Below are 54,309 nucleotides of genomic sequence, written 5' to 3'. Positions count from 1 at the left end.
CCAAGGCCGACGTGAAAACCTGGGGTGACCTGGGCGTGACCGGCGACCTGGCCAACAAGCCAGTGCAGCTGTTCGGCCGTAACTCGGTGTCCGGCACCTACGGCTACTTCAAGGAAGAAGCCCTGTGCAAAGGCGACTTCAAGCCTAACGTCAACGAACAACCTGGCTCGGCTTCGGTCGTGCAGTCGATCAGCAGCTCGCTGAACGGCATCGGTTACTCGGGCATCGGCTACAAGACCGCCAGCGTCAAGACTGTAGCCCTGGCCAAGAAAGAAGGCGGTGCCTTCGTTGAAGACAACGAAGCCAACGCCCTGAACGGCACCTACCCGCTGTCGCGCTTCCTCTACGTCTATGTCAACAAGGCGCCGAACAAGCCTCTGGCCCCGCTGGAAGCCGAGTTCGTCAAGCTGGTGCTGTCGCAAGCCGGCCAGCAAGTGGTGGTGAAGGATGGTTACATCCCGCTGCCAGCCAAAGTGGTTGATAAAGCCCTGGCTGACCTGGGCCTGAATCACAACGGCAACGTTGCGAAGAAGTAACTGAAGGACCGGCGGGGGCGGGTTTTGTCCCGGTCTCGCCACTCATTGCGAGTCCGCTGCCAGGGGTATCTGCGCGGCGGGCTTTTTTGCGTCACTGCATTGTCATGTTTTTGTCATACGGGACCGCTAGGGTGTGCGCATGAATGATCTGGCCAACTCCACCATGACCCAAAATTCTCCCCCCGTGCGGATTGACTTCAATACGCCCGAACTGCAACGCAAGCGGCGCATGCGTGCGCTCAAGGATCGCCTGACCCGCTGGTATGTACTGGTGGGCGGGCTTGCCGTGCTGGCAGCCATTACCCTGATCTTCTTCTACCTGGCCTATGTGGTCGTACCGCTGTTCCAGGGCGCTACCCTGACCAGCAAGAAGGCTCTGGAGCCTACCTGGCTGCAGCAGGACGCCGGCAAGCCGCTGATGATCGCCCTGGAAGAGCAGAACCTGGTCGGCATGCGGGTTTCCGACAAGGGCCAGGCGCTGTTCTTCGACACCAAGAGCGGTGCTGAGCTCAAGCGCGTCGAACTGCCGGTGCCGGCTGGCACCCAGGTGACCTCGATCGGTGCCGATCAGCCGGGTAACCCGCTGGTGGTGCTGGGCCTGTCCAATGGCCAGGCGCTGGTGTTCAGCCACAGCTACAAGATCACCTACCCGGACAACAAGAAAACCATCACTCCGGCCATCGACTACCCCTATGGCCAGGAGCCCTTCGCCCTGGATGACCAGGGCCGGGCGCTGGAGCATGTCAGCCTCAACGTCAATGGCGAGACCCTGGTGGTGGCCGGTTCCACCGGTGCGCACCTGCAGGTGGTGTCGCTGAGCCGCGAAGAGAACATGATGACCGGCGAAGTCACCAGCGAGCAGAGCCGTATCGAGCTGCCGCAGATGACCGAAGCGGTCAAAGCCATTTTCATCGACCCGCGCCAGCAGTGGTTGTATGTGATCAACGGTCGTGCCCAGGCTGACGTTTTCAGCCTGCGCGACAAGAGCCTCAACGGCCGCTACAAGCTGCTTGACGACGGCAATGCCGAAGTCACCGCCAGCACTCAGCTGGTGGGTGGTATCTCGCTGATCATCGGTGACTCCAAGGGCGGCCTGGCCCAGTGGTTCATGGCTCGCGACCCGGATGGCGAGCAGCGCTTCAAGCGCATTCGCGAGTTTCAGATGGGCAAGGCGCCGGTGGTGCAGATCGATGCCGAAGAGCGCCGCAAGGGCTTCGTTGCCCTCGACGCTGACGGCAAGCTCGGCGTGTTCCACAGCACCGCGCACCGTACCCTGCTGGTCGAGCCGGCCGCTGAAGGCGCGGGCATTCTGGCGCTGTCGCCACGGGCCAACCGCATCATCATCGAAGAAGGCGGCAAGCTGCTGCCGCTGACCCTGAAGAACCCGCACCCGGAAGTGTCCTGGAGCGCTCTGTGGAGCAAGGTCTGGTACGAGAACTACGACGAGCCCAAGTATGTCTGGCAGTCGACCGCCTCGAACACCGACTTCGAACCCAAGCTGAGCCTGTCGCCGCTGACCTTCGGTACCTTGAAGGCCGCGTTCTACGCGATGATCCTCGCTGCGCCGCTGGCCATTGCCGCCGCCATCTACACCGCCTACTTCATGGCCCCGGGCATGCGCCGCAAGGTCAAGCCGGTGATCGAACTGATGGAGGCGATGCCGACGGTGATTCTCGGCTTCTTCGCCGGCCTGTTCCTGGCGCCGTTCCTTGAAGGCCACCTGCCGGGTGTGTTCAGCCTGTTCCTGTTGATGCCGCTGGGCATCCTGGTCGCCGGCTTCGCCTGGAGCCGCCTGCCCGAGTCGCTGCGCCTGCGGGTTCCGGATGGCTGGGAAGCGGCGATCCTGATCCCGGTGATCCTCTTCACCGGCTGGTTCGCCCTGTACATGAGCCCGTTCATCGAGACCTGGTTCTTCGACGGCGACATGCGCCTGTGGATTACCAACGACCTGGGTATCACCTACGACCAGCGCAACGCCCTGGTGGTCGGTATCGCCATGGGTTTTGCGGTGATCCCGAACATCTACTCGATCGCCGAAGACGCCGTGTTCAGCGTGCCGCGCAGCCTGACCCTGGGTTCGCTGGCACTCGGTGCCACGCCATGGCAGACCCTGACCCGCGTGGTCATCCTGACCGCAAGCCCGGGGATCTTCTCGGCGCTGATGATCGGCATGGGCCGCGCGGTGGGTGAAACCATGATCGTGCTGATGGCCACCGGCAACACCCCGGTCATGGAAATGAACCTGTTCGAAGGTATGCGCACCCTGGCGGCCAACGTTGCGGTGGAGATGCCCGAGTCGGAAGTCGGTGGCAGTCACTACCGCGTGCTGTTCCTCGCCGCGCTGGTGCTGCTGATGTTCACCTTCGTGATGAACACCTTGGCCGAGCTGATTCGCCAGCGTCTGCGCAAGAAATACTCGTCGCTTTGATAGAAAGGTAGCGATCCGTGAAAAAGGATTCCCTCAAAAGCTGGTTCAAGAGCGGCGCCCCCGGCGTCTGGATGAGCGGTGGCGCGGTCGCCATCGCGGTGATCATGACCATCGGTCTGCTCGCCGTGATCGCCGTGCGCGGCCTGGGCCATTTCTGGCCGGCCGACCTGCTGCAAGCCAGCTACAACGTGCCTGGCCAGGCCAACCACATCGTCGTTGGCGAAGTGGTGCAGAAGGAAGAGGTACCCCGTGCCCGTTTGAAAGGTGCCGGCCTGCCGGTGCCTGATGAAGGCCCGGAGTTCATGACCCGCGAGCTGATCAAGGTCGGTAACCGCGACCTCAACGGTAGCGACTTCACCTGGGTGGTCGGCGAATGGCTGACCGACCAGCACAAGCCGGTCGACCTGATCGCCCTGGAGCGCCGCGAGTGGGGCAACTTCTATGGCTACCTGGTCAGCGTCAAGGAAAACGGCAAGGTCGTCGCCGAAGGCCAGGCGGCCTGGAGCGAGCTGCAAGATCGCCTCAAGCGTGCCGACAAGCTGGCCGGCGAGCTGCAGAAGCTCGAGAAGAAGGACATCGGTGCGATCAACTACGGTCTTGAGCGTCTGCGCCTGCAGACCCGCAAGCTGGAGCTGGACGGCAAGCTGGACGCCGCTGCCCAGGCCGATATCGAAGCCGAGCGCGCCGAGCTGAACAACCGCTACAAGGCCATCGAAGAGCGTCTGGGCGGCCTGCACCAGGACTTCGGCCGCGACAGCCTGGTGGCCAAGGACGGTAATGGTCGTGAGGTTGAAATCAACCTGAGCAAGGTGGTGCATGCCTACCAGCCGAACGGCATGGGTATCTTCACCAAGCTGGGCGTGTATTTTGCCAAGGTCTGGGAATTCCTCAGCGACGACCCGCGTGAAGCCAACACCGAAGGCGGGATCTTCCCGGCGATCTTCGGTACCGTGATGATGACCCTGATCATGGCCGTGATCGTCACCCCGTTCGGCGTGCTGGCGGCGGTGTACCTGCGTGAATATGCGCGTCAGGGCCCGGTGACCCGCCTGATCCGTATTGCGGTGAATAACCTCGCCGGTGTTCCGGCGATCGTCTACGGCGTGTTCGGCCTGGGCTTCTTCGTCTATGTGCTGGGTGGCTCGCTCGACCGGCTGTTCTTCCCCGAAGCGCTGCCGGCGCCGACCCTGGGTACGCCGGGGCTGCTCTGGGCTTCGCTGACCCTGGCGCTGTTGGCGGTGCCGGTGGTGATCGTGGCCACTGAAGAAGGTCTGGCGCGGATTCCGCGTACGGTCCGTGAAGGCTCGCTGGCGCTCGGTGCCACCAAGGCCGAGACCCTGTGGAAGATTGTCCTGCCCATGGCCAGCCCGGCGATGATGACCGGCATGATCCTCGCCGTGGCCCGCGCCGCCGGTGAAGTGGCGCCGCTGATGCTGGTAGGTGTGGTGAAGCTGGCGCCGTCGCTGCCGGTGGACGGCAATTACCCGTACCTGCACCTGGACCAGAAGATCATGCACCTGGGCTTCCACATCTATGACGTCGGCTTCCAGAGCCCGAACGTCGAGGCCGCGCGGCCGCTGGTGTACGCCACGGCATTGCTGCTGGTGCTGGTAATCGCCACCCTGAACCTCTCGGCGGTATGGATTCGTAACCACCTGCGCGAGAAGTACAAGGCGCTGGACAGTTGACTGAAAGCTATTAGCCATAAGCGGCAAGCTACACGCCGCTTTTGCTCAAACTTGCAGCTTGCAGCTAGAAGCATGCAGCTACAAACGGAGTGAAATCATGCAACATGAAACCCATTCTCACGGTATCGACATGTCGGCCCTGGGTCGCGACAAACAGAGCCTGCGCCTGGCTGAAGAAACCGTAGCCATCGAAGTGCCGGGCCTGAGCCTGTACTACGGCGACAAGCAAGCGCTGTTCGATGTCAGCATGAACATCCCCAAGCAGCGTGTGACCGCTTTCATCGGCCCGTCCGGCTGCGGTAAATCGACCTTGCTGCGCACCTTCAACCGCATGAACGACCTGGTTGACGGCTGCCGCGTGGACGGCGCGATCAACCTTTACGGCAACAACATCTACCGCAAGGGCGAAGACGTCGCCGAACTGCGCCGCCGGGTTGGCATGGTGTTCCAGAAGCCCAATCCGTTCCCCAAGACCATTTACGAGAACGTGGTCTACGGCCTGCGTATCCAGGGCATCAACAAGAAGCGCGTGCTCGACGAAGCCGTGGAGTGGGCGCTCAAGGGTGCGGCGCTGTGGGAGGAGGTCAAGGACCGCCTGCACGAGTCGGCGCTGGGCCTGTCCGGTGGTCAGCAGCAGCGCCTGGTGATTGCCCGTACCATTGCCGTGGAGCCGGAAGTACTGCTGCTTGATGAGCCGTGCTCGGCACTCGACCCGATCTCTACGCTGAAGGTCGAAGAGCTGATCTACGAGCTCAAGTCCAAGTACACCATCGTCATCGTTACCCATAACATGCAGCAGGCGGCGCGGGTCTCCGACTACACCGCATTCATGTACATGGGCAAGCTGGTGGAGTTCGGTGATACCGACACGCTGTTCACCAACCCGGCGAAGAAGCAGACCGAAGACTACATCACCGGCCGGTATGGCTAGCGGCAGTTGCAAGCTTCAAGCCGCAAGCTGCAAGAAAGTGGCGAGCGTGAAGCCCGGGAACGACACGAACAAACTTGAAGCTTGAAGCTTGCTACTTGAAGCTTTTTCGCGGAGCGAAAGCATGATCGATAAAGACAGCCTTACCCACCATATCTCCCAGCAGTTCAACGCCGAACTCGAAGAGGTTCGCAGCCACCTCCTGGCGATGGGCGGCCTGGTCGAGAAGCAGGTCAACGATGCGGTTACCGCGCTGATCGAGGCCGACTCGGGCCTGGCCCAGCAGGTGCGCGAAGTCGACGAGCAGATCAACCAGATGGAGCGCAACATCGACGAAGAGTGCGTGCGCATTCTGGCCCGACGTCAGCCGGCGGCGTCTGACCTGCGCCTGATCATCAGCATTTCCAAGTCGGTAATTGACCTGGAGCGCATCGGCGACGAGTCGACCAAGATTGCCCGTCGCGCCATCCAGCTGTGCGAAGAAGGCGAATCGCCTCGCGGTTACGTTGAAGTGCGTCACATCGGCGACCAGGTGCGCAACATGGTCCGTGATGCCCTGGATGCCTTTGCCCGTTTCGACGCCGACCTGGCGCTGTCGGTGGCCCAGTACGACAAGACCATCGACCGCGAGTACAAGACCGCGCTGCGCGAGCTGGTCACCTACATGATGGAAGATCCACGCTCGATCTCGCGCGTTCTCAGCGTGATCTGGGCGCTGCGTTCGCTGGAGCGTATCGGCGACCACGCGCGCAACATCTCCGAGCTGGTGATCTACCTGGTGCGCGGTACCGACGTCCGTCACCTGGGCCTCAAGCGTATGCAGGAAGAGGTTCAGCGCAGCGGCGAAAAGGCTAATGTTCCGGGCAAATCTGACGATAACTAAGACTGCCCGAGAATGAACGCCCGGCCTTGGCCGGGCGTTTTCGTTTGCGGGTGAGGCAGCCGCGAACGAAACAACGAGTCCCGGCGTGACCCAATGTTTGGCAAATGGCCATCAGTCAGCGTTATGCTAGTCGGGATTCAATAGGAGTGGCGATGAGTAAAGTCAGTGTGTTGGTTGTGGATGATGCGCCGTTCATTCGCGACCTGGTCAAGAAGTGCCTGCGTAACTACTTCCCCGGTATCGTCATCGAAGATGCGGTCAACGGCCGCAAGGCCCAGACCTTGCTGAGCCGTGAGGCTTTCGACCTGGTCCTGTGCGACTGGGAAATGCCGGAAATGTCCGGCCTTGAGCTGCTGACCTGGTGCCGTCAGCAAGAGTCGATGAAGACCCTGCCGTTCATCATGGTGACCAGCCGTGGCGACAAGGAGAACGTGGTCCAGGCGATTCAGGCCGGGGTCTCGGATTTCGTCGGCAAGCCGTTCACCAACGAGCAACTGCTGACCAAGGTGAAAAAAGCCCTGACCAAGGTCGGCAAGCTCGATACCTTGCTGGCCAGTGCGCCGACCCGCGCGACGTCGGCGTTTGCCAACGACTCGCTGAGCGCCCTGACTGGCGGCCGTGCCGAAACGGTCAAGCCGACAGCCCCGGTGGCCCCGGTAGCCGCGGCCAAACCCCTGGTGAGCGCTCCCAAGCCTGCAGCTGCGGCGCCGGCAGGGCGTGGCCAGGGCCAACTGCGCCTGCCAAGCGGCGTGCAGCCGTGTGTGATCAAGGCCTTGAGCCTCAAGGAAGCGCTGCTGGTGGTGCGTCGTGGCGAAACCCTGCCACAGGTTCTGGAAGGCGCGGTACTCGACCTGGAGCAGGGCGAGAACGCCGAGATCGCCCGCCTCAACGGCTACCTGCATGCGGTTGCCGCGCTGGAGCCGAAACCCGACAGCGACTGGTTGCAACTGACCTTCAAGTTTGTTGACCAGGATGCGCAGAAGCTCGACTACCTGTCGCGCCTGATCGCCCGCGGTTCGGCGCAGAAGCACTTCGTGCCAGGGGCCTGAAGGCCCTGTGGGAGCGGGCCTTGCCCGCGATCGAGCGCGCAGCGGTCGCAATCCAGACAACACCTGATGTATTGACTGGGCTGGCCTCTTCGCGGGGCAAGCCGGCTCCTACAGGAGCCGGCCTTGCCGGCGATCAATGCACCGTTCGTCTCCTGGTACACCCCTGAAACACTCTCGCCATACCCCCGCCAAAATCCGCTGCTAGGCTTCGACAGACCACTCACTGTCAAAAAGCCACTACTCATGCCTGCACGCACGCTGCTGTTCTGCGCCTTGCTCATGGCCTGCGGCCCTGTGCTGGCCATGACCCTTTACAAAAGTACCGACGCCTACGGCGTGGTGTCCTATTCCTATCGACCGATTCCCGGCGGCCGGGCGTTTGTCTTTGGCGACAGGATGGTTGAGCAACTGGAAACCCAGGTGCAGTTGCAGGCCAACCGCTTTGCCGCAGGCGTGCGCTTCAGTGCGCGTAACGACACCTACGCGCCGGTCGAGGTAGAGCTGCGCCTGGAGCGCCTGGGCAATGTCCAGGGTGGGGCGTCGCGTTTGGTGCGGCGAGTGGTGCCGGCGCGCAGCACGGTGGCACTGACGCTGCTCAGTGCCCGCCAGCCCGGCAAGCCGGTGAGCTACAAGAGCAAGTTCGATTTTGCCCTGGGCAACCCGGGCCAGCGTCAACAGGCGTTCCGTTACCCATTGCCCTGGCGCGGCGGGCCCTTTCGCTTGACCCAGGGGCCCAATGGCCGCTACAGCCACTTCGGGCCCAAGGGCCGTTATGCCATGGACATCGCCATGCCTGAAGGCACGCCGATCATCGCCGCACGGGCAGGGGTGGTGATCAAGACCGAAAACAGCCAGAGCGGCCGTGGCAGTCATCCGTCAGGCAACTTTGTGCGCATCCTTCACGAAGACGGCACCATGGGCGTGTACCTGCACCTGATGCGCGGCTCAGTGGTGGTCAGGGAAGGGCAGCGGGTGGTGTACGGCACGCCGCTGGCAAAATCCGGCAATACCGGCAACAGCAGCGGCCCGCACTTGCACTTTGTGGTGCAGCGCAACGTCGGGCTGGCGCTGGAGTCGATACCCTACCAGTTCAACCAGCCCGTCGGCGGGCTGCCGAACTTTACCGCCGGCAACCCCTGAGGCGGCTCAATCGAGCTTGAGCACCTTGGCCAGGACGATCTTCGGCCCCTTCATCTTTTTGATGATGATGCGCAGGCCTTCGACTTCCAGTAGCTCTTCCTCTTCCGGAACCCGCTTGAGGGTCTCATAGACCAGGCCGGCGAGGGTTTCGGCCTCGATGTGGTCCAGATCCACGCCAAGCAGGCGCTCGACCTTGAACAGCGGGGTGTCGCCGCGTACCAGCAGCTTGCCCGGCTGGTAGGCGAGGATGCCGCGCTCGGCCTTACGGTGTTCATCCTGGATGTCGCCAACCAGCACTTCCAGCACGTCCTCCATGGTCAGGTAGCCGATGACCTTGCCGTCGGCTTCCTCAACCAGCGCGAAGTGCGCGCCGCCCTTGCGGAACTGCTCGAGCAGGTGCGCCAGCGGCATGTGCCGCGACACGCGCTCCAGCGGCCGGGTCAGCTCGGCCAGGTTGAAAGACTCAGGGATATGGTCGAGATCGGCCAGCTCCAGCAGCAGGTCCTTGATGTGCAGCAGGCCGATGAATTCGCCGCGCTCGGCATCGAGTACCGGGTAGCGACTGAACTTGTGCCGACGGAACATCGCGAGGATTTCCTTGAGCGGCGCGTTGGCATCGAGGCAGACCATGTCTTCGCGCGAGTTAGCCCAGTCGACCACTTCCAGCTCGCCCATTTCCACCGCCGAGGCCAGTACCCGCATGCCTTGGTCGCTAGGGTCCTGGCCACGGCTGGAGTGCAGGATCAGCTTGAGTTCTTCACGGCTGTAGTGGTGTTCGTGGTGCGGCCCGGGCTCGCCTTGGCCGGCAATACGCAAGATGGCGTTGGCGCTGGCGTTGAGCAGGTAGATGGCCGGGTACATCAGCCAGTAGAACAGGTACAGCGGCACCGCCGTCCACAGCGACAGCAGCTCGGGCTTGCGGATCGCCCAGGACTTGGGCGCCAGCTCACCGACAACGATGTGCAGGTAGGAGATGACGAAGAAGGCGCTGAAGAACGAGATGCCCTTGATGACTTCCGGCGATTCAACGCCGACGGCGGCCAGCAGGGGTTCGAGCAGGTGCGCGAAGGCCGGCTCACCGACCCAGCCCAGGCCCAGCGAGGCCAGGGTGATACCCAGTTGGCAAGCGGACAGGTAGGCGTCCAGCTGGCTGTGTACGGTGCGCAGGATCTGCCCGCGCCAGCCATGCTGCTCGGCAATCGACTCGACCCGGGTCGAGCGCAATTTGACCATGGCGAACTCGGCGGCAACGAAGAAGCCGTTGAGCAGAACCAGCAGCAGAGCAAAAAGAATCATGCCGAAATCGGCGAAAAGTGCAGCGAGGTTGAAACCAGGGGAAGGGTCCATGATGGAGTTTTACGGGGTCCGTCTTTTAAGAAAGGGAGTACAGCAATGCCAGCATGAGCTGGCGCGAGTCAGCCAATGTAGCGGCTGACTGCGCAAATTTAAAGGGCGGCGGCTCAGGATGCCTGGCGCGAGGCTATCTGCACCGGGGCGAAATGGCAGGTAAAGGTGCTGCCATGGCCTGGCACGCTGCTGATTTCCAGGCGCGCGCGATGGCGCAGCAGCACGTGCTTGACGATCGCCAGGCCCAGGCCGGTGCCACCGGTATTGGAGGCACGGCTGGAGTCGACGCGGTAGAAGCGCTCGGTCAGGCGTGGCAGATGCTTGGGGTCGATGCCGATGCCCGAGTCCTGCACGCTCAGGTGTGCGCCTTGCTCGTCGGCCCACCAGCGGATGCGGATCTGGCCTTCGTCCTGGGTGTATTTGACTGCATTGAACACCAGGTTGGAGAAGGCGCTGCGCAGCTCCGCCTCGCTACCCTTGAGGCGAATGCCCGGCTGCGCCTCCAGGCTGATGCGCTGGTTACGCTGCCCGGACAATGCCTGGGCGTCGCCCTTGATCGATTGCAGCAGGGTCTCGACCGCTACTGGCTGGTTGTCCGAGGGGTAGTCGGTGGCTTCCAGCTTGGCCAGCAACAGCAGGTCGTTGAGCAGCGTTTGCATGCGCCCGCCTTGCTGCTGCATCTGCTGCAGGGCACGAACCCAGCGCGGGTTCACCTCTTCGACGTTATCGAGCAGGGTTTCCAGGTAGCCGGCGATCACCGTCAGCGGCGTGCGCAGTTCGTGGGAGACGTTGGCGACGAAATCCTTGCGCATCTGCTCCAGCTGATGGATGCGGGTGACATCGCGTACCAGCATCAGGTGCTCGTTGTTGCCGTAACGGGTGATGTGCAGTTGCACGCGCATGCGGTCGTTGATCGGCGAGGGGATCTCCAGCGGTTCGAGGTAGTTCTCCTGCTCGAAGTACTCCTTGAAGCGTGGATGACGTACCAGGTTGGTTACTGGCTGGCCGCTGTCCTGCGGGGTCTTGAGGCCGAGCAGGGTTTCCGCGGCGCGGTTCCACCACTCCAGGTTGCCATCGCTGTCGAGCATGATCACCGCATCCTTGAGGGCGGCGGTGGACTCCTGCACCCGGTCGATCACCGCCTGCAGACGCCCGCGCACGCGCTGGTCGCGGCGTTGCAGATGGTAGATGCTGTCGAACACCTCGCCCCACAGGCCATAGCCATCGGGCGGTGCTTCATCGGGTTTGTGCAGGCGCAGCCATTCGTGCAGGCGCAGCAGTTGCTTGAGGGTCCAGCCCAGGTAGATCGCCAGGCCCAGGGCCAGGCTCCAGCCATAGTAGCCGCTGATCAGGCCGGCCAGCAGGCAGACGGTGATCAGCAACAGCATGTGGCGAATCAGGGTGCCATGCCAGTTCTGGTTCAATTGGGATCCTTAGCGGATCAGCTGCACGTTGCAAGCTACAAGCTGCAAGGTTGAAGCGGATCTGCGTGTGCTTTTGCTCTTTCTTGCAGCTTGGGGCTTACAGCTTGCAGCTTTCTCAACTTTTAGTTGAGAACCGGTAACCGGTGCCGCGGACGGTTTGTACCAGATTTTCGTAGGCATCGCCCAACGCCTTGCGCAGGCGGCGGATATGCACGTCGACGGTGCGTTCCTCGACATAGACGTTGCCGCCCCAGACCTGGTCGAGCAGCTGGCCACGGGTGTAGGCGCGCTCCTGGTGGGTCATGAAGAATTGCAGCAGGCGGTATTCGGTCGGGCCCATTTCGGCCGGCTTGCCGTCGATGGTCACCCGGTGGCTGATTGGATCGAGCAGCAGGCCGCCAACTTCGATCGGCGCTTCGCCATCGCTCGGGCCGGCGCGGCGCAGCACGGCCTTGAGCCGGGCCACCAGCTCGCGCGGCGAGAAAGGCTTGGTGATGTAGTCGTCGGCGCCGACTTCCAGGCCCTGGATCTTGTTGTCTTCCTCACCCTTGGCGGTGAGCATGATGATCGGGATGTCGCCGGTCAGCTCGTCGCGCTTGAGGCGGCGGGCCAGTTCGATACCGGAGGTGCCCGGGAGCATCCAGTCGAGCAGGATCAGGTCCGGCTTGCGGTCGACGATGATGGCGTGGGCCTGCTGGGAGTTTTCGGCTTCCAGGCAGTCATAGCCGGCCATTTCCAATGCAACGGCGATCATCTCGCGAATTGGCGCTTCGTCGTCAACGATCAGAATGTTTCTGCCAACCATGCTTAAACCTCTTCCATTAAAGGTGTCTTGGCCCGCATTAGATAACGGAATTATTGCAGTCGTGTGACAGCTCGTGGGGCATTGCAGCAACATTCTGTTACTGGGCTAGGCTTAAATTCCCTCTCCCGAGAATTACGGTGAATCCAATGACACGACATACGCTGAACTGGATGGGTCTATTCGCTGCAGTAGCCCTGGCGCTGCCGGGAGTGGCCTCGGCTCATCATGCCATGGAGAAGGACGGCATGTGGGTCGACCATAACAGTATGACCTTGTACACCTTTGACAAGGACGCTGGCGGCAAATCCATGTGTAACGGTGATTGTGCCAAGAACTGGCCGCCGTTGATGGTCAAGGATGGCGAGAAGGCCGAAGGCAAGTGGACACAGATCAAGCGCGATGACGGCAGCATGCAGTGGGCCTATGATGGCAAGCCGCTGTACACCTTCGTCAAGGACCAGAAGGCGGGGGACACTGTGGGCGACGGTATGAAGGACGTCTGGCACGTTGCCAAACCGTAATGGCTTTTTCGCGGGGCAAGCCCGCTCCTACAGGTGCAGGAGCGGGCATGCCCCGCGATGAATCAGAAGCTGTAATCCAGCACGATGCCGACAAACACCAGCAACCCGGCCCAGTGGTTGTGCAAGAAGGCCTTGAAGCACGATTCGCGGTCCAGCTTGCGCGTCGACCAGAACTCCCAGGCAAAGCACAGCAAGGCTGCCACCAGTCCCAGGTGGAACCAGCCGCCCAGCTCGAAGCGGTTGCCGGCCAGTAACAGGCAGCCCAGGGACAATACCTGCAAGGTGAGGATGATCACCCGATCGGCTTCACCGAACAGGATGGCGGTGGATTTGACCCCGATTTTCAGGTCGTCATCGCGGTCGACCATGGCGTAGTACGTGTCGTAGCCCACGGTCCACAGCAGGTTGGCGATGTACAGCAGCCAGGCGATGGCCGGCAGCTCGCCGGTGGCGGCGGTGAAGGCCATGGGGATGCCCCAGGAGTAGGCCGCCCCCAGCACCACCTGCGGGTAGTAGGTGTAGCGCTTCATGAACGGGTAACAGGCCGCCAGCGCCACAGCGCCGAACGACAGCCACACCGTGGTGGCATTGGTGCACAGCACCAGCAAGAAACTCACCCCGACCAATACCGCAAACAGGGTCAGCGCCTCGCGGGCGTTGATCCGTCCGGCGGCCAGCGGGCGGTCGGCAGTGCGTTTGACGTGGCCATCGACCTTGCGGTCGGCGAAATCGTTGATGGCGCAGCCGGCAGCGCGCATCAGCACCACGCCGAGGGTGAATATCAGCACGTTGGCCAGGGTCGGCGCGCCCTTGGCGGCAATCCAGACGGCCGAAAGGGTCGGCCACAGCAGCAGGTAGATGCCAATCGGACGGTCCATCCGGCTCAGCTGGATGAAGTCCCAGGCCCGGGGGTGCAGGCGATTGAACGACTTGAGCAACTGCAGGTACATCAGCGGGTCTCCGATGGGGTGTCGGCGGCAATCCACAGTGTAGGCAAGAACACCTCGGCCACCAGCACGCTCAAGGCGTCGCGATCAAAGCGCGAACGGCGCCCCCACAAGCCTGCATGGCACTGCTCCAGCGGCAGCCAGGCCTGCGGATAGTGGCAGACCTCGATGGGCCGGCGGACAAAGCCCTGTTCGCAGAACAGCAGTTCGCCCAATGAGCGGCTGCCCAGCGCTTCCATGTCCAGGCCGCCACTTTCCAGCGAGCTGCGCGCGGCCACGCTGCGGGCAAACACCCAGGGCTGGCCATGGCCGCGCAAGTACACTTCGCGCACCCAGCCTTCGCTGCCCAACGGCAGGTCAAGGGCCTGGCATTCGTCTTCGCGCAGGCGTTGCCAGCCCTCGCAAAGGGGTGTCACGCAAAAGTGATCGGCGGATAATTGAATCAGGCGGCGGGTCAGGGAGCCCTGGTCGTACAACCAGTCGCGAGTCGTGGGCGATGTGCTGTCTGCCAGGTCAGGGTGCTGCAGCCAGAGTGCAGCGGGCGCTTGCAATGTTTCGTACGGCACGGCGGTATCGAATAACAGGCCAGAGAGACGCCGAGCTTAGCATGATTGCCCGATCCGGCTTGCATGCTGGCACCTGGCTCCAGTACAAAGCCCTTTCTTTGATGGCCGCCACTGTAATCTTCACGAGAGCGGCCACTCCAATGCCTGAGTCTTTCGAGGAAGTGCGTTATGAAAAAGTGGCAATGTATTGTCTGTGGCCTGGTCTACAACGAAGCTGACGGTTGGCCGGACGACGGCATCGCTCCAGGCACCAGGTGGGAAGACGTACCCGAAGACTGGCTATGCCCGGACTGCGGTGTCGGGAAGATGGATTTCGAGATGATCGAAATCAACTGATCACATTTCAATCAGATTTCAAGGAAGGCAGCGCATGACGGCTCCAGTGGTGATTGTCGGTACAGGTCTGGCGGGTTACAACCTGGCTCGCGAGTTTCGCAAGCTCGACGGCGATACGCCGTTGTTGCTGATTACCGCCGACGACGGCCGCTCCTACTCCAAGCCGATGCTTTCCACCGGTTTCGCCAAGAACAAGGACGCCGACGGCCTTAGCATGGCCGCACCCGGCGCCATGGCCGAGCAGCTCAAGGCCGAGGTGCGCACCCACACCCGCATCAGCGGCATCGACCCGGGCCACAAACGCCTGTGGATCGGTGAAGAGCAGGTTCACTACCGCGACCTGATCCTGGCCTGGGGCGCCGAAACCGTGCGGGTGCCGGTCGAAGGCGATGCGGGCGAGCTGATCTTCCCGATCAACGACCTCGAAGACTACGCCCGTTTCCGTGCCGCCGCCGCTGGCAAGCAACGGGTGCTTATCCTCGGCGCCGGCCTGATCGGCTGTGAGTTCGCCAACGACATGAGCCTGGGTGGCTATCAGGTCGAGCTGGTGGCGCCGTGCGAGCAGGTCATGCCGACCTTGCTGCACCCGATGGCGGCAGCCGCGGTTCAGGCCGGCCTTCAAGAGCTGGGCGTGCGCTTCCACCTGGGCCCGGTACTGACCCGCCTGCAGCGGCTGGAGCAGGGCCTAGAAGCGCACTTGTCCGACGGCAGCGTGATTGCTTGCGACCTGGTGGTTTCGGCTGTTGGCCTGCGCCCACGCATCGACCTGGCCTCGGCTGCGGGGTTGCAGGTCAATCGCGGCGTAGTGGTTGATCGCCAGCTGCGTACCTCCCACGCCAACATCTTCGCCCTCGGTGATTGCGCCGAAGTCGATGGCCTCAATCTGCTGTATGTGATGCCGTTGATGAGTTGCGCCCGGGCGCTGGCGCAAACCCTGGCCGGCAACCCGACAGCGGTCGCCTACGGGCCGATGCCGGTTACGGTTAAAACCCCGGCCTGCCCGCTGGTGGTGTCGCCTGTGCCCCATGGCCGTGAGGGCCAGTGGAGCGTTGAAGGCCAGGGCGCCGACCTCAAGGTGCTCTGCCATGACGCAGACGGCCAACTGCTGGGCTATGCCCTGACCGGCACCGCCGTCATGGACAAGCTGGCTCTAAATCGGCAACTTCCGGCGCTGATGGCGTAAATAACCGGCGTTCTGTCGGATTTCCCCTGCCTTTGCCCCAACAATGGCCGCCCAGAGACTGGCGCGGCCCCTGAGGGCATGCCATTCTCACTCCGTCTGCCGCAGTTTAGAGCCTGCGGTGCCTTGGGCGCTGTTCTTCAAGAGCAGCACGGCATAACAACAAAAAAACCGTCAAAGAGGCTTCACTATGCGTAAACCAGAACTCGCCGCCGCCATTGCGGAAAAGGCTGATCTCACCAAAGAGCAAGCCAACCGCGTGCTCAACGCCGTGCTCGAAGAAATCACCGGCGCCCTGCACCGCAAGGACAGCGTGACCCTGGTCGGCTTCGGTACCTTCCTGCAGCGCCACCGCGGTGCCCGCACGGGCAAAAACCCGCAAACCGGCGAGCCGGTCAAGATCAAGGCCAGCAACACCGTTGCTTTCAAACCAGGCAAATCCCTGAAGGACAGCGTCAATCCGTGATGCCTCGCACAGATCGATTGCAGTGAAAAACGGGCACCGCACAAGGTGCCCGTTTTTTATTGCCGCCGCCCTGGCATCTGGCTAGCATACGCGGCCGCCGTCGCAAGGACGGGGAAGTGTCCAGGGAGGGCCGTGATGAAGACCGAAGGATTCGCACTAACCGCTAGCGCAGGGCAACGCCATGTATGACGGCTTGACCTTGCCCAACTACCTGGCGGGCGTTGCCGACAGCGACCTGTTCGGCAGCCTGGCCTTTGTCTGCCTGATATTGATACTCACCAGCCTGCACCGACGCTGGCGTGACCAGCTCTGGCATCGCCTGCTGACGTTCATTTGCCTGACCACCGTGGTGGTCATGGAACTGGTGGGTTCCTACTATGCGAACCTGCCGCCGGCATGAGCAAAGGCAAAGGGTTGGCCCTGGCGTTGCTGGTACTCCTGCTGCTGCCAGGCGTGACCACGCCGTTGTATTCGAACGCGCTGCTGCTGTGGATGGAGCCTGACAACTTCATCCCCGCCGAATCCTCAATGCTGACCTTCGAGCCCTACCAGATTTCCCAGGGCTCCTCGTCCTACTGGCTGTACGGCCAGGACAAGCACAACTACTACCACTTCACCTACGAAGCCGCGCACCCCTATCGCTATATCCCCCGCGACAACAACTGCCCGGGCTTCGACAGGAACGATGTGCGCAGCTGGTGCCAGGCTTTGCAAGGAAACTCCCGATGATCAAACGCTGGCTGATCGCCCTGGCCGTGCATGCGCTGGCTTGCTTCCTGTTCCTAGTGCTCAACGACATCGGGGTTCATTACTACAAGCAGATCTACGGCGGCTTCACCGCCCGCGGCGTGGCGTCTGGCGCCATTTTCTGGCTGGTGTTCGATGTGATGGTGATCTTCAGCCTGGTGATCGTTTTCGTGCCGAGGCTCAAGCACAAACTCATGATCAATGGCGCGCTGGTGGCGTTGATCATCTACTGGCTGATGCCGGATCACCCGGTGCGAACGATGTTTTTCAGCCCGCTGGCCGGTGGTCTGACTTTCCTGGCGATAATGCTTGCCCACTGGTTGGGCCGGCTGAATGTATTCAACAAGGATCGGTCTTGAAACGTAGGCACTATTTTGCCCTGGCGATGGTTGGGGCATTGGTACTTTGGGTGGGACACAACATCCAGGTATTGATCGATCGGCCAGGCGAAGTCAGGGTGGTCAGCGAGTCGGGCCGTTATCTCATGGAGAATGTGCCGGTTGGTGGCTGGCTGGTGCCTTTCGATGACCTGGCCTACCTGCGTTTCATTGACCGCAGCAATCAAAAGCAGGTTTACCGCACGCCGCTGTTCTCGCAGACCTCTTTGGACATGCGCGATTACGAAGACGACGGCACTGTCGGCATCGTCTGGATCAGCTTGTACAAGGCTGATGGGCATATCGAGATCGCCATACCCAACTGGAAGCCCCATTGGCTCAACTACTTCATCAGCAATACGCCCTATGACGTGGCCGACGAGCAGGCCGATTGCCGCAAGCCGGAAAACGCCCTGCGCTTTATCCGCGATGTGCTGGGTTACTGGCTGGGTTTCAGTGACTACTGGTGTACTCCCACTCAACAGCTGATCGACAGAGGCAAACCATGAAAGGCTTTGCGACGACGTGGCGGCAGTGGTTCTGCTCGTTCCTGCTGCTGGCCGGGGCGACAACCTGCGCTGGTGCCCCGGCGGACATGCCGGACTGCTCCGACAACGATTTTGGCGCCTTTTTCGCCGCTTTTGCCCAGAGCGAAGCGCTGCAGCAGTCGCTGGTGGCTGACCCGCTGATCGAGCAGCGGATCTACCCCGGTCGCAAGCAACCGCGTGTGGCGATCCGCAAGCTGGCCCCGGAGCAGCGCCCGTCGCTGGCCTTGCTACAGCCGGCCAAGCGTGCCGCGCTGGGGCTGGTGGTCGAGCAGGAGGGTAGCCGGCAAGTGGTGTTGCACGACACCAAGGGCGAACTGCTCAAGGTCTATACCTTTACCCGCGGCCAATGCTGGGTGTTACAGCGGATCGATGACTGGTCGCTGGCGGGCTTCTTTACCGGGCGCCAGGAGAAGGTTGCCGGCGAGCTGGATGTCGAGCGCGCCAGGCTCTATGAGAATCTGGGCAGGGCAGGGCTCTACGACAACCCTGGGCAACTGATGAACGCCGCCCTCAACAGTCTGCTCAGTGCCGCTACCAAGGGCAACAACGAGGCCGCAGTCCAGGCGGTGATCCTGATTTTTTCAGGGGATGCCGAACGACTGCCGGACTCGACCATCGTGCAGCTCCTGGAGGCGGCTATGGTCACTGAACGGGACGCCGGGGCCATGCTGGCGCACTTCGTTTGCTACGGCGAAGAGTATGCCGAGGACCGGGTCTGCCAGGACCCGGGCAAAGCGCTTCAAGCCTTGCGCCAATCGGCGAAGCTGGAGTCGCCGCGGGGGCTGGTGGAGCTTGGCTTTGCCTACGAGGCAGGCAAGCTTGGCCAGCAGGACAATGACCGCGCCATGGCTTGCTACCAGCAAGCGGCACTGGAGGCCAGCGGTTACCGCGACAGCGCCGTGGACGGTATCAAGCGCCTGAGCGACAAAGGCGTGGTCGAAGACGAGACACAGAAATGCTTGTAACTCGCCCTTACCGCCTGGCAATCGCTCTGGTTGTGCACCTGTTGGCCATTGTTACTTACCTGTGGCTGCACAACACTGGCATGACAATGTACCGGCAGATGGCCGGCGGGCTGATGTCGCGCGGCGTCGCGATCGGCATGGGCATGTACCTGATCTTCTACTTCGTGGTGTTGATGAACCTGGCGATCGCGCTGGTGCCGCGGCTCAAGTGGCGGTTGCTGCTGGCGGCGGCCATTCCTGCCGCAATCCTGCTCTACCTGTTGCCCCAGCATCCGCTGCGCGCAATGTTTTGCAGCGTGCTGGGGTTGTCTACGGCACTGGCGGCTGTCGGCGCGAACCAGTTGATTCTGTACGCGTTGAGCAGGTTCAGGCGTCAGTGAATAACCCGGTTACAAGGCCAACGGCGGCTATCATCGGGTAAAGCGTAGAGAACTATGGCGTTTTTGTAGCGAGACTATAAACTGCTTCGCCAGTCACTTTTTAGCCGAGGCGTGCACATGAAGTTTCGCTTTCTCCTTTGGGCCATGGGCCTGCTGATGGCCAAGGCCAGCCGCAACAACCCTGCCTTTCAGCAGCAACTGGCCGACAAGGACCTGGTGTTCCAGCTGCAGACCCTCGATGGCAAGGCGGCGCGCCATTTCATCGTCAAGGACCTGCGAATCAGCAGCAAATCCGGCACTCACCCTGCGCCAGCTTTCGCTATCGCCTTCAAGGATGCCGCGTTCGGTTTTGCCACCCTGCAGGCCAAGAACAAGCAACTGGCCTTCATGCAGGGGATTCAGGACAAAAGCATCCAGATCAAGGGCAACCCGGCGCTGGTGATCTGGTTCCAGGGCCTGATGAAGTACCTGAAACCGAAAAAGAAGGCCTGACCGCCAAGGTCAGGCTTACGCCTCAGTGCTGGCTGAACTGCGAGGCCAGCTCACGCAGCATGGCTTCGGCTTCCAGCACCTTGTTGACCACGTCCTCGGCTTTTTCGCGGGTCAGGTTCAGACGCTCGAGCAGCTCGTCGGGGATGCTTTCCTGCGGCCCCGAGCCGATTCCGCGCGAGCGCAGCAGGCGTACCGCCAGGCACACCAGGTTGGGGAAGGCGGCGCAGTCGCCGGCATAGGTCGGGTCGTGCTGGAAGCGCAGGGCGGTGGACAGCTCATCCGGCATGTCCCAGTAGCGCATCAGCCAGGCGCCGATCTGCTCGCGGCTGATGCCCAGCAGGTGTTGCTCGACGTAGCTGTGGCACAGGTGCGGGTTGACCTCCAGGTGCCGGCAGATCAGCGAGAAATGCGGCGGGAACACATGCGCCAGCAACAGGTAGCCGAAGTTGTGCAGCAGCCCGGCCAGGTAGGTCAGGCCCGATTCCGGGCGCTCGGCCCGTGGCATGGCCCGGGTCAGGCCCTCGATCACCGCAGCGGTATAGATCGATTGCTGCCAGTACGGCGTGGTCTGTTGCGGGTGGTCCTTGGGCAAGCTCAGGGTTTTGCCCAGCGCCAGGCCCAGGGCCAGGTTGATCACCAGGTCAAAGCCGAGTACGCGAACGATGGCGTCTTCCACCGAGCGGATCTTGCCCGGTGAGGCGTAGTAGGGCGAAGCCGCCCAGCTGACCACTTGCGCAGCAAGGGCCGGGTCGGTTTCGACCACGCCGGTGATGTCATCGATGGTGGCGTTGGGGTCGACCCGCAGCTTGATGATTTTTTGCGCGGTTTCCGCCAGCGGCGGGATCTCGATGGTGCTTTCCAGGCGCTGCTGGATGCGCCGGGCGGTGAATGCCTGGACGGCCTGGGAAATTTCTTCGCGGTCGTCGTGGGGGCGGTCGAGATTTGGGCGGATGCTGGTCAGCAGTTCGCCGAAGTTGCCGGCGCTGGCCTTGCTGAGCATCTTCTTGAAGTCGTCGCGCTCGATCTCCAGCAACAACCCGGCTTCACCGGAGTGAATCAGCAGGCGCTCGGGACGCAGCAGGCTTTCTTCGTACAGGCACGGTGAGCTGGTCAGCGCCGGAATCCCCGGGAGGATCTTCAGGCCGTGCTTTTCCAGCATGTGGCGCAGGCGCTCCAGCGGTACCGCAGCCAGCTTGCGGCCGGTCAGCTCGGTCAGGCGGCTGAGGTCGAGCAACTGGTTTTGCGGGAACAGCACCATCAACGCGCCGACTTCGTCGTCCAGCAGTACGGCCTGCACTTTGGCGGCGGCCGGCAGCTGCGGATGGTCGGTCACTTCGCGGTAGGCGATGCCGAGCTTGTCGAGCAGCAACCGGATAACAGACGGAGCGTGGGGGGTTGCGGTGTCCAGAGCAACTTCAGTCATGGTCTGTATCCAAAATTTTTTCAATCGCATGAGTATAACCAGCTTGAACCCCGGGCTGGCCGCAATCTGGGACGGGCGTCACACTTGGCCGTATTGCTGGCCGTGGCGCAGCCAGCGTTCCAGCAAGGGGCTGACGTGTGACGGCCAGCGGGCCAGCAGGGCCTGGGCGGCGTCGCGCACGGCGGGCAGCAGGTCAGCGTCGCGCATCAAGTCAGCGACCTTGAATTGCAGCAGGCCGGTCTGGCGGGTGCCGAGCATTTCACCCGGGCCGCGCAGCTCCAGGTCTTTCTCGGCGATGATGAAGCCGTCGTTGGTCTCGCGCATGATCCCCAGGCGTTCGCGGCCGATCTGCGACAGCGGCGGGTGATACAGCAGCACGCAATGGCTCACCGCGCTGCCCCTGCCAACCCGGCCGCGCAGCTGGTGCAATTGGGCCAGGCCCAGACGCTCGGGGTTCTCGATGATCATCAGGCTGGCATTGGGCACGTCGACACCAACCTCGATCACCGTGGTTGCCACCAGCAGCTGCAAATTGCCCTGCTTGAATTCGGCCATCACCGCGGCTTTCTCCGCAGGTTTCATGCGCCCGTGAATCAGGCCGACACGCAACTCGCCCAAGGCGCTGCTAAGTTCCTCGTAAGTGGTTTCGGCGGCCTGGCAGGTGAGCTCTTCAGATTCTTCGATCAGGGTGCAGACCCAGTAGGTCTGGCGCCCTTCGGCGCAGGCCGCGCGCACCCGCTCGACCACTTCGAAGCGCCGGCTGTCGGTTACCAGCACGGTGTTGACCGGGGTGCGGCCTGGCGGCAATTCGTCGAGGATCGAGGTGTCCAGGTCGGCATAGGCGCTCATGGCCAGGGTGCGCGGGATCGGCGTGGCGGTCATGATCAGCTGGTGCGGGCACAGTTGACCGCCCACGCCTTTCTGGCGCAGGGCCAGGCGCTGCTGCACGCCGAAGCGGTGCTGTTCGTCGATGATCGCCAGGGCCAGGTTCTTGAACTTCACTTCTTCCTGGAACAGGGCATGGGTGCCGACCACCATCGGGGCGCCGGCGGCGATCTGTTCCAGGGCGCTGCTGCGTGCCTTGCCCTTGAGCTTGCCGGCCAGCCAGGCGACTTCGATGCCCAGCGGCTCCAGCCAGCGCTTGAAGGTGATGAAATGCTGCTCGGCGAGGATCTCGGTGGGTGCCATCAGCGCCACCTGGTAACCGGCTTCCAGCGCTTGCAGGGCAGCGAGGGCAGCGACCACGGTCTTGCCGGCGCCGACATCACCCTGCACCAGGCGCAGCATCGGCTCCGGCTGGCTGAGGTCGTAGGCGATCTCGTTGCCCACGCGTTGCTGGGCACCGGTTGGTGCAAAGCCGAGGTTGGCCAGGTACTGCTGGGGCAAGCGGCTGGCCTTGGGCAATACCGGCGCACGCTGGGCGCGCAGGCTTTCGCGCAGGCGCTGCTGGGACAGCTGGTGGGTCAGCAGCTCTTCGAACGCCAGGCGGTGCTGGGCCCAATGGTGGCCTTCGGCGAGCTCATCGACGTCGGCATCGGCCGGTGGGTGGTGCAGGTAGCGGATCGCATCGTCCAGCGGCGCCAGTTGGTAATCCCGGGCCAGTTCGTCCGGTAGCCAGTCCGGCAGGCTGCGCGGGCCGAGCAGGGCCAGGCTCTGCTGGCACAGCTGGCGCAGGCGCTGCTGGGTCAGGCCTTCGGTGGTCGGGTAGATCGGGGTCAGGGTCTGCTCCACCGGGGCCGGCTCGTCGCCGGTCAGCGCGCGGTATTCCGGGTGGTAGATTTCCAGCCCGGAAGCACCCGGGCGCGCTTCACCGTAGCAGCGCAGGTGGGTGCCGCGCTTGAGGCCTTCCTTCTGCGCGTTGCTGAAGTGGTAGAAGCGCAGGCTCAGAACGCCGCTGCCGTCGCCCAGGCGCACCAGCAGGCTGCGGCGCTTGCCCATGACCACGTCGGTGCCACTGACCACGCCTTCGATCACTGCATCCTGGCCCGGGCGCAGGGCGCCGATGGGCACCACGCGGGTGCGGTCCTGATAGCGCAGCGGCAGGTGGAACAGCACGTCCTGGAGATTCTCCAGGCCGACCTTGGCGAGTTTTTCGGCCATGGCCTCGCCGACTCCCTTGAGCGCGGTCACCGAGACCTGGGACAACTCCGGCATGGTGCTTTCCTACTGGCTCGCGGCGGGTTTGGCGACCGAGCACAGGCGGATCGAGTCAGCGAGGATCTCGATGGCCTTGGGCCGCGGGAAGCTGGCGCGCCAGGCGATGGCCACGGTGCGAAACGGCGCCGGTGGGCTCAGCGGGCGCACTTCGATCACGCCCGGGGCGTAATGGTGGCTGTGCACTGCCGACAGCGGCAGGATCGATACGCCCAGGCCCGAAGCGACCATGTGGCGAATGGTTTCCAGCGAGCTGGACTCGACCGTGGTGTGCTTGGCGCCGTCGCTGCCTTTGGCCAGGGTCGGGCACGCTTCAAGCACCTGGTCACGGAAGCAGTGGCCTTCACCGAGCAGCAGCAGGCTCTTGTCGTTGAGCAGGCTGGCGTCGATGGTTTCTTTCTGGGTCCATGGATGCTCGCTGGGCATCAGCACGTAGAACGGCTCGTCGTACAGCGGCAGGGTCAGTACGTCGGCTTCGTTGAACGGCAGGGCGATGATCACTGCGTCCAGCTCGCCATTGCGCAGCTTGTCGCGCAGGATGTGGGTGAAGTTCTCTTCGATGTACAACGGCATCTGCGGGGCGACCCGGTGCAGTTGCGGGATCAGGTGCGGGAACAGGTAGGGGCCGACGGTGTAGATCGCGCCGACTTTCAGCGGGGCGGTCAGCTGGTTCTTGCCGGCCTGGGCCAGCTCGCGAATGCCCTGGGCCTGCTCGAGTACCTTTTGCGCCTGGGCAACGATGCCTTCGCCGACCGGGGTCAGGCGTACCGCGCTTTTGCTGCGCTCGAAGATCAGTACACCCAGCTCGTCCTCAAGCTTCTTGACGCCGACCGACAGGGTCGGCTGGCTGACGTGGCAGCGTTCGGCGGCGTGGCCGAAGTGCTGCTCCTGGGCGAGGGTGACGATGTAGCGCAATTCTGTGAGGGTCATAACGTGCGTCCATGAAGTTGCGGCCCCAGCATAGCGGCTGCAATCGATAGACGCACGTTATCAGACTTGCTCGTTTGTGACAGAAACAAAGCGTTAGCGTTTGTCCAGCGAGTAGACGAAAGGCGCGATCACTTCAATGCTGCCGTTGTTGAGCAGTTCTTTAGGCGGCGGTGGCACCGGTTGCGCGCGACGGATCATCTCCAGGGTCGCCCGATCCAGTGCCGCGCTGCCCGATCCACCAGCCAGGGCATAGGAGAGGATCTTGCCCTCGCCATCGACCACGAAGCGCAGGCGGTTGATGCCTTCCATACGCATGCGCCGGGCGTTTTCCGGGTAGCGCTTGTACTTCGCCAGGTGTCGCAGCAGATCGCTCTGCCAGGTCGGCAGGGCATTGCTGTTGGTGGCGATGCTCGGCGCCGGAGCCGCCGATTTCTGCGACGGTGCGGTGGTTGGCGGTGTATCGACCACTTCCTCGTCGGCCGGCTTTTCCTGCGGCGGCTCAGGCTTTTTCTCGGGCTTGGGCGGCTGCGGTTTGGCCTTTGGCTTGACCTGCTTGGCAATGGCGATTTTCGGTTTCGGCGCCTCGGCCAGTTTCGGCAGCGGCGGTTCTTCGACCGGCGCTGGCGGCTGTGGCGGGGTGACCACCTTGGGTGGAGGTGGCGGGGCCGGTTCGGGCATCGGGGCCATTTCGATCATCATTGCCGCAGGCGGCAACTCGATCGCTTGGGGCACCGACCAATTGAGCGTCAGCAACACGGCAACGGCATGGATACCCAGCACAATCGCCAGACTACTGCTGTAACGCGCCAGCTTATGCCGCGTCTTGATCATTTCTTGGCTGCCGTCTCAAGGCCGACCAGACCGACTTTCAGGTAACCGGCCGCGCGCAGCGTGTTCATGACTTCCATCAGATCGCCGTAATCCACCCCTTTATCGGCCTGGAAGAAGATCGTGGTGTCCTTGTCGCCCTTGGTCTTGGCGTCGAGAATCGCGCCGAGCTGGTCACGCTGGACCTGCTCGTCACCGACGTACAGGTTCTGGTCAGCCTTGACGCTGAGGAACACCGGCTTCTCGGGCCTCGGCGCCGGTTTTGCGGTCGAGGCGGGCAGGTCGACCTTGATGTCGACGGTTGCCAGCGGCGCTGCCACCATGAAGATGATCAGCAGGACCAACATGACGTCGATGAACGGCGTGACGTTGATTTCGTGGTTTTCGGCGAGGTCGTCGCCACCTTCGTTAAGATGCAGGCCCATGGCTTAGCCCACTTTAACCATGTGAGGTGCCGCGGCGCGATCGCCTGGCTGGTGGTCCAGGTCGCGGCTGACCAGCAGCAGGACTTCGGCCGAGGCATCGGACACCTGCGCCTTGTAACCGGCAATGGAGCGGGCGAAGACGTTGTAGATGACCACCGCAGGGATCGCTGCAACCAGGCCCAGGGCGGTGGCCAGCAGGGCTTCGGCGATACCCGGGGCAACCACGGCGAGGTTGGTGGTCTGGGTCTTGGCGATGCCGATGAAGCTGTTCATGATGCCCCAGACGGTACCGAACAGACCGACGAACGGCGCGGTGGAACCGATGGTGGCGAGGACGCCGGTGCCGCTGCTCATGTTGCGGCCGCTGGCAGCTACCAGGCGCTCAAGGCGGAAGCTGACGCGCTCCTTGATGCCTTCTTTCTCGCGGGTATTGGCCGACAGGCGCATTTCATCCAGGGCATCGTGGACCAGGATGTGGGCCAGGGTGCCTTCTTTGTTGGCGCTGTCGCTGGCTTCCTTGAGGGTGGTGGCACGCTTGAGGGCGGCGATCTCGCCACGCAGGCGACGCTTGGCGCCCAGCAGCTCGAAGCCTTTGGCGATCCAGATGGTCCAGGTAATGATCGAGGCGATGGCCAGGCCGATCATGACGATCTTCACCACGATGTCGGCGTTCTTGTACATGCCCCATGGCGACAGGTCGTGGGCCATGCCCAGGCTGGTATCTTCAACCAGTGCTTCAACGCTTTCGTCAGCCGGGCTGGCGGCCTGGCCATCAACCGGAGCAACAGCAGGCGCGGCAGCCGGATCGGTCGGCGCAGCAGCCTGTTCGGCACCCGGTGCGGCCGGTGCAACGGCGGCGGCTGGAGTGGCGGGTGCGGTGGTCGGCTCATCGGCCAGGGCGGCGGGTGCCATCACCAGGCTGAGCATCAGCGCGGCAACGGCGCGCCATGCGCGCGACGTGGTTGGCGAAGCGGAAGGTTGGATACGTGTCATGCTGGCCTGACCTGATGAAGAAGAAAGAGGTGGTTGTCCTTCCAGGCCTCGAGACAGGCCGAGAACAAAATTGGGTGGCCATTATTGCAAGTAATTCTTGTTAGCAGAAGTAATAAAGTTACTTTTTTTCCATCATAGCTAGCCGCCTATCGATTTATTTGGATAGGCTGGGCCTTTGATTTGCGGAGTTTCAGGATGTCTGCGCCCTCAGTTCTGATCGTCGGTTGTGGCGATGTCGGTGGCCGTCTGGCCAAGCAATTGTTGGCCTCTGGCTGGCCGGTGAGCGGCTTGCGCCGCAGTGTTGGCCAATTGCCAGAGGGGGTGACGGCGATCGCTGCCGACTTGAATGACTCGCGTTGCCCGGCCGACTGGCCGGTTGACGCTCCGGATTACCTGGTCTACAGCGTTGCCGCCAGCCAGCATGACGAAGCCGGTTACCAGGCCGCTTATGTCGAGGGCCTGCGCAACGTGCTGGCCTGGCTGGCCGAGCGCGGGCAAAAGCCGCGGCGCCTGCTGTTTGTCTCGAGCAGCAGCGTGTATGCGCAAAAGGACGGCGAGTTGATTGACGAAACTGCTGCCGTGGCGCCTGAAGGCTATTCGGGCAAGGTCATGCTCGAAGCCGAGCAACTGGCCCTGGCCAGCGGCATCCCGGCGACCATCGTGCGCCTTACGGGCATCTACGGCCCGGGTCGCGAGTGGCTGCTCAGCCAGGTCCGCCAGGGTTATCGAGTAACCGAAGAGCCGCCGCTGTACGGCAACCGCATTCACGCTGAAGATGCTGCCGGGCTGCTGGCGTTCTTGCTCAAGAGCGATCAGCAAGGCAAGGCTGTGGACGACTGCTACATCGGTGTCGATGACGCGCCGGCGCCGCTGTTTGACGTGGTTGCCTGGCTGCGCGAGTACATGGGCGTTACCCAGTGGTCGGAACAGGAGCGGGTGCGCCGTGCCGGTAGCAAGCGCTGCAGCAACGCCCGGGCCCGGGCACTGGGCTGGGCGCCACAGTACCCAAGCTACAAGGAAGGCTATGCGGCCATCCTTGCCGGTAGCAATTAACCCTTACTGACGCTCAAGCAGCCAGCGACGAGGGCCAGGTTGCAGATCGGGCATCTCGTCGGCCTGGGCCTTGTTGACGGCCTGGAAGATTTCCAGCTGTTTGCCGTCGCGCTTGAAAATCCACGGGTTGCCCTGCTGGTTGCGTTCCAGCCACAGGCTGTCGTGCTCGCCGCTCATGGCCGCGCAATCACCAGCCAGGCACAGCGCGTAGCGATCCAGGCCGGGCAGGCCGTCGAGGCTGCCGTTGGCGCGAAAATGCGCCACTGCACCCTGTCCCGGGCCCTCGACAATCTTCCAGTCGCCACCCATGTAAGCCTTGTACAGCTCGGTTTCAAAGGTGGTGCCAGCTGGCGCATCAATGGGTGCCGGGGTTTCGGCGCGCTGGAAGCTCTGCTGCGGGTTGGCGTCACTGGCCGCTTGAACCAGTTCGTCGCCGTCCAGGCTCAGCGTCTCGGCGTAGTTACCGTAGAAATCGACTTCCCACTGGCCATCTTTGAGCGCCTTGAGCTTGCCGTCGCCCGCTTCAAAGCCATTGCTGAAGGTGGCCTGGCTGGCGGCAACGTTGACCTTCCACTCAAGGTTCGGGCCGTTGGCGAGCAGGGCCTGGCGCAGGTTGGAGCCTTTGGCGGCAGCGTCGATGGCGTTCTGGTTGATCCAGGTACCGTTGAGGTCTTCCGGGCTGTGGCTGGCGCAGCCGCTCAACAGGGTGGCGAGCAGCGACAGGGCGAGCGCGTAGCGCATGGCGGGGGTCCTTGCAGGGGCGGGGGATGAGGGCGCACCGGGCGGCGCGCCCTCGGGGGTGTTACTCGATGACCAGGATGGCATCCATTTCAACCTGCGAGCCTTTCGGCAGGGCAGCAACGCCAATGGCGGCGCGGGCCGGGTACGGCTGGTCGAAGTACTTGCCCATGATCTCGTTGACCTTGGCGAAGTGGCTGAGGTCGGTGAGGAAGATGTTCAGCTTGACGATGTCCTTGAACGAACCGCCAGCGGCTTCAGCAACGGCCTTGAGATTTTCGAAGACCTGGACGGTCTGGGCTTCGAAGCCTTCGACCAGTTCCATGGTTTTCGGGTCCAGCGGGATCTGCCCGGACATGTACACCGTGTTGCCGGCCTTGATCGCCTGGGAATAGGTGCCGATGGCGGCTGGGGCCTTGTCACTGGTGATGACGGTCTTGGTCATGATGACTCCTTGCTGTTATTGGGCTACGCACGCATGCGGGTGATTCGGATCACCCCGGTCAGGGCGCGCAGTTTCTTGATCACGCGTGCCAGGTGCACACGGTCGTGCACGCTGACCACCAGTTGGACCACGCTGATGCGACCATCGCGTTCATCCATGCTGATTTTCTCGATATTGCCGTCGGCGGCGTTGACGCTGCTGGCCAGCAGCGCGATCAGGCCGCGCTGGTGCTCAAGCTCGACGCGCAGCTCGACGTTGAATTCGCCGGTGACATCCTTGGCCCAGGACAGCTGGATGCATTTTTCCGGGTTGTGGCGGATTTCGCTGATGTTGCGGCAGTTTTCCAGGTGTACCACCATGCCTTTGCCCGCCGACAGGTGACCGACAATCGGGTCGCCCGGGATCGGCGTGCAGCATTTGGCGTAGCTCAACACCAGGCCTTCGGTGCCGCGAATGGCCAGCGGGCCTTCCGGGCTTGGCAGTTGCTCGCCTTCGGTGGACAGCAGGCGGCGGGCCACTACGTAGGCCATGCGGTTGCCCAGGCCGATGTCTTCGAGCAGGTCTTCGATCAGCTCCAGGCGGTATTCGCCGAGCATGGCCTGGATGCGCTCCTGGGGGATCTTGTCCAGGGCGCTGTCGAAGCCGTTGAGAACCTTGTTCAGCAGGCGTTCGCCGAGGCTGATGGATTCCGAGCGGCGCTGCAGTTTGAGCGCATGGCGGATGTGCGTACGGGCCTTGCCGGTCACCACGAAGTTGAGCCAGGCCGGGTTCGGTCGCGCCCCCGGGGCGCTGACGATCTCGACCGTCGAGCCGCTCTGCAGCGGTTCGGACAGCGGCGCCAGGCGGCGGTTGATGCGGCAGGCAATGCAGCTGTTGCCGACGTCGGTGTGCACCGCGTAGGCGAAGTCGACCGCCGTGGAGCCTTTGGGCAGCTCCATGATCCGGCCCTTGGGCGTGAACACATAGACCTCGTCCGGGAACAGGTCGATCTTCACGCTCTCGATGAATTCAAGGGAGTTGCCCGCGCGTTGCTGCATTTCCAGCACGCCTTTGACCCATTGGCGCGCCCGGGCATGGGTGCCCTTGGGCTGCTCGTCGTCACTGGACTTGTACAGCCAGTGGGCGGCGATGCCGTTGTTGGCCATCTCTTCCATTTCGCGGGTGCGGATCTGGATCTCGATCGGGACCCCGTGCATGCCGAACAGCGTGGTATGCAGCGACTGGTAGCCGTTGGCCTTGGGGATCGCGATGTAATCCTTGAAGCGCCCCGGCAGCGGCTTGTACAGGTTGTGCACGGCGCCCAGCACGCGGTAGCAGGTGTCGACCTTGTCGACGATGATGCGGAACGCGTAGACGTCCATGATCTCGTTGAAGGCCCGGCGTTTGCCGCGCATCTTCTTGTAGATGCCATAGAGGTGCTTCTGCCGGCCGCTGACTTCGCCTTCGATACCGTCGACCGCCAGGCAGTGGGCCAGCGACTCTTCGATCTTGTTGACGATTTCCTTGCGGTTGCCGCGGGCGCGCTTGACCGCCTGGTAGATGCGCGCCGAGCGCATCGGGTGCATGGCCTTGAAGCCGAGGTCTTCGAACTCTACGCGCACACTGTGCATGCCCAGGCGGTTGGCGATGGGGGCGTAGATTTCCAGGGTTTCTTTGGCGATGCGCCGGCGTTTTTCGCCGGACAGCACTTCGAGGGTGCGCATGTTGTGCAGGCGGTCGGCCAGCTTGACCAGGATCACACGGATATCCCGGGCCATGGCCATGGCCATTTTCTGGAAGTTTTCCGCCTGGGCTTCGGCCTTGGTCTCGAAGTTCATCTGGGTCAGCTTGCTGACGCCGTCGACCAGTTCGGCCACGGTTTCGCCAAATTGCGAGCTGAGTGCTTCCTTGGCGATGCCGGTGTCTTCGATCACGTCATGAAGCATGGCGGCCATCAGGCTCTGATGGTCCATGTGCATGTCGGCAAGGATGCTTGCCACCGCCAGCGGGTGCGTGACGTAGGCTTCGCCGCTGCGACGGCGCTGGCCGTCGTGGGCTTGTTCGGCGTAGAAATACGCCCGGCGCACCAGGTTGACCTGGTCGGCGCCGAGGTAGGTCGACAAGCGATCGGCGAGGGCGTCTATGCTCGGCATGGGATTACCTCTTGCCAAGGGACGATGACCGGTGCCGTACTACGTCGACCAGGCATGGGCTTAGACCGCCTCGTTGGTCTCGTCACCCTCGCCGAACGCGAACATTGGCTCAACTTGAGTCTGGATCGACTCTGCAGCCATGAACTCATCAGTGCAGATGCCTTCAGCGATTTCGCGCAGGGCCATGACGGTAGGTTTGTCGTTTTCCCATGGCAGCTTCGGCTCTTTGCCGCCGGTGGCCAGTTGACGGGCACGTTTGGTGGAGAGCATGACCAGCTCAAAACGGTTAGCCACGTGTTCTAGGCAGTCTTCAACGGTTACGCGGGCCATGGTCTTCCTCAAGTAGCAAATGCGGAGTTCAGCCCGAAAGGGCGAGCGGACTCGATAGTTTAAAAAATCACCAGCCTTTAGGGAAGCGCTGATTTCATTTCGAGCCCTTGATACCTCGACGATACCTACTTGCAGGGCTCTAGCACAACTGTCTTGTACGCGTGCTCAATTCAATAGCATCGCGGGGCAAGCCCGCTCCTACAGAGGTTCTGTGGCAGCGGACTTGCCCCGCGAGGACGATTTCACTGGCGACCCAAGGCATCGCGCAGGCGCGGGGTCAATTCGTCGAACAGCGTCTGCACTGAACGCAAGGCGCGGCAATCGGGGCGGGTCAGCAGCCAGACTTCGGTGTCGCAGCCGGGCAGGGCAGCGCTCAGCGATTCGACGCCGGGCAGGGTATGGGCCATGTAGTCTGGCAGGGCCGCCACGCCCAGGCCGGCGGTTACCAGCTGGGCAATCGCCGAGATGCTGCTGCAACGGTAGCGCGGCATGACCCCGGGCAGGTGTTCGCTGCGCCAGACCACGGTGGGGTGGTCCTGCATGGTGTCGTCCGGGGCTATCCACGGCAGCGCCGCCGGCGCGTCCTTGAGCTTGTCGCGAAACTCTTCGCGGCCGCACACCACATAGGACGCCGATCCCAGGCAGCGCCCGACCAGGTGCTCCGGCGGGGTGTTGGTCAGGCGCAGGGCCAGGTCGGCATCGCGCCGGCTGAGGTTGGCAAAGGTGTTGGAGGTCGCCAGCTCCAGCGACAGCGCCGGATACGCCGGCATGAACTCGGCCAGCGCTGGCAGCAACAGGCTGTGCAGCACGGCGTCGGTGCAGGTCAGGCGCACCGTGCCGCTGACCACCTGCTCACCGAGTTCCAGCGCCACCCGCGCGGCATCCAGTGCCTGCTCGGCGCGTTCGGCCTGCTCGGCCAGGGCCTGGGCGGTACCGGTGGGGATGTAGCCTTTGCGGCTTTTGACGAACAACGCGGTACCCAGGGCGGCTTCCATGCGCCGGATCGAACGAAAAACAGTCGATACATCGACCTTCAGCAGCTCGGCGGCCTTGGCCAGGGAGCGGCCGCGGACCAGTGCAAGCACCAGGGAAAGGTCGGCGTGGCTGATCTGATATTGCATGGATGCACTCTTTACTTGCCTAAATGCCAATGTCTGTTGCGTGGGGGCCATTCTATAGTGAGGCGGCAGTCGTGAATCAAGTCGCGACGTTGTCAGAAAAATCTGGAACGTCCGTGCGAACCCACGGCGTTCAGCTGTTCCCCACGATGGGACCACTTAAAAAGAACAAATGAAACCATCGCCGCTCTCGATAGCGCAGTAGTACCTCCTCCATGTCGTTCGATAAAAAATCAAAGGATGCCTAGCCATGACGTCGGTCTCCCCGTGCGCCATCCCTCTCGATGAGATGGGCGAATTTCTCCAGGCCCACCCTGAGGTGCAATTTGTCGATCTGCTGATTGCAGACATGAACGGCGTGGTGCGTGGCAAGCGCATCGAGCGTGCAAGCCTGGTTAAAGTCTACGAAAAAGGCATCAACCTGCCGGCTTCGCTGTTTGCCCTGGACATCAACGGCTCGACCGTCGAAAGCACCGGCCTGGGCCTGGACATCGGCGATGCCGACCGCATCTGCTTCCCGATCCCCGGTACCTTGGCCTACGAGCCGTGGCAGAAGCGTCCGACCGCGCAATTGCTGATGACCATGCATGAACTGGACGGTACGCCATTCTTCGCCGACCCGCGGGAAGTGCTGCGCAGCGTGGTGGAGAAGTTCGATGCGCTGGGCCTGGATATTTGCGCGGCGTTTGAGCTTGAGTTCTACCTGATCGACCAGGACAACCTCAACGGCCGCCCGCAACCGCCGCGTTCGCCGATCTCCGGCAAGCGCCCGCAGTCGACCCAGGTGTACCTGATCGACGATCTCGACGAATACGTCGATTGCCTGCAGGACATGCTTGAAGCCGCCAAGGAGCAGGGCATCCCGGCGGATGCGATCGTCAAGGAAAGCGCCCCGGCGCAGTTCGAGGTCAACCTGCACCACGTTGCCGACCCGATGAAGGCCTGCGACTACGCGGTGTTGCTCAAGCGCCTGATCAAGAACATCGCCTACGACCATGAAATGGACTCCACTTTCATGGCCAAGCCCTATCCGGGCCAGGCCGGTAACGGCCTGCACGTGCATATCTCGTTGCTGGACAAAAAAACCGGCAAGAACATCTTCACCAGCGAAGACCCCGAGCAAAGCGAAACCCTGCGCCACGCCATTGGTGGCGTGCTCGAGACCATGCCGGCGTCAATGGCCTTCCTGTGCCCGAACATCAACTCCTACCGGCGTTTCGGTGCCCAGTTCTACGTGCCCAACGCGCCGAGCTGGGGGCTGGACAACCGCACCGTAGCGGTCCGCGTGCCGACCGGCAGCAGCGATGCCGTGCGAATCGAGCACCGGGTTGCCGGCGCCGACGCCAACCCGTACTTGATGATGGCGGCCATTCTCGCCGGCATCCACCACGGCCTGACCAACCAGATCGAGCCGGGAGCGCCTATCGAGGGCAACTCCTACGAGCAGCTGGAGCAGAGCCTGCCGAACAACCTGCGCGATGCGCTGCGTGAGCTCGATGACAGTGAAGTGCTGAACAAGTACATCAGCCCCGACTACATCGATATTTTTGTCGCCTGCAAGGAAAGCGAGATGGCCGAGTTCGAGGTGTCGATTTCCGACCTCGAATACAACTGGTACCTGCACACGGTGTGACGCCGGAGAAAACAACAATGACAACAGCACCACGCCAACACTGGGAACAGCTTTTCCAGGGCCTGAACATCGAAGGCCGCGCCTTCATCGACGGCCAGTACTGCGCCAGTGTGTCCGGCGAGACTTTCGAGTGTTCAAGCCCGGTCGACGGCCGCCAGCTGGCGCAGATCGCCAGCTGTGACAGCGCCGATGCCGAACGCGCCGTCGCTGCGGCCCGGCGCAGTTTCGACAGTGGCGTCTGGGCCAACCAGGCGCCGGCCCAGCGCAAGCGGGTGCTGATTGCTTTTGCAGATTTGCTTCTGGCCAATGCTGAAGAACTGGCATTGCTCGAGACCCTGGACATGGGCAAGCCGATTGCCGATGCCCTGAGCATCGACATTCCGGCGGCGGCCAACGCCATCCGCTGGAACGCTGAAGCCATCGACAAGATTTACGATGAAGTTGCTGCGACCCCGTCCGACCAGCTGGGTTTGGTCACCCGCTCGCCGGTCGGCGTGGTCGCGGCCATTGTTCCGTGGAACTTTCCACTGATGATGGCCTGCTGGAAACTCGGCCCGGCCCTGGCCACCGGTAACTCGGTGATCCTCAAGCCGTCCGAAAAATCGCCGCTGACCGCCATTCGTATCGCCCAACTGGCGATCGAAGCCGGTTTGCCGGCGGGTGTCCTCAACGTGCTGCCAGGTTACGGCCACACCGTCGGCAAGGCCCTGGCCCTGCACATGGACGTCGATACCCTGGTGTTCACCGGCTCCACCCGCATCGCCAAGCAGCTGATGGTCTACGCCGGCGAGTCGAACATGAAGCGCGTCTGGCTCGAAGCCGGTGGCAAGAGCCCGAATATCGTCTTCGCCGACGCCCCGGACCTGCAGGCCGCCGCCGAAGCTGCGGCCAGCGCTATCGCCTTCAACCAGGGCGAAGTGTGCATTGCCGGCTCGCGTCTGTTGGTTGAGCGCTCGATCAAGGACCAGTTCCTGCCGATGGTGGTCGAGGCCCTCAAGGCCTGGAAGCCCGGCCATGCGCTGGACCCGGACACCCGCGTCGGCGCCCTGGTCGACACCACCCAACTGGACACCGTGCTCGGTTACATCGAAGCCGGCAAGGCTGACGGTGCCACCCTGGTCACCGGTGGCGAGCGGGTGCTGGAAGACACCTGCGGTGTTTACGTGCAGCCAGCGATCTTCGATGGCGTGACCAATGCCATGCGTATCGCCCGCGAAGAAATCTTCGGCCCGGTGCTGTCGGTGATCACCTTCGATAGCGCCGAACAAGCCATCGACATTGCCAACGACTCGCCCTTCGGCCTGGCGGCGGCGGTGTGGACCAGCAACATTTCCCGTGCCCACAACACCGCTCGCGCCCTGCGTGCTGGCAGTGTCTGGGTCAACCAGTACGACGGCGGCGACATGACCGCACCGTTTGGCGGCTTCAAGCAGTCGGGTAATGGCCGGGACAAATCGTTGCACGCTTTCGACAAATACACCGAACTCAAGGCGACCTGGATCAAGCTGTAAGGGAGGGTGAACCCATGCAAACTACCGCAGCAATGCCGCCTTTGATTGGCGTTTCCGCTTGCCGCCAGCAACTGGGCAAGAACTCGTCGCACACCGTGGGCGACAAATATGTCGAGGCCGCAGGCTTTGCCGGGATCCCCCTGATCCTCCCGGCCAGGGCCGAGCCCAGCGACCCGCGCCGCGTACTGGAGCGGCTCGATGGCATTCTTTTTACCGGTTCGCCTTCAAATGTCGAGCCGCATCATTACAATGGCGCCCCCAGCGTGGAAGGGACCCAGCACGACGTGTTTCGCGATCGACTGACCCTGCCGCTGCTGCAGGCGGCGATTGCCGACGGCGTGCCGGTGTTCTGCATCTGCCGTGGTTTCCAGGAACTCAACGTGGCCCTCGGTGGCACCCTGCACCAGCGGGTGCAGGAACTGCCGGGTTACCTGGATCATCGCGAGCCGCAGGACGCCCCGCTGGAAGAACAGTACAGCCCCCGTCACCTGGTCACTGTCCAGCCCGGCGGGTTGTTCGAACGCCTGGGGATGGAGCACAGCTTCATGGTCAATTCGCTGCACAGCCAGGGTATCGATCGCCTGGCTGGCGGCTTGCGCGCCGAGGCATTGGCCCCCGACGGGCTGATCGAAGCGGTGTCGATGCAAGACGCCCCAGGCTTTGTGGTCGGCGTGCAATGGCACCCCGAGTACCGTTTTGCCGACAACCCGGTCTCGCTGCGCCTGTTCCAGGCATTTCGTGAGGCATGCCTGACCCGTGCCATGGGCGAGCGGATCCGGGAGAAGATCCTATGAGGTCAGCCGGTTGATCCGGGCTTGAAGTACCACGCAACAGGTTTCAATGAGTGAAAGCGGACACCCCGCGGGGCGTCCTGAAAAACAATACCAATATTGGCGGCAACTACTCATGAGTGAACACAAAGCAGGCCTGTCCCCAGGTGAGGGCGGGCGATCCAAGGGGCTGGCCAAGGGCCGGCTCGGACTGCTGGCCAGCATCGTGCTGGGCATTTCCACCATCGCTCCGGTCTACACCCTGACTGGTGCGTTGGGCCCGACCGTGCGTGAAGTCGGGGCTCATCTGCCGGCGGTATTCATCGTTGGCTTCCTGCCGATGCTGCTGGTGGCCCTGGGTTACCGCGAACTGAATGCGGCCGAGCCGGACAGCGGTACTTCCTTTACCTGGTCGGCACGGGCGTTCGGCCCGATGATCGGCTGGATTGGCGGCTGGGGGCTGGTTACCGCAACCACCATCGTGCTGTCCAACCTGGCCGGGGTGGCCGTCGACTTCTTCTATCTATTCCTTGGGCAGATCACCGGCAGCCACGAGGTGGCTGCGCTGAGCGACAACCTGTTGGTCAATGTCGTCACCTGTTGCGTGTTCATCGCCATGGCGGTGTGGATCTGCTGTCGCGGCATCGCCACGACCATGACCGTGCAGTACGGCCTGGTGGCCTTGCAGCTGGTGGTGCTGCTGGGCTTTGCCATGGCGGCGTTTGGCGAGTCGTCGGCGACGCCACCGCTGGCGTTCGACCTGGACTGGTTCAACCCCTTCGGCGTTGAGTCGTTCTCGGCCTTTACCGCCGGCCTGTCGCTGTCGATCTTCATTTTCTGGGGCTGGGACGTGTGCCTGAGCATCAGTGAAGAATCGGTCGGCAGCGGTGATACCCCTGGCCGTGCGGCGACCCTGACGGTGCTGCTGATTCTTGGCCTGTACCTGGTCACAGCAATCGCTACCCTGCAATTCGCCGGTATCGGTGACATTGGCCTGGGCCTGAACAACCCGCGCATCCAGGAAAACGTCTTCGCTCACCTGGCCGGCCCGGTCATGGGGCCGCTGGCTATCCTGATGTCGATCGCGGTGCTGGCCAGCACTGCCGCCTCGCTGCAGTCCACCTTCGTGTCACCGGCGCGCACGTTGCTGGCCATGGGTTACTACGGCGCTGTGCCCGAGCGTTTCGCCAGCATCTGCCCGCGCTCGAAAACCCCGCGCTACGCCACCATCTGCGCCGGCATGGCGGCAGGTGTGTTCTACGTGACCATGCGTACCTTGAGCGAAAACGTCCTGGCAGACACCATCACCGCCCTGGGCATGATGATCTGCTTCTACTATTCGCTGACTGCCTATGCTTGCGTCTGGTACTTCCGCCACAGCCTGTTCGACAGCGTGCGGCACTTCCTGATGCGTGGCCTGTGCCCGCTGCTTGGCGGTGGCATCCTTTCGGTGATTTTCCTGCAGACAGCCATCGACAGCGCTTCGCCGTCGTTCGGCAGCGGTTCACATGTGGGCGGGTTGGGCCTGGTGTTCGTGATCGCAATGATCATCACCGTACTCGGCCTGGTGCTGATGATGCTGTCGCGTCTGCGCGCGCCGGCGTTCTTCCTGGGCATGACCCTGCATCGTCACGCCACGGTCTCCAGCCGCCGCTAAGCGGCTGGAGCGGCAGGTTGCTCAGGCAAGCAATTGCTTGAGCAGCTGGCCATGACGCTGCTGCTGGTTGGCTTGCAGCAGGCGATTGGCGCGGAACACCGCCTTGAGGTCTTCCAGTGCCGTGGCGAAGTCATCGTTGATGATGACAAAGTCATACTCGTCGTAGTGACTCATCTCGCTCACTGCTTCACGCATCCGTCCTTCGATGATCTCGTCGCTGTCCTGGCCGCGGTTGGTCAGGCGCTGGCGCAGGGCTTCCTGGGTCGGCGGCAGGATGAAGATCGAGCGCGCCTCGGGCATCAGCGTGCGCACCTGCTGGGCGCCTTGCCAGTCGATCTCGAGGATCAGGTCCTGGCCCTGGTCGAGCGCCTGTTGCAGCGCGCTGCGCGAAGTCCCGTAGAAGTTACCGAAGACTTCGGCCTGTTCGAGGAAGTCGCCTTGCTCGATCATCAGCTTGAACTCGGTGTGCTCGACGAAGTGATAGTTCACGCCGTGCACTTCGCCCGGGCGCATGGCCCGGGTGGTGTGCGAGACCGACACCTGGATGCTGTTGTCAGCATCGATCAGGGCTTTGACCAGGCTGGTCTTGCCGGCGCCGGAGGGGGCCGAAACGATGTAAAGGGTGCCGCTGCTGTGATTCATGGTCGGGGTGGCCTTACTCAATGTTCTGTACTTGTTCACGCATCTGCTCGATCAGTACCTTGAGGTTGACCGCGGACTGGGTGCTGCGTGGGTCGAAGGCTTTGGAGCCCAGGGTATTGGCTTCGCGGTTGAGCTCCTGCATCAGGAAGTCCAGGCGCCGGCCGGCGGCGCCGCCGGACTTGAGCACGCGGCGCACTTCGGTGACGTGGGTGCTCAAGCGGTCGAGTTCTTCGGCGACGTCGCTCTTTTGCGCGAGCATGACCATCTCTTGCTCCAGGCGCTGCGGGTCGAGCTCGGCCTGCATGTCGCTGAAGCGGTCGAGGATCTTCTGCCGTTGCGCCGCGAGCATCTGCGGCACCAGGGCGCGCAAGGTGGTGACCTCGCTGGCCATGTTGTCCAGGCGCTCGTTGATCAGTCGCGCGAGTTCTGCGCCTTCGCGGTTGCGGCCGTTCTTCAGCTCGTTCAGGGCCTCTTCGAACAGGGCCATGGCCTCGCTGTTGAGCGCCTGCGGGTCGGCGGCATCGGCAACCAGCACGCCGGGCCAGGCCAGAACCTCGAGCGGGTTGAGCGGCGCCGGCTGCTTGATCAGGCTGGCGACTGTCTCGGCGGCGGCAACCAGTTGCGCGGCGCGCTCGCGATCAACCTGCAGGGCCTTGCCGTTGTTTTCTTCGTTGAAGCGCAGGGTGCATTCGACCTTGCCGCGCGACAGGCCCTGGCGCAGGCTTTCGCGCACGGCGCCCTCGAGGTCGCGGAAGGCTTCTGGCAGACGCAGGTGCGGCTCCAGGTAACGATGATTGACTGAGCGCAGTTCCCAGATCAGGGTGCCCTGGCTACCGGCGCGCTCGACTCGAGCAAAAGCGGTCATGCTGTGCACCATGGGAAGTACCTCGCGCAAAAGATGAAGGAAAGCCAAGCGGCTGAAGGCGCAGGATTGTAGCGCAGTGCGGCGCTGGCTCCCAATCAACTGATGTTACAAACCCTCACGCGGTTCCCGGAAAAACCCGACCTGCGGCCCTGGGCCGTCTGTTTCGGGGCCTGCGACAATAGGCGTGTCCTCATCGCCCGGCGCGCTCTATAATGCTGGGCAGATTCAAGTCCAGTACAGGTATCCCAAATGAAACGTCCAAGTGGTCGCGCTGCCGATCAGCTCCGCTCGATCCGCATCACCCGCAACTACACCAAACACGCCGAGGGGTCAGTACTGGTCGAGTTCGGTGACACCAAAGTCATCTGTACCGTCAGTGTCGAGAACGGTGTCCCGCGCTTCCTCAAAGGCCAGGGCCAGGGCTGGCTGACGGCCGAATACGGCATGCTGCCGCGTTCTACCGGCGAGCGTAACCAGCGCGAAGCCAGCCGTGGCAAGCAAGGCGGTCGCACCCTCGAAATCCAGCGCCTGATTGGCCGCTCCCTGCGCGCTGCGCTGGACATGAGCAAGCTGGGCGACATCACCCTGTACGTCGACTGCGACGTGATTCAGGCCGACGGCGGCACCCGCACCGCTTCGATCACCGGCGCCATGGTTGCCCTGGTTGATGCCCTGCGCGTGGTCAAGAAGCGCGGCGGCCTGAAGGGCGGTGACCCGCTCAAGCACATGATCGCAGCCGTCTCGGTAGGCATGTACCAGGGTGAGCCGGTGCTCGACCTGGACTACCTCGAAGACTCGGCCGCCGAGACCGACCTGAACGTGGTGATGACCAGCGCAGGCGGCTTCATCGAAGTACAAGGCACTGCCGAAGGCGCGCCATTCCAGCCGCAAGAGCTCAACGCCATGTTGGCACTGGCGCAAAAAGGCATGGTTGACCTGTTCGAACTGCAGCAGGCCTCGCTGGCTGACTGATACACCCACGCCCAGGAGCAGAGCATGACCGAGCAGCCCTTGCAGTTGCCCACTCCCAACGCCGAAGTCCGGCAATGGGCGATGTTCTGTCACCTGGCTGCCTTGCTCGGCCTGGTCTTTCCCTTCGGTAGCCTGTTGGGGCCGCTGGTGATGTGGATCTGGAAAAAGGACGTCGACCCGTTCGTCGATGCCCAGGGCAAGGAGGCACTGAACTTCCAGATCACAGTATTCATCGCCGGAATCATCTGTGGGCTGCTGATGTTCGTCCTGATCGGCATTGTGCTGTTTGGCATGCTGATGATCGCCGTGCTGATCCTGACCATCATTGCCGGGGTCAAGGCCAACGAAGGCCAGCCCTATCGCTACCCGCTGACCTGGCGGCCGATCAAATAATGATCTGATAAAAGCTGAAGCCACAAAAAAACCGACATGAAGTCGGTTTTTTTGTGGCTGCACGACTTAGATGGTCAGCGTCCAGTCGTAATCCACGATCAGCGGCGCGTGCTGGGAGAAGCGCGGCTGGCGTGGCAGGCGTGCGCTGCGAACAAAGCGGCGCAGGCCCGGGGTCAGCAACTGGTAGTCGAAGCGCCAGCCCAGGTTGAGCATCTCGGCCTGCTCGTTGTCTGGCCACCAGCTGTACTGGTCGCCTTCACGGCTGACTTCGCGCAGGGCATCGACATAGCCCATGTTGCCGACAATCTCGTCCATCCAGGCGCGTTCCGGCGCCAGGAAGCCTGGAGACTGCTGGCCATCGCGCCAGTTCTTGACGTCGAGCTTCTGCTGCGCCACGTACAACGAGCCGCAATAGATGTACTCGCGACGCTTGCGCCGCTGCTTGTCCAGGTACTTGGCGAAGTCGTCCATCAACTTGAACTTCTGGTTCAAGTCTTCATCGCCGTTCATTCCCGAAGGTAGCAACAGGGTTGCAATACTTACCTTGTCGAAATCGGCCTGCAGGTAACGTCCGTAGCGGTCGGCTGTCTCGAAGCCCAGGCCGCTGATGACTGCCTTGGGCTGCAACCGCGAATAAAGTGCCACGCCGCCTTGGGCGGGAACTTCTGCGTCGCAGGCATAAAGGAAGTAGCCATCGAGCTGGAAAGCTGGGTCGTCGAGTTCAAAGGCCGAGGCGCGGGTATCCTGAAGGCAGATGACGTCAGCATTCTGGGCTTGTAGCCAGCTGAGCAAACCACGCTCAACGGCAGCCTGAATGCCATTAACGTTCACACTGATGATCCGCATAAATGGCCCCAAAAATCTCGTGCGTGTATGATACCCGAGCTGTACTCAATTAGCTAAATCCGTGGTATCCGGGACTCTTCATGCAGCCGTATCAGCGCGACTTCATTCGTTTTGCCATCGACCGCGGGGTTCTGCGCTTCGGTGAGTTCACCCTCAAGTCCGGGCGCACCAGCCCGTACTTCTTCAACGCCGGCCTGTTCAACAGCGGTTCGGCCCTGGCTCAGCTCGGGCGTTTCTATGCTGCGGCAATCGTCGACAGCAAGATCCCGTTCGACGTGCTGTTCGGCCCGGCCTACAAGGGTATCCCCCTGGCGGCAGCCACTGCCGTGGCCCTGGCCGAGCACCATGACCTCGACCTGCCGTGGTGCTTCAACCGCAAAGAGGCCAAGGCCCACGGTGAAGGCGGCAGCCTGGTCGGCGCACCGCTGACCGGCGATGTGCTGATCATCGACGACGTGATCACTGCCGGTACCGCCATCCGCGAAGTCATGCAGATCATCCAGGCCCAGCAAGCCAAGGCTGCTGGCGTGTTGATCGCGCTGAACCGCCAGGAGCGCGGCAACGGCGAGCTGTCGGCGATCCAGGAAGTGGAGCGCGACTTCGGCATTCCGGTGGTGAGCATCGTCTCGCTGACCCAGGTGCTGGAGTTCCTCGCCGACGACCCGGCGCTCAAGCAGCACTTGCCGGCCGTCGAGGCCTACCGGGCCCAGTACGGTATCTGAGGCAAATAAAAAGGCGACCCGAGGGTCGCCTTTTTTGTGCCTTAGCGCGGCTTGTGGTTGGTAATCAGGGTGCCTACGCCGCTGTCGGTGAAGATCTCCAACAGTACCGCGTTCGGCACCCGGCCATCGATGATGTGCGAGCTGTTGACCCCGCCTTGCACCGCTTCAAGGGCGCAGCGGATCTTCGGCAGCATGCCGCCGTAAATGGTGCCGTCGGCGATCAGTTCGTTGACCTGCTCGGTGGTCAGGCCGGTGAGCACGGTGCCTTGCTTGTCCATCAGGCCGGCGATGTTGGTCAGCAGCATCAGTTTTTCAGCTTTCAGTGCTTCGGCAACCTTACCGGCCACCAGGTCGGCGTTGATGTTGTACGACTCGCCGTTGGCGCCCACGCCGATCGGCGCGATCACCGGAATGAAGTCACCTTTGACCAGCATGTTGAGCAGGTCGGTGTTCACTCCGACCACTTCGCCCACATGACCGATGTCGATGATTTCCGGAGTGGTCATCTCTGGCGTCTGGCGGCTGACGGTGAGCTTCTTCGCGCGAATCAGCTCGGCATCCTTGCCGGTCAGGCCGATGGCGCTGCCGCCATGACGGTTGATCAGGTTGACGATGTCCTTGTTGACCTGGCCGCCGAGGACCATCTCCACCACGTCCATGGTTTGCGCGTCGGTAACGCGCATGCCGTCGATGAAGTGGCTTTCGATCGACAGGCGCTTGAGCAGGTCACCGATCTGCGGGCCGCCACCGTGCACGACCACCGGGTTGATGCCGACCGCTTTCATCAGCACCACGTCGCGGGCAAAACCGGTTTTGAGCTCTTCGCTCTCCATCGCGTTGCCGCCGTATTTGATCACCAGGGTCTTGCCGACAAAGCGGCGGATATAAGGCAGCGCTTCGGACAAAACCTGGGCGACATGGGTGGCGGCATCGCGATCGAGGGTCATGCAGGGCTCCAGTTGGAACAGATAGTCGGTCAGAACTCGGGTTGCAGGTCAGGGGCAACGCGCTTTAGCTGGGCGCGGAATACCTCTTGGATACGCTGCAGTTCGGCGTCAGTGTCGGCCTCGAAGCGCAATACCAGCACCGGCGTGGTGTTGGAGGCGCGAACCAGGCCCCAGCCTTGTGGGTAGTCGACCCGCACACCATCGATGGTGGTCAGGTTGGCGTCGTTGCCCCAGTCGGCGTTGCGTTGCAGTGCATCAATGATGCTGAATTTACCCTCGTCGGTCACATCAATGTTGATTTCCGGCGTGGAAATATCGTTCGGGAACGCCGCGAACAGCTGTTCGGCATCGGTTTTGGCCTTGCTGAGGATCTCCAGCAGGCGCGCGGCACTGTAAATACCATCGTCAAAACCGTACCAGCGTTCCTTGATGAAAATATGGCCGCTCATTTCACCGGCGAGCAGGGCGCCGGTCTGTTTCATCTTCTTCTTGATCAACGAGTGACCGGTTTTCCACATTAGCGCGCGGCCGCCGTACTGCTCGATCAGCGGGGTCAGGCGGCGGGTGCATTTGACGTCGAAGATGATCTCGGCGCCCGGATTGCGCTCCAGCACGTCCTGGGCGAACAGCATCAGCAGGCGGTCGGGGTAGACGATGTTGCCGGTGTTGGTGACCACGCCGACGCGGTCGCCATCGCCATCGAAGGCCAGGCCCAGGTCGGCGCCGGTTTCCTTGACCTTGGCGATCAGGTCGACCAGGTTCTCAGGCTTGCCCGGGTCCGGGTGGTGGTTGGGGAAGGTGCCATCGACCTCGCAGAACAGCGGGATCATTTCGCAGCCCAGGGCTTCGATCAGCTGCGGGGCAATCACGCCAGCCGCACCGTTGCCGCAGTCCACCACCACCTTGAGCTTCTTCGCCAGCTTGATATCGCCGGTGATCTGTTTGAAATAGCGCTCGAGGATTTCGACTTTCTCGACGCTGCCTTCGCCGCGGCTCAGGTCGTTGGTTTGCAGGCGGATCAACAGCGCCTGGATCTGCTCGTTGGCCAGGGTGTCGCCGGCGATGACGATCTTGAAGCCGTTGTAGTTCGGCGGGTTGTGGCTGCCGGTGAGCATCACTCCGGACTTGCCGGCCAGTACGTTGGCGGCGTAGTAGAGGGCTGGGGTCGGCACCAGGCCGACGTCACTGACCTTGCAGCCGGCTTCGACCAGGCCCTTGATCAGTTGCTCGACCAGCATTGGCCCCGACAGGCGTCCGTCGCGGCCGACCGAGATGTTCGGCTCACCCTGGGCCAGCGTCTGGGCGCCGATGGCGCGGCCGATCCAATAAGCGGTTTCGGCGGTCAGGGTGTCACCGACCACGCCACGGATATCGTAGGCGCGGAAGATGCTGGCGGGAAGGTTCGGGGTCACTCGTTCCATGCTGGTCACCTGGGAAACTCCAATCTAAAAGGGTTGCTGAGAGCGTCAGCGGCAGCCACTGCGCGAGTCAATATGTCCGCCTTTGACGGCATTTTCGCGACAGAGTTCGCCGGTAAAGTCTGTTCTGTCTACATTCAGCTGATGTTTACGGCCCCATTCCGGGAGCGTCTGGCGGTTAAGCATAAGCCGCCGGCCAGGCCGGACAACGCTAGAAAGGCGGCGAGCAGCAGCCAGGGGTTGAACCTGTATGCCGAGGCGTTCTCGATCAAGGGGCCGGGCTGAAACCCCAAGGCCCAGGTGGCGTTGGCAGTGCCCAACTGGTGCAATGCCGGCGCCTGGCTGTGGCCGTGGTTGAAAAGCTCGACGGGCGGGTCGTTGAACACCAATTGTGTCAGTCGCATCTGACCAATCGTACCCGCATCGCGCTGCAGTGGGTCAGTGAAGCGTGAGAGCGCGAATGTGAGCACCAGAATGGCCTGTACGGGGGCGTCAGCAGACTCACGCAGTGCGGTGACGCTGAAAACCCGTTGCTGTCCAGCCTCAGGATAGGCTTCAAGGGCAGGTGGAACGCCGCGCTCGGCGCGCCGGATCATGTCGAGCACGGGCTCGCTCATGGGTGGGCTCGAGGCGGCCTGTCCAGGTTTGAGCAACTGTGCCGCCACCAGGCCGTCGAGGTGGGCGAATGCGCCGAGCAGCTTTTTTGGGTCAGGTGATTGAACCAATGCCAGTACCGCCGGGCTTCTCGCCAGGGCGTTCACTTCGCTGCTGACGGCAATGATCGAGGCGTCCAGGCGCGATACGAGTGCACCGGCCTGGGCGTAAGCCAGGTTGTTGCGGTGCTCACGCTGGCCAGGCAGTACTGCGGTGAACCAAGTCAGTAGTACGCCCGCAAGCAGGCCAGCCAGGGCTATCAATAGCCCCGGCAGCACCTGCTGGAAGCGCCTCAATGGCTACCGGAATGACCGAAGCCGCCAGCGCCACGCTGGCTTTCGTCGAAGGTTTCGACGATATCGAAGTGCGCCTGTACCACGGGTACCAGCACCAGTTGCGCAATGCGCTCGCCGATGGCGATGGTGAATGGGGTCTGGCCGCGGTTCCAGCACGAGACCATCAGCTCGCCCTGGTAGTCGGAGTCGATCAGGCCGACCAGGTTGCCGAGGACGATGCCATGTTTATGGCCAAGGCCCGAGCGCGGCAGGATCAGCGCCGCCAGGCCCGGATCGCCGATGTACACCGACAGGCCGGTAGGGATCAGCAGGGTCTGGCCTGGCTCGAGGACGGTGTCTTGCTTGAGCATGGCGCGCAGGTCAAGGCCGGCCGAACCCGGGGTGGCGTACTGCGGCAGCGGGAACTCGCTGCCGATGCGTGGATCGAGAATCTTGGCTTGTAGAGCGTGCATGCGAAATTAAACCTGGTTGAGACGTTCGGCAATGAAGGCTACCAGCTGGCGGGCGATCTTGCCCTTGCTGGTCTGCGCGAAAACTGTTGCGTGAAGTTGACGGTCGATGACGCTGCAGGCGTTCTCCTCGCTGTTGAAGCCGATGCTGGGGTTGGCCACATCGTTGGCGACAATCAGGTCGAGGTTCTTGTCCTTGAGCTTGCGCGCGGCGTAATCGAGCAAGTGTTCGGTCTCGGCGGCAAAGCCGACGCTGAACGGGCGGTCAGGACGGGTGGAGATGCTGGCAAGAATGTCCGGGTTGCGGACCATCTGCAGCAGCAGGCCGTCACCTGTCGTAGGGTCTTTCTTGAGTTTTTGCGGGGCTACCACTTCTGGGCGGTAGTCTGCGACTGCTGCCGAGGCGATGAACACATCGCAGGGGATGGCGGCTTCACAGGCGGCAAGCATGTCGCGGGCGCTGACCACGTCGATGCGGGTGACGCGGTCGGGTGTCGGCAGATTCACCGGGCCGGTCACCAGGGTCACCTTGGCGCCAGCTTCCACGGCGGCTTCAGCCAGGGCAAAGCCCATTTTCCCCGAGCTGTGGTTGGTGATGTAGCGCACCGGGTCGATGTTTTCCTGGGTCGGGCCGGCAGTGATCAACACGTGCTTGCCGGTCAGCGACTCGCGCTTGAAAGTCTCGGCGGCGCACCAGGCCAGGTCGGTGGCTTCGAGCATGCGGCCCAGGCCGACGTCGCCACAGGCCTGGCTGCCGGAGGCGGGGCCGAACACCTGGATATCACGGCTTTGCAGCAACTCCAGATTGGCCTGGGTGGCCGGGTCGCGCCACATTGCCTGGTTCATCGCCGGGGCCACGGCCACGGTGGCATCGGTAGCCAGCACCAGGGTGGTCAGCAGGTCATCGGCGACACCCTGGGCCAGGCGCGCGAGCAGGTCGGCGGTGGCTGGGGCAACCAGTACCAGGTCGGCCCACTTGGCCAGCTCGATATGGCCCATCGCCGCTTCGGCAGCAGGGTCCAATAGGTCCATGTGCACCGGGTGGCCGGACAGGGCCTGCATGGTCAGCGGGGTGATGAATTCGGCCCCGCCACGGGTCATGACGACGCGCACTTGGGCGCCGTGTTCCAGGAGTCGGCGAACCAGCTCGGCACTCTTGTAGGCGGCAATGCCGCCGCCGACGCCGAGAACGATGCGCTTCCGATACAGCCGCTGCATAGGCTTGCCTTTTGCTCAGTGATTGCACGCGGCGACGACGCCTCCCCAGGCCGGTTCGTCGCGTAAAAATGAGCGGCTAATGTAGCACAGGGCTCAAACCGGGAGCAGTAACCGAAAGACAGAGGGAATTGTCATGAGTATCAGGGATTGGCCTGCGGCGGAGCGCCCGCGGGAAAAACTGCTGGAGTCGGGGGCGGGTAACCTGTCGGATGCCGAGCTGCTGGCGATTTTTTTGCGCACCGGGGTGCGTGGGCGTAGCGCGGTCGACCTGGCCAGGCATCTGCTCGGGCGCTTCGGCAGCCTGCGCGGGCTGCTGGAGGCAGACAGCCGCAGCTTCAATGGCGAGCTCGGCCTGGGCCCGGCAAAGTTCGCCCAGTTGCAGGCCGTGCTGGAAATGTCCCGGCGCCACCTGGCCGAGGGCCTGCGGCGCGATTCAGCCCTGCAGAGCCCGCAGGCGGTCAAGGACTACCTCAAGGCGCGCCTGCGCCACGAGCCGCATGAGGTCTTCGGTTGCCTGTTTCTCGACAGCAAGCACCGGGTGCTGGCCTTCGAGGCGCTGTTCCAGGGCTCGATCAACAGCGCCAGCGTCTATCCGCGGCAGGTGATCAAGCGCGCCCTGGCCCATAACGCCGCGGCGTTGATCCTCTGCCACAACCATCCTTCAGGCGTGAGCGAGCCCAGCGATGCCGACCTGGTCCTGACCCGGCGCCTGACCAAAGCGCTGGACATGATCGAAGTGCGCGTGCTCGACCACTTCGTCATCGGCGACGGCGAGCCGCTGTCGATGGCCGAGCACGGCTGGCTCTAGCGCGAGGTGCTGACCCCGGCGAAGTCCTGGCGACCGAACGGGCTGACCTGGTAACCCTGGACATCCTTGCGCGCCAGTACGGCGGCGGTCGGGTGGGCCAGGGGCAGCCACAAGGCCTGCTGCTGAATCAGCGTCTGCGCCTGTTGGTACAGACGGCTGCGCACGCTCTGGTCATTGGTGGTCTTGCCGGCGCTGATCAACTGGTCGAGGCGCTGATCGCAGTAACGGGCGAAGTTGGTCCCGGACTTGACCGCCGCGCAGGAAAACTGCGGGCTGAGGAAGTTGTCCGGATCGCCGTTGTCACCGGCCCAGCCCATGAACAGCAGGTCGTGCTCGCCAGCCTTGGCCCGGCGGATCAGCTCGCCCCATTCGATCACGCGGATTTCAGCCTTGATGCCGATCTTGCCCAGGTCGGCCTGCAGCAATTGCGCGCCGAGGCTGGGGTTGGGGTTGAGCAGGCTGCCTTGCGGGCGGGTCCAGATGGTGGTGCTGAAGCCGTCCTTGAGGCCGGCCTTGGCCAGCAGGGCCCGGGCCTTGTCGAGGTTGGCCGGATAGCCTGGCAGGTCCTTGGCGTAGCTCCAGGTGTTGGGCGGATACGGGCCATTGGCGGCGACGGCGGTGCCTTCGAACACGGCCTTGAGGTAGCTGGCCTTGTCGAAGGCGAGGTTGATGGCCTGGCGTACTTCCGGCTTGTCCAGCGGTGCGTGCTGGCTATTGATGGCGACGAAAGCGGTCATGAAGGCTTCGGTCTTTTCCACCTTGAGGGTCGGGTCCTCGCTGGCCGCGGCGATATCCAGCGGTTTCGGCGACAGGGCGATCTGGCATTCATTGCGTTTGAGTTTTTGCAGGCGCACGTTGGCATCCGGGGTGATGGCGAAGATCAGCGGGTCGACACCCGGCTTGCCGGCAAAGTAGTCCGGGTTGGCGCGGTAGCGGATCACCGCGTCCTTCTGGAAACGATTGAACACAAACGGCCCGGTGCCGATCGGCTGGCTGTTGAGCTTCTCCGGGGTGCCGGCCTTGAGCAACTGGTCGGCGTACTCGGCAGAGTAGATCGAGGCAAAGCCCATGCTCAGGGTGGCCAGGAACGTGGCGTCGGGATGGTCGAGGGTAAAGCGCACGGTCAGCGGGTCGACGGCCTCGATCTGCTTGATCAGGCTGGGTAGCTGCAGCGACTGGGCGTGCGGATAGCCGCTCTGGGCGATCTTGTGCCAGGAATGGGCGGGGTAGAGCATGCGCTGAAAACTGAACAGCACGTCGTCGGCATCCAGCGTGCGCCCGGGCTTGAAGTAGCCGGTGCTATGGAACTTTACCCCCGGGCGCAACTTGAACTCATAGATCAGGCCGTCTGGCGAAACCGTCCAGCTTTCGGCCAGGCTCGGCACCACCTGGCCCTGGCGCGCATCGAACTCGACCAGGCGGTTCATCAGTACGTCGGCCGAGGCATTGGTGGTGGTCAGCGAGTTGTACTGGACCACGTCGAAGCCTTCGGGGCTGGCTTCGGTGCACACACTCAGCGCAGCCGCCTGGGCGAAAGCCGGGCCGAGCAAGGTGGCGAACAACAGGGGTAGAGCGGCAGCACGCATGGGGATTCCTTGGCTGATCGATGGCCCATCTGCCAGTGCAGTCTGGAAAAGTCCTACCCTAGTGTGCCGTGAGACAAATGACCATATCCTTTTTTGCCGATCGGGCGACGGGCGGTCGACAGCTGGCCGGGCCAGTGGTTATGCTGCTCCGGCGTGTCGAACAGCAAGTCAAAGCACATCTTCTGTTGTTGTGCTCTGGTCTTTCTGGTATAAAGCAGCGCTCTTTTCTAGGGGCTCGACTCGTCGCATCTGCTGACCGAGTCGATAAGACCCTGAAGAAACACGGCGCCTGGCGCCAAAGACTGAGAGATTAAGCGGCCAACCCATGCCGGGTTGGGCATGTGGTTTTAGAGGGCTGAGGCATGTCGAGAGTCTGTCAAGTTACCGGTAAGGGTCCGGTAACCGGGAATAACATTTCCCACGCAAACAACAAAACCCGTCGTCGTTTCCTGCCGAACCTGCAGCATCATCGCTTCTGGGTCGAGTCCGAGAAGCGTTTCGTGCGTCTGCGCGTATCTGCCAAAGGCATGCGTATCATCGACAAGCGCGGCATTGATGCCGTTCTGGTCGACATTCGCCGTAACGGCGCTAAGGTCTAAGGGAGAGAATCATGCGTGAATTGATCCGTCTGGTGTCGACCGCTAATACCGGCCACTTCTACACCACCGACAAGAACAAGCGCACCACTCCGGACAAAATCGAAATCAAAAAATTCGATCCGGTTGTTCGCAAGCACGTGATCTACAAGGAAGCCAAGATCAAGTAATTGATCCGGCTGACGAAAAAAGGGCCCGTATCTCAGGATACGGGCCCTTTTTTTATGCCGCTTTGAAATTAGCTGAAATGAAACGACTGGATGATGCCTTCGTCGTTAGCAATCACCTGGATACGGCTCGGGTCGTACTCGCGGGTGGAGAACTCACCCGCACCGACCACGCGAGCGCGGCCGGTCAGTTCGCTGATGTAGGCCTTGGCACTAGGTACATAGCGGGTGCCGACAAGGTGATTGATGTGTTGCAGGGCTTCTTCGTTGGTCATGGCGTTGCTTCCTTTCATTGAGTACATACCCAATTGGGCAGCGCCATGCTCCGTCGGTCAGGTCCAGCTCGAGTGGTAGTTATTTACTTCTGCTCGAACATCACATAGATCTTGCGGCACGGCTCCAGCACTTCCCAGGTGCCCTTGAAGCCCGCCGGGATCACGAAGCGGTCGCCCGCGCGCAGGGTTTTTGCCCCGCCTGCCTCGTCGCGAAGCACCGAGACGCCTTGAACGATCTCGCAATACTCGTGTTCGGTGTAATTGACGGTCCATTGACCGACTTCGCCTTCCCAGACGCCGGCGGCGAATTGTCCGCAAGGGCTGGCATAGTGGTTATAGACGGCTTGATCCGGTTCACCCTTGAGTATCTTTTCCGCGGCAGGACGGTAGCGTTCAGCCTCGGTCAGCACTTGGGCGAAGTCGATGATCTGGTCAGTGCGCATGATCGGGTCCCCTTTTTGTTGTTTAATAAAATGAACATCAGTAGGTGTTTGGTGTGATTATGTCAAATATATTGAAAATTAGGGCGCCGGTGGTTTAGGGTGGCAGGTGCCTGTGCGCCTGTGTCGCCCAGCCAGAATTTTCGACAGTGCCCCCAAGCCCTCGCGCGGCACTGCACCTTAACAAGAGGAGGAGTTTCGTATGACCACCCTGACTCGTGCGGACTGGGAACAGCGTGCCCAGCAACTAAAGATCGAAGGCCGTGCTTTCATCAATGGTGAATACACCGCTGCCGTTTCCGGCGCCACGTTCGAGTGCCTCAGCCCGGTCGACGGACGCCTCCTGGCGCAGATCGCCAGCTGTGACGAGGCCGACGCCAACCGCGCCGTTGAAAACGCCCGTGCCACCTTCGCCTCCGGCGTCTGGTCGCGCCTGGCCCCGGCCAAGCGTAAGGCCACCATGATTCGTTTCGCCGCCCTGCTCAAGCAGAACGTCGAAGAGCTGGCCCTGCTGGAAACCCTGGACATGGGCAAGCCGATCAGCGACTCGCTGAACATCGACGTGCCAGGCGCCGCCCAGGCCCTGAGCTGGAACGGTGAAGCGATCGACAAGATTTACGACGAAGTTGCCGCTACCCCGCACGACCAGCTCGGCCTGGTGACCCGCGAGCCGGTGGGCGTGGTTGCCGCCATCGTGCCGTGGAACTTCCCGCTGCTGATGGCCAGCTGGAAACTCGGCCCGGCCCTGGCCACCGGTAACTCGGTGGTGCTCAAGCCTTCGGAAAAATCACCGCTGACTGCCATCCGTATCGCCCAACTGGCGATCGAGGCCGGCATCCCGGCGGGCGTGCTCAACGTGCTGCCAGGCTATGGCCACACCGTTGGCAAGGCCCTGGCCCTGCACATGGACGTCGATACCCTGGTGTTCACCGGTTCGACCAAGATCGCCAAGCAGCTGATGATTTACGCGGGTGAGTCGAACATGAAGCGCGTCTGGCTGGAAGCCGGCGGCAAGAGCCCGAACATCGTCTTCGCTGACGCCCCGGACCTCAACGCCGCTGCCGAAGCTGCCGCCAGCGCCATCGCCTTCAACCAGGGCGAAGTCTGCACCGCAGGTTCGCGCCTGCTGGTCGAGCGCTCGATCAAGGACAAGTTCCTGCCGCTGGTGCTCGAAGCACTCAAGGCCTGGAAACCGGGCAACCCGCTGGACCCAGCCACCACCGTCGGTGCCCTGGTCGATACCCAGCAGATGAACACCGTGCTGTCCTACATTGACGCTGGCCACAGCGATGGTGCCAAGCTGCTGGTGGGCGGCAAGCGCATTCTCGAAGAAACCGGCGGCACCTATGTCGAACCGACCATCTTCGACGGCGTGACCAACGCCATGAAGATCGCCCAGGAAGAGATCTTCGGCCCGGTCCTGTCGGTGATCACCTTCGACACCACCATCGAGGCGATCAACATCGCCAACGACACCCCGTACGGCCTGGCTGCCGGTGTGTGGACCGCCGACATCTCCAAGGCGCACCTGACCGCCAAGGCCCTGCGTGCCGGTAGCGTGTGGGTCAACCAGTACGATGGCGGCGACATGACCGCACCGTTCGGCGGCTTCAAGCAGTCGGGCAACGGCCGTGACAAGTCGCTGCACGCGCTGGACAAGTACACCGAGCTGAAGGCGACCTGGATCAAGCTGTAAATCCAGACGGACCTGTCGCGGGGCAAGCCCTCTTCCACAGTGTGGGAGCGGGCTTGCCCCGCGATTTTTTTGCGAGGAAGACGCCGATGCGTTGGGGAACCTATTTCGCCGTGCTGGCGGCCGTGCTCAGTGTCGGCCTGGCCCTGGGCGTCAGTATGCCGCTGGTGTCGTTGCGCCTGGAGGGTTGGGGCTACGGCAGCTTTGCCATTGGTGTGATGGCGGCGATGCCGGCCATTGGCGTGCTGGTCGGTGCCAGCCTGTCCAGCCGTCTGGCCGCGCGTTTTGGTACGCCGGGGCTGATGCGCCTGTGCCTGTGGGCCGGGGCGTTGTCTATCGGCTTGCTGGCGTTGCTGCCGAGCTATCCGTTGTGGCTGGCCTTGCGCCTGTTGATCGGGATCATCCTGACTATCGTGTTCATCCTCGGCGAAAGCTGGATCAACCAGCTGGTGGTCGAGCAATGGCGCGGGCGTCTGGTGGCGCTGTATGGCAGCAGTTATGCCTTGAGCCAGTTGGCCGGGCCATTGTTGCTTGGCGTGGTGGGTTCGGAGGATGACCTGGGCTTCTGGATCGGTGCCGGCCTGCTGATTGCCGCGCCATTGGTGCTGCTCGGGCGCGACGGTGCACCGAGTGCCGAAGCCTGCAGCGTGACCTTCACCGACCTGTTCGGTTTCTGCCGGCGATTGCCGGTGATCGCCTGGGCTATTGCCCTGTTTGCTGCCTTCGAGGCGATGATCCTGACCTTGCTGCCGGTTTATTGCCTGCAGCAGGGGTTCACTACCGAAATCGCCCTGTTCATGGTCAGTACCGTGGTGGTCGGTGATGCGCTGCTGCAACTGCCGATCGGCGCACTGGCCGACCGCATGTCGCGGCGCACGCTGTTCAGTGGCTGTGCCTTGACGCTGCTGGCTTCGAGCCTGGCAATCCCGCTGGCGCTGCAAACGCCGCTGATCTGGCCTTTGTGGGTGTTGTTCGGCGCCAGTGCCGGCGGCCTGTTCACCTTGTCGCTGGTGCTGATTGGCGAACGCTACCGCGACGACGCACTGGTGCGCGCCAATGCTCATGTTGCGCAGCTGTGGGGCATCGGTTGCCTGATCGGACCGCTGGCGGCAGGGGCGGGCAGCCAATGGGTCAGCGGGCATGCGCTGCCGCTGTTCATGGCCGTGGGGGCCTTTGGCCTGGTGCTGCTCGCGCGGCGGCCCAATGCCTTTGAGCCGGCACCGGTCTAGAGCATCTTCTCCAGGCCCACAGCCTTGCTGATCCAGGCGTTGAAGCGCCGCCACAGACCGCCGGGCTCGGTGGTCAGGGTGTGCAGGCGGTGGTTGTCCTCGGTCACCCAGACCAGCTGGCCATCGACCAATTGTGGCTGGTAGCTGACCGCCGGGGCCATACCCTGGGCGGCTAGCTCGCGGGTGTATTCGGCCAGTTC

At 62.6% G+C, this 54,309-nt stretch carries 58 protein-coding genes and 1 pseudogene (2 of these 59 cut by a window edge); 31 read left to right on the top strand and 28 right to left on the bottom strand.

Annotated elements, in window-relative coordinates:
* From LOY54_RS27095 to LOY54_RS27065, 7 genes are all read left to right on the top strand, one after another.
* Positions 1–536 carry the 3' portion of a phosphate ABC transporter substrate-binding protein PstS gene (locus tag LOY54_RS27095; protein WP_045199510.1) on the top strand. Its footprint begins 463 nt before the window's first position, so only the last 536 of its 999 coding nucleotides appear in the window; the start codon falls outside the window, past its left edge; it ends in the stop codon at positions 534–536.
* Positions 537–675: 139 nt separating this feature from the next.
* Complete coding sequence (locus LOY54_RS27090) at positions 676–2,964, top strand: ABC transporter permease subunit (protein WP_045199513.1); 2,289 nt, start codon at positions 676–678, stop codon at positions 2,962–2,964.
* Between the two features lie 71 nt (positions 2,965–3,035).
* A complete protein-coding gene (pstA, locus tag LOY54_RS27085; RefSeq protein WP_184959542.1) occupies positions 3,036–4,652 on the top strand; it encodes a phosphate ABC transporter permease PstA in 1,617 nt (538 codons plus the stop codon).
* Positions 4,653–4,749: 97 nt separating this feature from the next.
* On the top strand, positions 4,750–5,583 hold the full coding sequence (gene pstB / locus LOY54_RS27080; RefSeq protein WP_045199517.1) for a phosphate ABC transporter ATP-binding protein PstB: 834 nt from the start codon (positions 4,750–4,752) through the stop codon (positions 5,581–5,583).
* A gap of 121 nt (positions 5,584–5,704) precedes the next feature.
* Complete coding sequence (gene phoU / locus LOY54_RS27075) at positions 5,705–6,463, top strand: phosphate signaling complex protein PhoU (protein WP_038997986.1); 759 nt, start codon at positions 5,705–5,707, stop codon at positions 6,461–6,463.
* Between the two features lie 152 nt (positions 6,464–6,615).
* Positions 6,616–7,512: a response regulator gene (locus tag LOY54_RS27070; protein WP_045199519.1), complete on the top strand. Its 897-nt coding sequence runs from the start codon at positions 6,616–6,618 to the stop codon at positions 7,510–7,512.
* Between the two features lie 243 nt (positions 7,513–7,755).
* Complete coding sequence (locus LOY54_RS27065; RefSeq protein ID WP_258608649.1) at positions 7,756–8,652, top strand: M23 family metallopeptidase; 897 nt, start codon at positions 7,756–7,758, stop codon at positions 8,650–8,652.
* Positions 8,653–8,658: 6 nt separating this feature from the next.
* On the opposite strand, the gene LOY54_RS27060 is transcribed toward LOY54_RS27065, so the two are convergent.
* The 3 genes from LOY54_RS27060 to phoB form a co-directional block, all read right to left on the bottom strand.
* Positions 8,659–9,999, bottom strand: coding sequence for a hemolysin family protein (locus LOY54_RS27060; protein WP_045199523.1), 1,341 nt, complete (start codon positions 9,997–9,999; stop codon positions 8,659–8,661).
* A 113-nt stretch (positions 10,000–10,112) separates the two neighbouring features.
* Positions 10,113–11,423: a phosphate regulon sensor histidine kinase PhoR gene (phoR, locus tag LOY54_RS27055; RefSeq protein ID WP_093377956.1), complete on the bottom strand. Its 1,311-nt coding sequence runs from the start codon at positions 11,421–11,423 to the stop codon at positions 10,113–10,115.
* A 115-nt stretch (positions 11,424–11,538) separates the two neighbouring features.
* Positions 11,539–12,228, bottom strand: coding sequence for a phosphate regulon transcriptional regulator PhoB (phoB, locus tag LOY54_RS27050; protein ID WP_010225936.1), 690 nt, complete (start codon positions 12,226–12,228; stop codon positions 11,539–11,541).
* Positions 12,229–12,374: 146 nt separating this feature from the next.
* Between phoB and LOY54_RS27045 the strand changes: the two genes are divergently transcribed.
* Positions 12,375–12,749: a hypothetical protein gene (locus tag LOY54_RS27045; protein WP_258608647.1), complete on the top strand. Its 375-nt coding sequence runs from the start codon at positions 12,375–12,377 to the stop codon at positions 12,747–12,749.
* Positions 12,750–12,811: 62 nt separating this feature from the next.
* Here LOY54_RS27045 and ubiA read toward each other — a convergent pair whose 3' ends face one another.
* Positions 12,812–13,699 (bottom strand): 4-hydroxybenzoate octaprenyltransferase, encoded by an 888-nt coding sequence (gene ubiA, locus LOY54_RS27040; RefSeq protein ID WP_123566976.1) that lies wholly within the window; start codon positions 13,697–13,699, stop codon positions 12,812–12,814.
* The gene (locus LOY54_RS27035; protein ID WP_045199531.1) at positions 13,699–14,262 is read right to left on the bottom strand and encodes a chorismate lyase; all 564 of its coding nucleotides are present in this window, start codon (positions 14,260–14,262) and stop codon (positions 13,699–13,701) included. Before LOY54_RS27035 ends, ubiA begins: the two co-directional genes overlap by 1 nt.
* A gap of 168 nt (positions 14,263–14,430) precedes the next feature.
* On the opposite strand from LOY54_RS27035, the gene LOY54_RS27030 reads away from it, so the two are divergent.
* The 10 genes from LOY54_RS27030 (at position 14,431) to LOY54_RS26985 (ending at position 19,753) form a co-directional block, all read left to right on the top strand.
* Positions 14,431–14,598: a rubredoxin gene (locus tag LOY54_RS27030; protein ID WP_045199533.1), complete on the top strand. Its 168-nt coding sequence runs from the start codon at positions 14,431–14,433 to the stop codon at positions 14,596–14,598.
* Positions 14,599–14,632: 34 nt separating this feature from the next.
* Entirely contained in the window at positions 14,633–15,781 is a 1,149-nt protein-coding gene (locus LOY54_RS27025; protein ID WP_093377970.1) for an NAD(P)/FAD-dependent oxidoreductase, read from the top strand.
* A 187-nt stretch (positions 15,782–15,968) separates the two neighbouring features.
* Complete coding sequence (locus LOY54_RS27020; RefSeq protein WP_003213368.1) at positions 15,969–16,244, top strand: HU family DNA-binding protein; 276 nt, start codon at positions 15,969–15,971, stop codon at positions 16,242–16,244.
* A 181-nt stretch (positions 16,245–16,425) separates the two neighbouring features.
* On the top strand, positions 16,426–16,644 hold the full coding sequence (locus LOY54_RS27015; RefSeq protein ID WP_045199537.1) for a hypothetical protein: 219 nt from the start codon (positions 16,426–16,428) through the stop codon (positions 16,642–16,644).
* The gene (locus LOY54_RS27010; RefSeq protein ID WP_045199539.1) at positions 16,641–16,973 is read left to right on the top strand and encodes a hypothetical protein; all 333 of its coding nucleotides are present in this window, start codon (positions 16,641–16,643) and stop codon (positions 16,971–16,973) included. Before LOY54_RS27015 ends, LOY54_RS27010 begins: the two co-directional genes overlap by 4 nt.
* Positions 16,970–17,350 carry a hypothetical protein gene (locus LOY54_RS27005; protein ID WP_213602873.1) on the top strand — a complete coding sequence of 127 codons (381 nt, stop codon included), beginning with the start codon at positions 16,970–16,972 and terminating at the stop codon, positions 17,348–17,350. The genes LOY54_RS27010 and LOY54_RS27005 overlap by 4 nt, the downstream gene beginning before the upstream one ends.
* Entirely contained in the window at positions 17,347–17,877 is a 531-nt protein-coding gene (locus LOY54_RS27000; RefSeq protein ID WP_258608644.1) for a hypothetical protein, read from the top strand. The genes LOY54_RS27005 and LOY54_RS27000 overlap by 4 nt, the downstream gene beginning before the upstream one ends.
* The gene (locus tag LOY54_RS26995) at positions 17,874–18,881 is read left to right on the top strand and encodes a sel1 repeat family protein (protein WP_093377984.1); all 1,008 of its coding nucleotides are present in this window, start codon (positions 17,874–17,876) and stop codon (positions 18,879–18,881) included. Before LOY54_RS27000 ends, LOY54_RS26995 begins: the two co-directional genes overlap by 4 nt.
* The gene (locus tag LOY54_RS26990) at positions 18,872–19,261 is read left to right on the top strand and encodes a hypothetical protein (RefSeq protein WP_045199545.1); all 390 of its coding nucleotides are present in this window, start codon (positions 18,872–18,874) and stop codon (positions 19,259–19,261) included. The genes LOY54_RS26995 and LOY54_RS26990 overlap by 10 nt, the downstream gene beginning before the upstream one ends.
* 117 nt (positions 19,262–19,378) lie before the next feature.
* A complete protein-coding gene (locus LOY54_RS26985; protein WP_045199547.1) occupies positions 19,379–19,753 on the top strand; it encodes a helicase in 375 nt (124 codons plus the stop codon).
* A 22-nt stretch (positions 19,754–19,775) separates the two neighbouring features.
* Here the strand turns inward: LOY54_RS26985 and LOY54_RS26980 are convergent, their stop codons facing one another.
* The 6 genes from LOY54_RS26980 to exbB form a co-directional block, all read right to left on the bottom strand.
* A complete protein-coding gene (locus LOY54_RS26980; RefSeq protein ID WP_045199549.1) occupies positions 19,776–21,176 on the bottom strand; it encodes an aminoacyl-tRNA deacylase and HDOD domain-containing protein in 1,401 nt (466 codons plus the stop codon).
* Positions 21,177–21,254: 78 nt separating this feature from the next.
* The gene (recG, locus tag LOY54_RS26975; protein WP_093377989.1) at positions 21,255–23,330 is read right to left on the bottom strand and encodes an ATP-dependent DNA helicase RecG; all 2,076 of its coding nucleotides are present in this window, start codon (positions 23,328–23,330) and stop codon (positions 21,255–21,257) included.
* 9 nt (positions 23,331–23,339) lie between these two features.
* A complete protein-coding gene (locus LOY54_RS26970; protein ID WP_045199553.1) occupies positions 23,340–24,260 on the bottom strand; it encodes a hydrogen peroxide-inducible genes activator in 921 nt (306 codons plus the stop codon).
* 93 nt (positions 24,261–24,353) lie between these two features.
* Positions 24,354–25,091 carry an energy transducer TonB gene (locus LOY54_RS26965; protein ID WP_045199555.1) on the bottom strand — a complete coding sequence of 246 codons (738 nt, stop codon included), beginning with the start codon at positions 25,089–25,091 and terminating at the stop codon, positions 24,354–24,356.
* Positions 25,088–25,513 carry a TonB system transport protein ExbD gene (gene exbD, locus LOY54_RS26960; RefSeq protein ID WP_045199557.1) on the bottom strand — a complete coding sequence of 142 codons (426 nt, stop codon included), beginning with the start codon at positions 25,511–25,513 and terminating at the stop codon, positions 25,088–25,090. Before exbD ends, LOY54_RS26965 begins: the two co-directional genes overlap by 4 nt.
* 3 nt (positions 25,514–25,516) lie before the next feature.
* Positions 25,517–26,506 carry a tonB-system energizer ExbB gene (gene exbB, locus LOY54_RS26955; RefSeq protein ID WP_093377992.1) on the bottom strand — a complete coding sequence of 330 codons (990 nt, stop codon included), beginning with the start codon at positions 26,504–26,506 and terminating at the stop codon, positions 25,517–25,519.
* A gap of 195 nt (positions 26,507–26,701) precedes the next feature.
* Between exbB and LOY54_RS26950 the strand changes: the two genes are divergently transcribed.
* The gene (locus LOY54_RS26950; RefSeq protein ID WP_258608642.1) at positions 26,702–27,559 is read left to right on the top strand and encodes an SDR family oxidoreductase; all 858 of its coding nucleotides are present in this window, start codon (positions 26,702–26,704) and stop codon (positions 27,557–27,559) included.
* Between the two features lie 3 nt (positions 27,560–27,562).
* On the opposite strand, the gene LOY54_RS26945 is transcribed toward LOY54_RS26950, so the two are convergent.
* From LOY54_RS26945 to LOY54_RS26925, 5 genes are all read right to left on the bottom strand, one after another.
* Entirely contained in the window at positions 27,563–28,300 is a 738-nt protein-coding gene (locus LOY54_RS26945) for a hypothetical protein (RefSeq protein WP_045199564.1), read from the bottom strand.
* Positions 28,301–28,361: 61 nt separating this feature from the next.
* The gene (locus tag LOY54_RS26940; protein ID WP_003229509.1) at positions 28,362–28,742 is read right to left on the bottom strand and encodes a RidA family protein; all 381 of its coding nucleotides are present in this window, start codon (positions 28,740–28,742) and stop codon (positions 28,362–28,364) included.
* 23 nt (positions 28,743–28,765) lie between these two features.
* Positions 28,766–30,874, bottom strand: coding sequence for a bifunctional GTP diphosphokinase/guanosine-3',5'-bis pyrophosphate 3'-pyrophosphohydrolase (gene spoT / locus LOY54_RS26935; protein ID WP_045199568.1), 2,109 nt, complete (start codon positions 30,872–30,874; stop codon positions 28,766–28,768).
* 60 nt (positions 30,875–30,934) lie between these two features.
* Positions 30,935–31,204, bottom strand: coding sequence for a DNA-directed RNA polymerase subunit omega (rpoZ, locus tag LOY54_RS26930; protein ID WP_045199570.1), 270 nt, complete (start codon positions 31,202–31,204; stop codon positions 30,935–30,937).
* Between the two features lie 242 nt (positions 31,205–31,446).
* A complete protein-coding gene (locus tag LOY54_RS26925; protein ID WP_045199572.1) occupies positions 31,447–32,325 on the bottom strand; it encodes a LysR family transcriptional regulator in 879 nt (292 codons plus the stop codon).
* 247 nt (positions 32,326–32,572) lie between these two features.
* Between LOY54_RS26925 and LOY54_RS26920 the strand changes: the two genes are divergently transcribed.
* From LOY54_RS26920 to LOY54_RS26905, 4 genes are all read left to right on the top strand, one after another.
* On the top strand, positions 32,573–33,955 hold the full coding sequence (locus tag LOY54_RS26920) for a glutamine synthetase family protein (protein WP_045199574.1): 1,383 nt from the start codon (positions 32,573–32,575) through the stop codon (positions 33,953–33,955).
* A gap of 17 nt (positions 33,956–33,972) precedes the next feature.
* Entirely contained in the window at positions 33,973–35,466 is a 1,494-nt protein-coding gene (locus LOY54_RS26915; RefSeq protein WP_045199576.1) for an aldehyde dehydrogenase, read from the top strand.
* A 14-nt stretch (positions 35,467–35,480) separates the two neighbouring features.
* Positions 35,481–36,260 (top strand): gamma-glutamyl-gamma-aminobutyrate hydrolase family protein, encoded by a 780-nt coding sequence (locus tag LOY54_RS26910; protein WP_045199578.1) that lies wholly within the window; start codon positions 35,481–35,483, stop codon positions 36,258–36,260.
* 112 nt (positions 36,261–36,372) lie between these two features.
* Positions 36,373–37,893 carry an APC family permease gene (locus LOY54_RS26905; protein ID WP_258608638.1) on the top strand — a complete coding sequence of 507 codons (1,521 nt, stop codon included), beginning with the start codon at positions 36,373–36,375 and terminating at the stop codon, positions 37,891–37,893.
* Between the two features lie 21 nt (positions 37,894–37,914).
* Here the strand turns inward: LOY54_RS26905 and gmk are convergent, their stop codons facing one another.
* A complete protein-coding gene (gene gmk / locus LOY54_RS26900) occupies positions 37,915–38,535 on the bottom strand; it encodes a guanylate kinase (RefSeq protein ID WP_045199581.1) in 621 nt (206 codons plus the stop codon).
* 13 nt (positions 38,536–38,548) lie between these two features.
* Positions 38,549–39,412, bottom strand: coding sequence for a YicC/YloC family endoribonuclease (locus LOY54_RS26895; protein WP_045199583.1), 864 nt, complete (start codon positions 39,410–39,412; stop codon positions 38,549–38,551).
* A 237-nt stretch (positions 39,413–39,649) separates the two neighbouring features.
* Here LOY54_RS26895 and rph point away from each other — a divergent pair, with 237 nt between their 5' ends.
* Positions 39,650–40,372, top strand: a complete 723-nt coding sequence (rph, locus tag LOY54_RS26890; RefSeq protein WP_045199585.1) for a ribonuclease PH — start codon at positions 39,650–39,652, stop codon at positions 40,370–40,372.
* 24 nt (positions 40,373–40,396) lie between these two features.
* Entirely contained in the window at positions 40,397–40,765 is a 369-nt protein-coding gene (locus LOY54_RS26885) for a DUF4870 domain-containing protein (protein WP_045199587.1), read from the top strand.
* Between the two features lie 66 nt (positions 40,766–40,831).
* Here the strand turns inward: LOY54_RS26885 and LOY54_RS26880 are convergent, their stop codons facing one another.
* Entirely contained in the window at positions 40,832–41,611 is a 780-nt protein-coding gene (locus tag LOY54_RS26880) for an exodeoxyribonuclease III (RefSeq protein ID WP_010225880.1), read from the bottom strand.
* 80 nt (positions 41,612–41,691) lie between these two features.
* On the opposite strand from LOY54_RS26880, the gene pyrE reads away from it, so the two are divergent.
* Positions 41,692–42,333 (top strand): orotate phosphoribosyltransferase, encoded by a 642-nt coding sequence (gene pyrE / locus LOY54_RS26875; protein WP_045199589.1) that lies wholly within the window; start codon positions 41,692–41,694, stop codon positions 42,331–42,333.
* Positions 42,334–42,374: 41 nt separating this feature from the next.
* Here the strand turns inward: pyrE and argB are convergent, their stop codons facing one another.
* The 5 genes and pseudogenes from argB to coaBC all read right to left on the bottom strand — a co-directional run bounded on the left by argB (position 42,375) and on the right by coaBC (position 47,315).
* Positions 42,375–43,280, bottom strand: a complete 906-nt coding sequence (gene argB, locus LOY54_RS26870; RefSeq protein WP_045199591.1) for an acetylglutamate kinase — start codon at positions 43,278–43,280, stop codon at positions 42,375–42,377.
* A gap of 29 nt (positions 43,281–43,309) precedes the next feature.
* A pseudogene (locus tag LOY54_RS26865) lies at positions 43,310–44,686 on the bottom strand (phosphomannomutase/phosphoglucomutase); the annotation flags it as partial.
* A gap of 149 nt (positions 44,687–44,835) precedes the next feature.
* Positions 44,836–45,648 carry a hypothetical protein gene (locus LOY54_RS26860; RefSeq protein WP_258608634.1) on the bottom strand — a complete coding sequence of 271 codons (813 nt, stop codon included), beginning with the start codon at positions 45,646–45,648 and terminating at the stop codon, positions 44,836–44,838.
* Positions 45,645–46,100, bottom strand: a complete 456-nt coding sequence (dut, locus tag LOY54_RS26855; protein ID WP_010225872.1) for a dUTP diphosphatase — start codon at positions 46,098–46,100, stop codon at positions 45,645–45,647. Before dut ends, LOY54_RS26860 begins: the two co-directional genes overlap by 4 nt.
* Before the next feature lie 6 nt (positions 46,101–46,106).
* Positions 46,107–47,315 (bottom strand): bifunctional phosphopantothenoylcysteine decarboxylase/phosphopantothenate--cysteine ligase CoaBC, encoded by a 1,209-nt coding sequence (coaBC, locus tag LOY54_RS26850; protein ID WP_258608631.1) that lies wholly within the window; start codon positions 47,313–47,315, stop codon positions 46,107–46,109.
* Between the two features lie 133 nt (positions 47,316–47,448).
* Here coaBC and radC point away from each other — a divergent pair, with 133 nt between their 5' ends.
* Positions 47,449–48,123 carry a RadC family protein gene (radC, locus tag LOY54_RS26845; protein WP_010225870.1) on the top strand — a complete coding sequence of 225 codons (675 nt, stop codon included), beginning with the start codon at positions 47,449–47,451 and terminating at the stop codon, positions 48,121–48,123.
* Here the strand turns inward: radC and LOY54_RS26840 are convergent.
* Positions 48,120–49,709, bottom strand: a complete 1,590-nt coding sequence (locus tag LOY54_RS26840; RefSeq protein WP_093378032.1) for an ABC transporter substrate-binding protein — start codon at positions 49,707–49,709, stop codon at positions 48,120–48,122. The genes radC and LOY54_RS26840 overlap by 4 nt on opposite strands.
* Before the next feature lie 362 nt (positions 49,710–50,071).
* Here LOY54_RS26840 and rpmB point away from each other — a divergent pair, with 362 nt between their 5' ends.
* Together rpmB and rpmG are read left to right on the top strand one after the other, a co-directional pair.
* Positions 50,072–50,308 (top strand): 50S ribosomal protein L28, encoded by a 237-nt coding sequence (gene rpmB, locus LOY54_RS26835; RefSeq protein ID WP_010225868.1) that lies wholly within the window; start codon positions 50,072–50,074, stop codon positions 50,306–50,308.
* A gap of 11 nt (positions 50,309–50,319) precedes the next feature.
* Positions 50,320–50,475 (top strand): 50S ribosomal protein L33, encoded by a 156-nt coding sequence (rpmG, locus tag LOY54_RS26830; protein ID WP_010225867.1) that lies wholly within the window; start codon positions 50,320–50,322, stop codon positions 50,473–50,475.
* 68 nt (positions 50,476–50,543) lie between these two features.
* On the opposite strand, the gene LOY54_RS26825 is transcribed toward rpmG, so the two are convergent.
* Both LOY54_RS26825 and LOY54_RS26820 read right to left on the bottom strand, forming a co-directional pair.
* Positions 50,544–50,747 carry an I78 family peptidase inhibitor gene (locus LOY54_RS26825; protein WP_195885316.1) on the bottom strand — a complete coding sequence of 68 codons (204 nt, stop codon included), beginning with the start codon at positions 50,745–50,747 and terminating at the stop codon, positions 50,544–50,546.
* Between the two features lie 83 nt (positions 50,748–50,830).
* Positions 50,831–51,190, bottom strand: a complete 360-nt coding sequence (locus LOY54_RS26820; RefSeq protein WP_258608629.1) for a cupin domain-containing protein — start codon at positions 51,188–51,190, stop codon at positions 50,831–50,833.
* Between the two features lie 199 nt (positions 51,191–51,389).
* Between LOY54_RS26820 and LOY54_RS26815 the strand changes: the two genes are divergently transcribed.
* Positions 51,390–52,883, top strand: a complete 1,494-nt coding sequence (locus tag LOY54_RS26815; RefSeq protein ID WP_045199605.1) for an aldehyde dehydrogenase — start codon at positions 51,390–51,392, stop codon at positions 52,881–52,883.
* Between the two features lie 86 nt (positions 52,884–52,969).
* Positions 52,970–54,109 (top strand): MFS transporter, encoded by a 1,140-nt coding sequence (locus LOY54_RS26810; RefSeq protein ID WP_045199607.1) that lies wholly within the window; start codon positions 52,970–52,972, stop codon positions 54,107–54,109.
* Here the strand turns inward: LOY54_RS26810 and LOY54_RS26805 are convergent.
* On the bottom strand, positions 54,106–54,309 hold the final stretch of the coding sequence (locus LOY54_RS26805) for a phospholipase D family protein (RefSeq protein WP_045199609.1). Its footprint extends 1,353 nt past the window's final position; the window shows 204 of its 1,557 coding nt (coding positions 1,354–1,557); its start codon lies off the right edge, out of view; it ends in the stop codon at positions 54,106–54,108. The genes LOY54_RS26810 and LOY54_RS26805 overlap by 4 nt on opposite strands.

It is taken from the genome of Pseudomonas sp. B21-032, assembly GCF_024748965.1.
Taxonomy (GTDB): Bacteria; Pseudomonadota; Gammaproteobacteria; order Pseudomonadales; family Pseudomonadaceae; genus Aquipseudomonas.
Note: the sequence above shows the minus strand (reverse complement) of the source record. Positions and strands in the feature narration are given on the sequence as shown.

What these genes read in the sequence shown, in the direction of transcription:
- LOY54_RS27090 (WP_045199513.1), top strand. Translation starts at nt 676, where the DNA reads ATGAATGATCTGGCCAACTCCACCATGACCCAAAATTCTCCCCCCGTG.
- pstA (WP_184959542.1), top strand. Translation starts at nt 3,036, where the DNA reads ATGAGCGGTGGCGCGGTCGCCATCGCGGTGATCATGACCATCGGTCTG.
- pstB (WP_045199517.1), top strand. Translation starts at nt 4,750, where the DNA reads ATGCAACATGAAACCCATTCTCACGGTATCGACATGTCGGCCCTGGGT.
- phoU (WP_038997986.1), top strand. Translation starts at nt 5,705, where the DNA reads ATGATCGATAAAGACAGCCTTACCCACCATATCTCCCAGCAGTTCAAC.
- LOY54_RS27070 (WP_045199519.1), top strand. Translation starts at nt 6,616, where the DNA reads ATGAGTAAAGTCAGTGTGTTGGTTGTGGATGATGCGCCGTTCATTCGC.
- LOY54_RS27065 (WP_258608649.1), top strand. Translation starts at nt 7,756, where the DNA reads ATGCCTGCACGCACGCTGCTGTTCTGCGCCTTGCTCATGGCCTGCGGC.
- LOY54_RS27060 (WP_045199523.1), bottom strand. Translation starts at nt 9,999, where the DNA reads ATGGACCCTTCCCCTGGTTTCAACCTCGCTGCACTTTTCGCCGATTTC.
- phoB (WP_010225936.1), bottom strand. Translation starts at nt 12,228, where the DNA reads ATGGTTGGCAGAAACATTCTGATCGTTGACGACGAAGCGCCAATTCGC.
- LOY54_RS27045 (WP_258608647.1), top strand. Translation starts at nt 12,375, where the DNA reads ATGACACGACATACGCTGAACTGGATGGGTCTATTCGCTGCAGTAGCC.
- ubiA (WP_123566976.1), bottom strand. Translation starts at nt 13,699, where the DNA reads ATGTACCTGCAGTTGCTCAAGTCGTTCAATCGCCTGCACCCCCGGGCC.
- LOY54_RS27030 (WP_045199533.1), top strand. Translation starts at nt 14,431, where the DNA reads ATGAAAAAGTGGCAATGTATTGTCTGTGGCCTGGTCTACAACGAAGCT.
- LOY54_RS27025 (WP_093377970.1), top strand. Translation starts at nt 14,633, where the DNA reads ATGACGGCTCCAGTGGTGATTGTCGGTACAGGTCTGGCGGGTTACAAC.
- LOY54_RS27020 (WP_003213368.1), top strand. Translation starts at nt 15,969, where the DNA reads ATGCGTAAACCAGAACTCGCCGCCGCCATTGCGGAAAAGGCTGATCTC.
- LOY54_RS27015 (WP_045199537.1), top strand. Translation starts at nt 16,426, where the DNA reads ATGTATGACGGCTTGACCTTGCCCAACTACCTGGCGGGCGTTGCCGAC.
- LOY54_RS27010 (WP_045199539.1), top strand. Translation starts at nt 16,641, where the DNA reads ATGAGCAAAGGCAAAGGGTTGGCCCTGGCGTTGCTGGTACTCCTGCTG.
- LOY54_RS27005 (WP_213602873.1), top strand. Translation starts at nt 16,970, where the DNA reads ATGATCAAACGCTGGCTGATCGCCCTGGCCGTGCATGCGCTGGCTTGC.
- LOY54_RS26995 (WP_093377984.1), top strand. Translation starts at nt 17,874, where the DNA reads ATGAAAGGCTTTGCGACGACGTGGCGGCAGTGGTTCTGCTCGTTCCTG.
- LOY54_RS26990 (WP_045199545.1), top strand. Translation starts at nt 18,872, where the DNA reads ATGCTTGTAACTCGCCCTTACCGCCTGGCAATCGCTCTGGTTGTGCAC.
- LOY54_RS26985 (WP_045199547.1), top strand. Translation starts at nt 19,379, where the DNA reads ATGAAGTTTCGCTTTCTCCTTTGGGCCATGGGCCTGCTGATGGCCAAG.
- LOY54_RS26980 (WP_045199549.1), bottom strand. Translation starts at nt 21,176, where the DNA reads ATGACTGAAGTTGCTCTGGACACCGCAACCCCCCACGCTCCGTCTGTT.
- recG (WP_093377989.1), bottom strand. Translation starts at nt 23,330, where the DNA reads ATGCCGGAGTTGTCCCAGGTCTCGGTGACCGCGCTCAAGGGAGTCGGC.
- LOY54_RS26970 (WP_045199553.1), bottom strand. Translation starts at nt 24,260, where the DNA reads ATGACCCTCACAGAATTGCGCTACATCGTCACCCTCGCCCAGGAGCAG.
- LOY54_RS26965 (WP_045199555.1), bottom strand. Translation starts at nt 25,091, where the DNA reads ATGATCAAGACGCGGCATAAGCTGGCGCGTTACAGCAGTAGTCTGGCG.
- exbD (WP_045199557.1), bottom strand. Translation starts at nt 25,513, where the DNA reads ATGGGCCTGCATCTTAACGAAGGTGGCGACGACCTCGCCGAAAACCAC.
- exbB (WP_093377992.1), bottom strand. Translation starts at nt 26,506, where the DNA reads ATGACACGTATCCAACCTTCCGCTTCGCCAACCACGTCGCGCGCATGG.
- LOY54_RS26950 (WP_258608642.1), top strand. Translation starts at nt 26,702, where the DNA reads ATGTCTGCGCCCTCAGTTCTGATCGTCGGTTGTGGCGATGTCGGTGGC.
- LOY54_RS26945 (WP_045199564.1), bottom strand. Translation starts at nt 28,300, where the DNA reads ATGCGCTACGCGCTCGCCCTGTCGCTGCTCGCCACCCTGTTGAGCGGC.
- LOY54_RS26940 (WP_003229509.1), bottom strand. Translation starts at nt 28,742, where the DNA reads ATGACCAAGACCGTCATCACCAGTGACAAGGCCCCAGCCGCCATCGGC.
- spoT (WP_045199568.1), bottom strand. Translation starts at nt 30,874, where the DNA reads ATGCCGAGCATAGACGCCCTCGCCGATCGCTTGTCGACCTACCTCGGC.
- rpoZ (WP_045199570.1), bottom strand. Translation starts at nt 31,204, where the DNA reads ATGGCCCGCGTAACCGTTGAAGACTGCCTAGAACACGTGGCTAACCGT.
- LOY54_RS26925 (WP_045199572.1), bottom strand. Translation starts at nt 32,325, where the DNA reads ATGCAATATCAGATCAGCCACGCCGACCTTTCCCTGGTGCTTGCACTG.
- LOY54_RS26920 (WP_045199574.1), top strand. Translation starts at nt 32,573, where the DNA reads ATGACGTCGGTCTCCCCGTGCGCCATCCCTCTCGATGAGATGGGCGAA.
- LOY54_RS26915 (WP_045199576.1), top strand. Translation starts at nt 33,973, where the DNA reads ATGACAACAGCACCACGCCAACACTGGGAACAGCTTTTCCAGGGCCTG.
- LOY54_RS26910 (WP_045199578.1), top strand. Translation starts at nt 35,481, where the DNA reads ATGCAAACTACCGCAGCAATGCCGCCTTTGATTGGCGTTTCCGCTTGC.
- LOY54_RS26905 (WP_258608638.1), top strand. Translation starts at nt 36,373, where the DNA reads ATGAGTGAACACAAAGCAGGCCTGTCCCCAGGTGAGGGCGGGCGATCC.
- gmk (WP_045199581.1), bottom strand. Translation starts at nt 38,535, where the DNA reads ATGAATCACAGCAGCGGCACCCTTTACATCGTTTCGGCCCCCTCCGGC.
- LOY54_RS26895 (WP_045199583.1), bottom strand. Translation starts at nt 39,412, where the DNA reads ATGGTGCACAGCATGACCGCTTTTGCTCGAGTCGAGCGCGCCGGTAGC.
- rph (WP_045199585.1), top strand. Translation starts at nt 39,650, where the DNA reads ATGAAACGTCCAAGTGGTCGCGCTGCCGATCAGCTCCGCTCGATCCGC.
- LOY54_RS26885 (WP_045199587.1), top strand. Translation starts at nt 40,397, where the DNA reads ATGACCGAGCAGCCCTTGCAGTTGCCCACTCCCAACGCCGAAGTCCGG.
- LOY54_RS26880 (WP_010225880.1), bottom strand. Translation starts at nt 41,611, where the DNA reads ATGCGGATCATCAGTGTGAACGTTAATGGCATTCAGGCTGCCGTTGAG.
- pyrE (WP_045199589.1), top strand. Translation starts at nt 41,692, where the DNA reads ATGCAGCCGTATCAGCGCGACTTCATTCGTTTTGCCATCGACCGCGGG.
- argB (WP_045199591.1), bottom strand. Translation starts at nt 43,280, where the DNA reads ATGACCCTCGATCGCGATGCCGCCACCCATGTCGCCCAGGTTTTGTCC.
- dut (WP_010225872.1), bottom strand. Translation starts at nt 46,100, where the DNA reads ATGCACGCTCTACAAGCCAAGATTCTCGATCCACGCATCGGCAGCGAG.
- coaBC (WP_258608631.1), bottom strand. Translation starts at nt 47,315, where the DNA reads ATGCAGCGGCTGTATCGGAAGCGCATCGTTCTCGGCGTCGGCGGCGGC.
- radC (WP_010225870.1), top strand. Translation starts at nt 47,449, where the DNA reads ATGAGTATCAGGGATTGGCCTGCGGCGGAGCGCCCGCGGGAAAAACTG.
- LOY54_RS26840 (WP_093378032.1), bottom strand. Translation starts at nt 49,709, where the DNA reads ATGCGTGCTGCCGCTCTACCCCTGTTGTTCGCCACCTTGCTCGGCCCG.
- rpmB (WP_010225868.1), top strand. Translation starts at nt 50,072, where the DNA reads ATGTCGAGAGTCTGTCAAGTTACCGGTAAGGGTCCGGTAACCGGGAAT.
- rpmG (WP_010225867.1), top strand. Translation starts at nt 50,320, where the DNA reads ATGCGTGAATTGATCCGTCTGGTGTCGACCGCTAATACCGGCCACTTC.
- LOY54_RS26825 (WP_195885316.1), bottom strand. Translation starts at nt 50,747, where the DNA reads ATGACCAACGAAGAAGCCCTGCAACACATCAATCACCTTGTCGGCACC.
- LOY54_RS26820 (WP_258608629.1), bottom strand. Translation starts at nt 51,190, where the DNA reads ATGCGCACTGACCAGATCATCGACTTCGCCCAAGTGCTGACCGAGGCT.
- LOY54_RS26815 (WP_045199605.1), top strand. Translation starts at nt 51,390, where the DNA reads ATGACCACCCTGACTCGTGCGGACTGGGAACAGCGTGCCCAGCAACTA.
- LOY54_RS26810 (WP_045199607.1), top strand. Translation starts at nt 52,970, where the DNA reads ATGCGTTGGGGAACCTATTTCGCCGTGCTGGCGGCCGTGCTCAGTGTC.